This window comes from Microcystis viridis FACHB-1342 (assembly GCF_014698335.1).
GTDB lineage: Bacteria > Cyanobacteriota > Cyanobacteriia > Cyanobacteriales > Microcystaceae > Microcystis > Microcystis ichthyoblabe_A.
This window is the reverse complement of record NZ_JACJSV010000027.1, coordinates 1-54,881: the sequence shown is the minus strand read 5'-3', so window position 1 is coordinate 54,881 and position 54,881 is coordinate 1. Positions and strand designations below refer to the sequence as shown.

The following is a 54,881-nucleotide window of genomic DNA, read 5'->3' as shown; positions in this document are numbered from 1 at the left end:
ATTTTGGGTCTGATTTGTTTTTGTTAATGATCAGACAGTACCTGATGAGCCTTTCTTTGTCAACTCTTGAGGTTGATGCGTTTCATTTTTGAATTGGCGAAAATTAAATTATCATGAACTGGATTACTGTTTCGTTGCCCTTAGTTCTAGAAAATCTATAAATGAGTTAATAAAAACCAATAAATTTAAGTTACAAAAAGAGATGATCAAAAATTTACTTGATAACCTAGAAAATAAAGCTTATATACCCTACGAAAATATTATTAACACCAAATCTAATCTCAATTTTGAAGTTTTCACTGATATCTGTACTATTCTAGGAATTGATGATAGTGATTATCAACTGCGGCAGAAAGCTATTGATGAACAACTTCTCACCCCAAGAAATAAAATTGCTCATGGCAAGTATTTAACTATCGATTATGAAGAATACATCAATACTTATAATTTAGTAATTAAATTAATCAGAGATTTTAAAGATGATCTATTAAATGCCGCCGTGACAGAACAGTATAAAAAAGTCAAAAGTATATAGGGTTAATACTAAATCCGTTGAGTATGCGCTACATATCAGAACAGGCACTCATGCAAGAGACAAAAGGGGAAATAAATAATCAGTTTTTAATAACCGGATTTAGTATGACTCCATCACTATCAAGAACTGTTCCAATAGTGGCAAGAGACGAAGTGACTAATCGGAGTAACTTGTCTTTTGTCTCTGCCAAATTCTTATCTTCTGTATTGCGCTGTAAACTTTGAGTATTATAAATTTTTTTAATTAATTCTTCACCAGCATAAAAAACATTACTATCTGAATATTTGGTTGTACTGGCTTCTTCAAAAAATATATTAATTCCCTCTGACCATTCAGCTTTTAACTCTGAGTCATCTACTTGCTCTAATAGATTATTACTAAGAGATTGAAGTTCTTGAAGCTGCGTTTTGACATGAGGTGCTTTCGCATAAATTCTTCCCCAAGTGGCCAAAAAATCAAAAGTTTGTTCGGCAATTAAAGGGGTTCCGTCCGCAAGACTAACTTTAAAAAAAGCGTCGAGGGCAGGGGCAAGAAGCGCAAAAATTGGTAATTCCCAACTATTGACAGAAGCGGTAAGAACAAGTAGGCTGATTCTAGATGGACTATCAGGGGGAATACTATTGCGAGATAAAATTGACGCAATAAATAACCAAACAACCTCATTGTTAATCTCGCTGTCATTCTGTAGAAGCTTACGTCCCAATACCCCTAAGCCGATTTCTGAAGCTTTGATCGATCCCAGTGCCAACAGATCTGCAAACTCTCTAACATGACTATCCACCCTTCTCAGATTGCCGAAAGCTCTATCAATTTCTTCTCTAGCGTTATCACTATCGCCAGAGTCTAAAAATTGTTGTACTCTTCTAAGCATCGTTGTCATTCTGTTTGGGGCGAAGGGATAAAGGTAAGACCACTGCGAATTTCAATATCTACACGGGCGTTTTTAGTTTTACGTTTAGAATCCTGAAATGAGTGCGGTTGTGCCTCTGGAGTGACACCACCTTGCTCACTAGCATTTGTAACAAAGCGTTCAGCTTTTCTAAAAGCTTGTTTCCGTTCCTCTCGTTGAAATTGATTGCATTGCCCTTTAATGTTAGCAAGAAATAATAATCCTTCTTTAGCAGTAACAGGATTTTTTCTTGCCCAAGGGCAACTGTATCCACCCTCTTGCTGGATATCGTCTCCTTGAGCTTGTACCCTCCCACGATAAGGTTCTGACGAACTCGACATATTAAATATTCAAATTTATTCATTTAAGACAATTATATGGTAATTATCAGTAAAAATGTCAAACAAAGCCCAAATACTTGATTAGAATCAATTATCAAAAGTTTAGCTATAAAATTATGTAGAATGCTTTCGACGATGTACTGGGAAATTACCTGACAAAAAAAAGTTGATAGAACCAAAACGGTCTATCAACTCTTAAAGTTATCCATTCAAGAACTAAAAATTAACGTTCTTGAAAGACGATTTTTTTGTCCAGGGAAGGACGGTTATTCGACTTAGAGGGGTACTTACTACCACCACTGCGGGGAGTTTTATTAATCACCGGTTTACTGCTCGTCGCTGCGGGAACTTCCCAATCGGTTTTCATCCACTGGGGACAATTTTGATCGTAGATCATTTGCAGGGCAGCCGCCGCGATCGCTTGTGGATCGTATTCTTCACTTAAATCCCGCACTAAAGGCAAGAAAGAAGCCATACGTTCCCCCGATAAAGCCTCTTTTAGCTGATTTTGCAGCTTGGCCAGACGTTTTGCTTCTACTTCCGCACGACTAGGAATGGGACTAGATTCCAGACGTTGACGCAGACGCTGTTCAATCTGACGTAATAAACGCCGATCGATCGGTTCTACTAAAGATATAGCAGTTCCCGTTTTACCGGCGCGGCCGGTGCGGCCAATGCGGTGAATATAGGTTTCGGCATTATCTGGCAGATCATAGTTAATAACGTGGCTGAGATTTTCCACATCTAGACCGCGGGCCGCGATATCTGTGGCTACCACTAATTTAATTTTGCCCTCGCGGAAACGTTGCACCAGTCGTTCCCGTTGCACTTGGCTTAAGTTACCGTGGTATTCATCCACCGTTTGCCCCGCTTCTTGCAGTTTGCTGGTTAATTCGGCCGCGGTTTGCTTGGTGCGGACGAAAATAATCGCCGATTCTAGGGGTTCGATCTCTAACAGGGGTTGCAGGACTTTTAATTTCGTCCAACCGCGAGGGATCAGATAAATTTTCTGCTCAATCTTAGCAGGAGCGGCCTGGGGTTGAGAAACCGTCACAGAAACGGGAGATTTCAAGAAATTAGCGATTAAATCGCGGATTTCCCGGGGCATAGTTGCCGAGAAACAGGCGGTTTGACGGGTGGAGGGGGATGCTTGCAGAATTTTCTTAACATCATCGATAAAACCCATACTGAGCATTTCGTCCGCTTCATCGAGGACTACCCAGTTTAGGGATTCTAGATGGAGTTTTTTGCGATCGAGCAGATCGATTACCCGGCCGGGAGTCCCGACCACAATCTGGACACCTTTTTCCAGACTGCGGATCTGACGTTCCATGGATTGACCACCACAGACTGTCAGGATAAAGAGACGACGATCATCAGAGAAATCTTTGATGGCGCTGGCCACCTGTTGGGCTAATTCCCGGGTGGGGGTGAGGATTAAAGCTTGAACGTTAGGATTTTTGGTGTCCATGCGTTCCAGTAAAGGCAGGGAATAGGCGGCGGTTTTGCCGGTTCCCGTTTGTGACATTCCTACCATGTCATGCCCTTCTAGAAGGAGAGGGATGGCTTTGGTTTGAATTTCCGTGGGGGTGGTGAATCCAAGCGTTTCTAGGTGTTGAATACGGCTATCGGATAAACCTAAATTGTTGAAACCAGTGGTCATAAGGGTTGTTTTGTGGGAATTAAATTAGAAAAATCGAAAAATTAGACTATTTCGCCGTAGAGATCGTAGGTATCGGCCGCGGTGATTCGGACTGGTACGATCGCACCTAGAATCGCCTCCCCTGTCACATAAACCAAGCCATCTACTTCTGGGGAAAAACGAGCGGAACGCCCGATTAATTCGCCTGTTTCTGGGTTTTCCTGTTCGATGAGAACATCGACAGTTTGACCGATATAAGCTTGATTTTTGCGCTCCGAGATTGGTTGCTGAGTTAACATCAACCTTTCGCGGCGTTCGTCCATAATTGCCTGTGGCACTGGATTGGGCAGGCCAAAAGCGGCTGTACCTTCTTCGGCGGAGAAGGTAAACACCCCGACGTGATCGAACTCATGACGCTTGACAAATTCCAGCAGATGGCTGAAATGTTCCTCGGTTTCTCCGGGGAAACCGACGATAAAAGTCGTTCGTAAAACCGCGTTCGGGATAGCTTGCTTGATCCGCTCGATAATGCCATCGTTGACTCGTCCTTGCCAGGGACGGTTCATCCCCCGCAGGATGTCGGGATGGGAATGCTGTAGCGGCAAGTCTAGATAGGGTAAAACATTCGGGCTCTCTCGGATCGCTTCGATAACCTTTGGCGTTAACCCGGTCGGGTAAGCGTAGTGAACGCGAATCCAAGGTATATCGACTTCTGCCAGCGCTCGCAAGAGTTCCGCTAATTTGGGTTCGCCATATAAGTCTAACCCATAATTGGTTGTTATTTGCGAAATGAGAATTAATTCTTGCACCCCTTGGCTGGCCAATTGTCGCGCTTCGGCCACAATGGACTCGATCGATCTCGATCGCTGATCGCCGCGCAGGTGGGGAATAATGCAGAAAGCACAGCGATAATCGCAGCCTTCGGCCACCCGCAGATAGGCGACTCCCTCGCTGGTGGTGCGATAACGGGGCAGATTTTCATCGGCGATAAAAGTGGGATCGGTGCTGACTTCTTTGACTCGTTCTCCCGTCTCTACCCGTTCGACGATCTCGACAATTTTCTGATAATCCCCCGTGCCGACAATGGCCACGGCTTCCGGCAATTCCGTCAGGAGTTCATCTTGGAAATGTTGGGCCATACAGCCGGAGATAATAATTTTTTTATTAGCTTCCGCCAGTTCCACGAGGGTGCGAACGGATTCTTCTCTAGCTGCTTGAATGAAACTACAGGTATTAACGATAACGTAATCGGCCAACTCCTCGTCATTATCTACGGGATAGCCGGCCTTGGCCAGCAGTCCTAACATATGCTCGGAGTCGATCCGGTTTTTCTCACAGCCTAGGTGTGAGATAGCGATGGTTGGCTTATTGCCCATGCGATCGAGTATCAACCAAATCTTAAACTTCTCTAATGTTAAGACATTTTAACGGATTCCGGAATTGATAAAATCATTAGCAGTTAAAATAATTTCCCCCCCGTGGAACCGTGGGTAGGCCTTCACCCTGTTAAAATGGGTGAGCGGCGCATGGTTGGGGACGCTAAGAGTAGTAGACGCTGTGAACTTAATTGCAACTTTCAAGACAAAAAACCCGATTATTGGCGTGGTTCATCTCGCCCCCCTGCCCACTTCCCCCCGTTGGGGTGGCAGTCTCAAGACGGTGATCGAGCGGGCTGAACAGGAGGCGACGGCTTTGGCTGCCGGTGGTGTTGATGGTTTGATTATCGAGAATTTTTTTGATGCCCCCTTTACTAAGCAACAGGTGGATCCCGCCGTGGTTAGTGCCATGACTTTAATTGTTGATCGCATTAAAAATCTGGTGGTCTTACCGATTGGTCTTAATGTTCTCCGCAATGATGCCCATAGTGCTTTAGCGATCGCTACCTGTGTCAATGCCCAATTTATTCGGGTTAATGTGCTAACGGGGGTTATGGCTACCGATCAGGGCATTATTGAGGGTCAGGCCCACGAACTCCTGCGTTATCGCCGCGAATTGGGGTCTGAGGTCAAAATTTTAGCGGATGTTTTGGTTAAACACGCCCGCCCCTTGGGAACCCCTAATCTGACCACGGCGGTGCAAGATACGATCGAACGGGGACTGGCAGACGGGGTGATCCTCTCTGGTTGGGCTACCGGTAGCCCCCCCAGTTTTGAGGATTTGGAACTGGCAGTGGCGGCGGCCAAGGGAACACCGGTTTTTATCGGCAGCGGGGCTGATTTGGACAATATCGGGCAGTTGCTGCTGGCTGCTGATGGGGTGATCGTGGCTAGTTCCCTCAAGCGTCATGGCAAAATTACTGAACCGGTGGATCCGATCCGGGTGTCGCAATTTGTGGAAACGGCCCGGCAGATCAACGATCAAAAGGCAAAAATTAATAATTCTCTCCCTTCTTTGCCTCTGTCCACATAACCCCTTGCTAGAATGGCGGATAGTTTCAGGGGATAGCTATCCTAAGTTTTTAGGAATTGAAAACGTCCTAATTAACACAATATGGTTAGGGAATTTTTCCTTTCAACAAAGTACATTTAGATTTCTCTCCTGACTCCTGACTCCTGAATTCTGCTGTAATTTAATCTAAATAATATTATGCGTCGTCGTTCTGTACCTTGGATTCATCGCTACTCCCGGCCTCTAATTGCGAGCATTTCGATCGTGGGAGCGATTCTGACCGGCTATTTAACCATTACCAAACTGATGGGAGGGGCTGCAGCCTGTACCGCCGGGGCTAGTGATGGGGCTGGTTGTACTGGTGTGCTTAATAGTCCCTACGCTACGGTTTTCGGGCTGCCCTTGAGTTTGTTCGGTTTTTTGGCCTATATTGCCATGGCGGTTTTTGCCCTCAGTCCTCTATTTATTAATGGGGAAACTCAGAAAAATCTCCGCAAAAGTTTAGAAAATAATACTTGGTTATTGCTGTTAGCGGGGGCGACGGCGATGGCGGTATTTAGTGGTTATTTAATGTATATTCTAGCCACGGAATTAAGGGAATTGTGTCCCTACTGCATCACTTCGGCTTTGTTCGCTTTAACTTTATTAATTCTCACAATTGTCGGTCGTGAATGGGAAGGTTTAGGACAAATTATACTGCCGATGGTTGTGGTGGCCATGGTTACTTTGGTGGGAACTTTAGCGGTTTATGCGGGAGTAAATTCCCCGACGGTGACAGGAGGAAAAGAAGAAATTACCCGGCCAATGACAGCTGCTACACCTCCCTACGGTTGGGAAGTAACCACGGTTTCGGGAGAGGCAGAAATTGCCCTGGCTCAACATTTAAAAGCAATTGGTGCGAAAGAATACGGGGCTTTTTGGTGTCCCCACTGTTACGATCAAAAACAGTTATTTGGTAAGGAAGCGGGAGAAATCCTCAAAAAAGAAGGGGTTTATATCGAATGCGATCCCCAAGGGGTTAATGGTAATCCCCAAGCTTGTCGCGATGCCGGAATTAAAGGTTTCCCCACTTGGATTATTAAGGGTCAAGAATATTCGGGAACCCAAAGATTAGAGAAATTAGCGGAGATTTCCGGTTATACCGGCCCGATGAATTTTAAATATACAGTTCTGGGACGCAAGTAGGAAAATATTGAGGGGGTTGAACCCTGTTCAGCCCCGACATTTTATAGTGTTTGTTCTCTAGATAAAGTAGAACTTGAATTTTGATTTTAGCAATAGAGGGAGATTGAAAGTTGCCAGATTTTGATCAACCTATACCCCAAGAAAAACTTGACATTATTGAGAAAACTAGAGCCAATTTATTTGTTTGGCGAGGTCAGTTTTCGCCCCAACTGATAGAGACTATTTTAAGTTTCTATTGCCCATCTAATTCGGTCATTCTCGATCCTTTTGTGGGTAGCGGAACTGTTTTACTAGAGGCAAGTTATTTATCCCTAGAAGCTTATGGATTTGAGATTAATCCCGCTGCTTATATCATGAGTCATACCTATGAATTTATCAATGATTCTCAAAAAAAAGAAGTTCTTAAAAACCTGAGAAATATCGTCGATCAAGAATTTCCTTTGAGAATTTTTGAAGTCAGTGATCAAGTAGAAAATTTAGTAGATAAATTGCAAAATACTAGGAATATGCTACCGGATCGGTCAAAGGTTTTATTTGATGCTTTGGTAATCCTTCTTGATGTGTGTAACAATAAAATTACTCAGGAATTTATTCAGAAAAAATTTTTACATCTTAGTAATATAATTACTAAGCTACCTTACTCTCAAAAGCCGATCAGGGTTGGATTATCTGATGCTCGTTCTCTACCACTAAAAAATAATCAGATAGATTTTGTTGTGACTTCTCCACCCTATATAAATGTTTTTAATTACCATCAAAATTATCGTCAATCTGCTGAAATCTTAGGATGGGATTTACTCAAGATAGCCAAGTCAGAAATTGGCTCTAATAGAGCAAATAGGAGTAATCGTTTCTACACTGTAGTACAATACTGTTTAGATATGGGTGACATTTTAAAGGAACTGGCAAGAGTCAGCAAGCAGCAAGCAAGAATTGTTTTAATTGTAGGACAAGAATCTAACGTTCTTGGCGTACCTTTTTATAATGCTGATATTATTGAAAAAATAGGTGTCAAAACCAAGCTATTCCAGAAAGTATTAAGACAAAAAAGAAAATTTAAGAATAAATTTGGTAAAGTTATTATAGAGGATATAATTAATTTTATTAACTTAAATAATCAAGTTAGCCAAGAGGTAATAGAACAAATTTCTAGAGAGGTAGCATTTGAGGTATTGGAAAGCAATAGGCTGTTTGTATCTTCAGAAAACCAGCTATGTTTAGAATCAGCAATTGCCAAAGTCAATAATATTCAAAAAACACCAATTTTAGATAAGAGATTATATATTTGACCCTGTTAATATTTAATTTTAACGAATTGAAAAGATTTGATGCTTTTTCACAATTTATTGACTATTGCTATAGTTGTAATTAAACAGTAAACAATCCCAACCCAGCAACTAACTATAATGAGCTATTTATACTCTTATCGCCATAACTTGACCCAATTATTAGAAGAAATTAATTTACAGAAACCTTCGCTCAAAATTCCTACCTTTGTTACTCATGACTTGGTAGATACTTATCAAATTTGTCGTCTAATTGATGATTTTATCTATGAAACTATCCTGAATAAGTTAAAGATGACAGTCAGGAAAATCGAAAAAGAACTTTATCAAGTTTAGCTACTTTGATGTATAGTAGAGATGTAGATAAGTTGCTAATTATTGGTTATGACTCAGGTAAATCTACAAAAAGCCGCTAATATTCTCGGTGTAACTACCGCAGAAATACTAACATGGCAAAAGAAAAAATTAATCAAAGGTCAGAAAATCAATCAAGTTGATTGGTTATTTGATCTCGAGCAATTAACCAATCTTAAAAATAACCAATCCCCCAGAGAATTGAGAATTTTACAAACTGTTGAGCCAACTAATTACACGGTTATTGAATTATTTGCTGGCTGTGGTGGTATGGCTTTAGGTTTAGAAAATGCGGGACTAAAAACCCAATTACTGGTGGAAATTAATCAAGATTGTGTTAATACTTTAAGACTCAATCGACCGCAATGGAATGTTATAAATCAAGACATAAAAAAGCTTAAATTTTCCGATTTTAGAGACAAAATAGATGTTATAGCTGGAGGTTTTCCCTGCCAACCTTTTAGTTATGCTGGGTTAGGAAAAGGATTAGAAGATTTGAGAGGAAGCCTATTTTTTGAATTTGCTCGTTGTTTACAGGAAGTGCAACCTAAAATCGCTATAGCCGAAAATGTTCGAGGATTATTAAGCAATAAAAAAGGAGAAACTCTGCAATTAATGCTGCAAGCTTTACAGGAAATCGGTTATTATGCTGCTTATCAAGTTTTATCGGCTCAATTTCTTGATGTTCCCCAAAAAAGAGAAAGATTAATTATTATTGCCACCCGTCAAGACCTAAATATTAAACCCATTTTTCCCCAATATAAAAATTATACTATTTCTCTGAAAAAAGCCTTAGAGAATTGTCCAACTTCTCTAGGAGTAGAATATAAAGAAAGAAAAAAAGAGATTATGTCCTTAGTTCCCCCAGGAGGAAATTGGCGTAATTTGCCGATGGATATTCAAAAAGAATATATGAAAAATAGTCTCAAAAATCACGGCGGACGGACAGGATATGCTAAAAGATTATCTTGGGATGAACCAGCTTTAACTATTACCTGTAGTCCGGCACAAACCCAAACAGAAAGATGTCATCCCCAAGAAACTCGTCCTCTGACTGTGAGAGAATATGCACGAGTGCAGTCCTTCCCCGATGATTGGCAATTTACCGGTAATTTAACCTCTCAATATCGACAGATTGGTAACGCTGTTCCCGTGAATATGGCCTATCATCTTGGTGGCTGTTTAATTAATATGTTGCAAGGGGATTATCTGGGGGAAACACAGCCAAAAACTGAACAGTTAAGCATTCCGGGGTTAGAAGTTAATTAATTTTGACTAAAAGTAAATAGTTTTTACCTAATCAGCAACAGCTGCAGAAAAATTAAGTAGCTAGATACAATTAATTACACATATCTAACTACTTCTTCCATGAGTGCATGAGTTCCTATCCTCAGCCAGAAATTGATTTTGTCCGATTTTACTGTGCGGGGGGAATAACTTCTAATGGAATACTTTCAGTTTCTCCATCTTTAGATGGATTGACATCCAGACTTTTTTCTGCATCTGGAGTTTTTTCCACCGCTTTGGTTTCTGGGGTGGGGGGATTTTCGGGGGGTACTTCTGGACTGGGGTTATTTTCCGGGATGGGAGTGAATTCCACTGGAGTTTCGCTTTCAGGAGAGGGGGAAACTTCGGGGGAAGCTTCGCTATTGCGGGTAGTTTCTGCGGGAGTTTTTTCTATCCGGGGAGATTCTGGGGTAGTTGCGGGGGTAGTTGCGGGGGGAGATTCCCGGGTAGTTGTGGGGGTGTCTTCGCTGGTTTTTTCTTCTTCCTGGGGACAAGCTGCCGATTCTAAACCGAGATGACATCGGACTTCCTCCCGTCCCAAAGATACGGCAATTCCCGACACCGACATTAATAAAGCTAGGATGGGTAAGATATTATTCATAAAATTAGACTTGATTCTACTCCTCGACATCACATTATCTATTTTAGATAGGATCGAACTGATATTGAGAACCCTTTGGCCCCTCATTGCCGCGATTAGCGCGTACTAGGGGAACTTGGTTAAAAATATTAAAATCCGTGGTGTTTCCCTGCAAGGTGATTCCTCGATTTAAAGTTTCGACTACAGTAGCACGGTCAGAACTTTTAGCGATCGCTTCTCCTAATACTTTCATGGTATCGTAGGCGGTAGCAGTACGCCAACTGACGCGACCGCGCCAACTTTTCAGCGCATCTTTGGCAAAAGGATCCGTTGCTTGGAAACTCCAAGGTACTGCTAGAACTAATCCGTCGATGCTATCCGCTCCTTGAATGAGTATATCGGGTGTATAAAGTTCATTTCCGCCTAATAAGAGCATTCCAGACGATTCTTGGGCAATAGCCACGGCTTGATCGATGCGATCGCCATCTTTACTGAGGGCCAAAAATACCACCTTAGCGCCGGCTTGTTTTGCCTGATCTATGGCGGTTTTAGCGTTAAAATTGGCTTTGGTGGTGTCTATTTCCTTAACTATCTTGCCTCCCGGTTGCTTTATTGCTTTAGCAAAGGAATCCCTTAATTTTTGACTATAGGGACTATCGGAATTATAAAAAAGAACCACTGACGGAGAATTCTCTTGCTGACTAGCATAATTAGCCAAAGTTTTGGCCACTGCTTCCAGATAACTACCGAAAACTTCCTGAGATTTATCGTCAAGGGGAATAGTTTTCAGGGTTGATTTTCCCGTTTGACTAACACGGGTAGTCAGGGGAGAAAGAATCGCTAATCCTTCTTTTTCGTAACTTTCAATCGCTTTTTGACTAAAAGGATCGATTCCGTGGCCCATAACTGCCAAAACTTGACCGGATTCAATCAGATCATCGGCTATCGCTTTTGATTGTAACCCACCGCCATCATTAGCGATGACTATTTCCAAAGGATTACCCGGATTAGAATTATTAAACTCCTCTTGATACCTGGCCACACCTCGGAGAATTTCCTTGGCGCTGTTGGGGTCGTTAGCGATGGGGACAACAACGGCTATAGTCTTTTGATTACCTTTTTGTCTAGCTTTGGCGTTATTGTAATAGATTTTGCCTTCTGGATCGTTTGCTTGGGGAGTGGCTGCTAGTTGATAAGCTGCGATCGCATTTGCCCAATCTTCCTTTTTAAAGGCCGCTGCGCCTTTTTCTTTGTTAGGAGTGGAATTAAGCAGTATTTTCTCACCTTGGCTAAATAAATCGGGATTTTTAGCCGTATTACTCACAAAAGTTGCCTCGGTTTGCTTGTCTGGGGTTTCTTCTGGTGTAACTTGGGAAGTATCGGGTTTGGGAATCACCATTTGCAATAGACTCCAACCCCCTAAACCTGCGGTTAAAGCGGTAATTATCAAAGCGAAGGGAAGTAACCAGTTAGATTTTTGGCCGACTCTAGTTGTACCCCCCGGGGAGACGACAACCGTGGTTTTAACCGTCGTTGTGACGGGATCCATCGCTTCCCTAGGTAGGCCACAGATAGGACAATCAGGAGTAGTATTTTCGCAGGGTTCATGACCCCCCGCAGTCGCTTGCGGATAAGTTTTACCATCTTTAGGGATACCGTCACATTGCCAAGTAGTCATAATCAGTTATCAGTTATCAGTGGGTAAGTTATCAGTTATCAGTGGGTAAGTTATCAGATTTGAGTTTTAAGTGAGCAGTATGTGTTAAGTGAGCAGTATTAAATAGCAGTTTCTTGCCATCTTTTCACTGTTTACTGATTACTGATTACTGTTTACTGGTCACTGTTTACTGTTTACTGATCACTGTTTACTGGTCACTGTTTGAGGACGTTGTCGTAAGCTTTGGAAATAGAGGCCACCGATAAGCAGTAAAAAGAGGATATAAGCAACAATTTGACTGATATAGAGGTTTTGACGATAACCAAACAGGGATTTGAGGAGGAGTCCGGGGAAAGTGCGATCGCTCAAAATTTGGGAACCGTCCCAAACTTGAAAACCGAGAAGACAGGAGGAGGGGAGAGAAGGACAGAAATGGCGATAAAAGGGGTCAATTTCACTTAAAAGACTGATTCCTGCGTCGATATGTTTCAAAACACCGATGAGTAATCCCGCAACGATTAAGAGGAGGAAAGTCCCCATAATTTGGAAAAAGAGACGGATATTAATTTTTACTCCCCCCGCAAATAGGAGAGTTCCCAACAAGGTTGCGACGCTTAACCCCGCTATCGCACCGAAGGTTTGTATCTGCCAATCTTTTTGGAATTGGGCCAGGATAAAGAGGACAGTTTCAAATCCCTCCCGCAAGACAGCGATAAAAACGAGCAGAAAAATCGCTTTTCCTGCCCCATTTTCCGCTTTTAAACCCGCTTTTACCGCACTTTCTACCTCAGATTTCAAAGATTTGGCCTGTTGAGTCATCCAAATTAACATCCAACTCAACATCAAAACGGCAATCAGTCCAAAAGTGGCGGCCAATAATTCCTTGATCATTGGTACGAATGGACTAGGAGAGGCATCCACTTGCAAAAGGATTCCCCCTAGCAAAACACCGACCAAAACACTAGCCACTACTCCCGCACCAATACCACGATACACCCATGAGTTAAGTTGCGATCGACCGGATTTTTGTAAACAAGCGAGGACAATTCCCACCACTAAAGCGGCCTCGAAACCTTCCCGGAGAGTGATAATAAAAGTGGGTAAAGCGGAACTAAGATTCATAAGCTAGTCGATAAACTCTAGCTTTGATCCTAGCTTAAGCAAAATCCCGCAGCATCTTGCGAATTTCCATATTGTGTAATTCTTCTTGTCCGATCATACCGCGAGCGAATTCTTCTAGGTAAATACTGGCATCTTCGACGGTTTCTAGGAGTGCTTTGTACAAATCAAGGGATTTTTTCTCATGATTGAGGCTCTCACTCAAGATTGCTTTGATATTATGTTCATAGCTTTCCTCGATGGGGGCAATTTTTAAGCTAGGATGACCTTCTAAACCGGTGAGAATTTCCCCAACTTGTTGCGCGTGGGTGAGGGACTCCGTGGCCTGAGTCTGGAAAAATTGGACGATGGGGATGCGATGGGGACCTGTCACCATCAGGGAATAGTGGGTGTAACGGACAACTCCCGCTAGTTCAAATTCCATGATTTCGTTCAGTTGTTCGATGGTTTTGTCTCTGTCTAGTTCTCGCATAAGATTCTCAATAATTTGTCTCTAATTGCAATTGTAGCTAATCCAAACCGGCTAAATGAATCTAAAAACCTTGTTGGCTAATATTTTTAGGCTTTTTTGCCATCAAAAAAGTGCTAGATATTGGAGCAATCCGGGGGAAGTTTTAGGCACTTTTTCCCTGAAAATGCCTAAAATCCCACACACCCCACGACAAACCCTTTCAGCAAACCCTAGGTGCTGAATCGAGGCAACCGAGTCAAAAAGAATTTAGCTGGGGGAATAGCAACTCAAGAGGTCATTAAAGGTTTCATTTTGCCTTAAACCATCGAAAACAAAGTTATTACGCACTAATTCGCCACATATATCCGGTTCTATGTCTAGAGCTTCGCGTAAACAGTTGATCGCTTTTTCTTGTTGACCGAGGGCGGCATAACAGCAGGCGGCATTATACCACGCATAGCGATCATCTCGATCGATTTTTAACGATTCTTCATAACAGGCGATCGCTTCTGGTAAACGCTGTAATGCTTGTAAGATCACACCCTGTTGATACCAGGACCAGTAATCTTGCGGTCGGATATCGAGGGCGGTACGATAATTAAATAAAGCCTCTTGGGGATTGCCCCAATCCCGGAAAGCGTCGCCACGTCGATACCAGGCCCAATAATCCCGGGGTCGCGCCCCCAAGGCCAGATCATAGAAAGTGATAGCGCGTTCGTAGTTTTTGAGCAATCGATAGGCCTCCCCTTGCCGGTAGGCTGCCCAATAGTCCCCCGGACTATGACTTAGGGCCCGTTGAAAACAAGCGATCGCTTTTTCGTAGTCTTTTAATTCCTGTAGATAAACACAACCTTGATCGTACCAAGCCCAATAGTTATCATCCTTTACCTGTGCAGCGTTAGAGTAACTTGCAGCCGCTTCTTCATACATTCCCAAGTCTTCTAGTATCATACCCCTTTTGTACCATGCCCAATAATCATCTGGATAATATTCTAAGGCTTTTTCGTAGCTGATTAAGGCTCCCAAATAGTCCATTCTTTCTCTTAAAATATTGCCTTGGTCATACCAGTCCCGATAGGTATCTGGACGGCATTCGAGCGCTCGATAGACAGTAAGTAGATAGGTCATAGTCATTAATCTATAGTAATTAGGTTCGTCAGTCTTATCAGTTATCAGTTATCAGTTATCAGTGGGAGTGTTGGGTGAGCAGTGGGTGCTTTTTCCCTGAAAATTAGGTAGTTGACCACCTGAAAATCGATAAAACCCCACACCCTACACCCCACACCCCACACCCTGCCACCACCGAAAAGCTTTTTGCCGCAAACCCTAGTTATACTTTTAGAACAGATTCAGATCTGTTAAAGCGCCGAGACTGCTAGAGGAGACTAACTTGGCGAATTTGCCGAGAATTCCCGTTTTATAGCGTGGGGGACGCGGTTGCCAATGGTGACGACGACGGGTTAATTCTTCCTCCGATACATTTAACTGCAAGAGACGCTGACGAGCATCAATAGTGATTTGATCCCCCTCCTCGACTAGGGCAATTGTACCACCCACCGCCGCTTCCGGAGCGACGTGACCGACCACCATGCCATAGGTTCCCCCGGAAAAACGACCATCGGTAATTAATCCCACGGAATCCCCTAAACCGGCGCCGATAATTGCCGAAGTGGGGGCTAACATTTCCCGCATACCCGGTCCGCCTACTGGTCCCTCGTAACGGACAACCACCACATCCCCGGCTTGAATTTTTCCGGCTAAAATTGCCTCTAAACAGGTTTCTTCCGACTCAAACACCCGCGCGGGCCCAGTGATGACCGGAGTTTTCACGCCGCTAATTTTGGCCACAGCCCCCTCTGTGGCCAGATTTCCTTTTAAAATGGCTAAATGACCCTCTTTATAGACAGGATTGCTAAAAGGACGGATAACATCTTGGCCTGAGGGCGGTTGGTCGGGAATATCGGCTAAAATCTCGGCGATAGTCTGACCGCTAATGGTGAGAGCATCCCCGTGTAGTAAACCATTAACCAGGAGAATTTTCATCACTTGGGGAATACCGCCAGCTTTATGCAGATCTACGGTAACGTAACGCCCGGAGGGTTTAAGATCGCAGATAACTGGTACACGCTGGCGGATGGTTTCAAAATCATCGATCGATAATTCTACCCCGATGGTGCGGGAAATGGCTAAAAGGTGCAGGACAGCGTTAGTGGAACCTCCCACCGCCATAATTACCGAAATGGCGTTTTCAAAGGCTTTACGGGTCAAAATTTGGCTAGGGAGAATCTGTTTTCTAACCGCCTCGACCAAAACCTTGGCCGATTCTTCGGTACTATCGGCTTTTTCCTCATCTTCGGCGGCCATGGTCGAGGAGTAGGGTAAACTCATCCCCATGGCTTCAAAAATGGAAGACATGGTATTAGCAGTAAACATTCCACCACAGGAACCGGCGCCGGGGCAAGCGTTGCGTTCGATCCCGATGAGGTCTTCTTCACTGATTTTACCGGCGCTGTACTGTCCCACGGCTTCAAAGGAACTGACTACGGTTAAATCGCAATCTTTGTAGCGCCCCGGTTTAATCGTGCCACCATAGACGAAAATAGCGGGAATATTCATCCGGGCCATGGCAATCATTGCCCCCGGCATATTTTTGTCACAACCCCCAATAGCGAGGACTCCATCGAGACTTTGACCATTACAGACGGTTTCAATGGAATCGGCGATTACCTCCCTAGAAACGAGAGAATATTTCATCCCTTCTGTTCCCATGGAAATCCCGTCACTAATGGTGATAGTCCCGAAAAGTTGCGGCATTCCCCCCGCTAATCTGGTGGCTGCTTCGGCACGCATTGCTAAATCATTAATTCCCATGTTGCAGGGGGTAATGGTGCTAAATCCGTTAGCGATGCCGATGATTGGTTTGCTAAAGTCCTCATCCCCAAAACCTACCGCTCTTAACATGGCCCGATTGGGACTGCGTTGGGTACCTTGGGTAACAATGCGACTTCTGTAGTTATCTGCCATAACTTTATCTTTCTCCAATGGCGGCTGACGGGTGCGATCGCTACTCAAGTTCTCTAATCGCACCTTTATTTCTATTTTCTGACTTTTGGCCGCTCTGAGCAGGTTTTAGGACAGCCCATCTCTAAAGAAAATATAAAACTGCGGGATGATTCAGGGGACAGGAGGTAGCAGCGGGAGTGTATCATCGATTTGAAAAAAGCTGGAAATCCTGTTTAAAAGGTATAGAAAATGGCGTTGCTGAATCAAGATATGAATACTAATTGTACATCCTATCCACAAGTTAGCTTAGTCCTAGGTTTGGAACACTACCTAAAGGACAATTGATACCAAATCCGACTTATAAAACCCAGTTATGAATTAGGTATCTTGAAGCCAACTATGATAGGATAGGATGGCTTTTTAATTTTTCTCCTTATTTGTTGGTATTCAAATAGAAGTGATCAAAAGATTTACAACTTAGTAAATTTACGAAGAGGAAATACACACTATAACATCTCTTCTTATCATAATTTAATCCTGTTAATCGGATGTAGTTTTAATCCCTTAAATCTTTACAAACTCTTGAAATTTCAAACATTTAACACCGTACAAACAGGGAAAATTGGCCAAAAAAAACTCTCCCCAAAAAAGGGAGAGGGGGGGTAAATATTTAAAAGCTTACCATTTGAGCAGGTTAAATTGTTCCATATCGATGGTGTCGCGGTTACGATAGATAGTCAGGATAATCGCTAAACCCACGGCTGCTTCGGCTGCCGCTACGGTAATCACGAAAATAGTAAAAATTTGGCCTCTGATATTAGCGGGGTCAAGATAGTTGGAAAAACCCATTAAGTTAATGTTAACAGAATTGAGCATCAATTCGATCGACATTAAAACCCGGACGGCATTGCGACTGGTGACTAAACCATAAATTCCGATACAAAATAAAGCCGCCGCTAATAACAAATAATACTCTAACTGAATCTGCATGATACCTCTTTTTTTGGTCTTATTTAGGGGCGGTTAATTCTCTAGGTCGTTCGGGTAATGTTAAAGCTGTGGCCGTAGGTTCTTCAGCTTTTAGGGTGGGGATAAGGTCACGACGAGCTAAAATAATTGCTCCGACCATGGCCATTAATAATAGCACGGAAGCTAATTCAAAGGGTAGTAAGAAATCACTAAAGAAATGCTTACCGATTTCTACTAAAGTATTAGTCACTACTGCGGGAGAAGTGCTAGAAATTGACCAAGGCGTGATTAAAACCATGGTCGATAACAGCACAAATAAACCCACACAAACTAAAGCTGTAGATGCCTGACGAATCCAACGTTTAGGAATAGCAGAAAAGTCCTCTTGCTTATTAACAAGCATAATAGCAAAGAGAATTAAAACGTTAATTGCACCCACATAAATTAGAATTTGTGCCGCCGCTACAAAATCAGCATTTAGTAAGAGATATAAACCCGAAATGCTGATAAAAACACCGCCCAATAAAAAGGCGGAATAAACGATATTAGATAATAGTACCACGCCTAAAGCTGTCCCGATTACTAGGGCTGCTAAAATGCCAAAAGATACTATTTGAACGCCCTCGGCTAAATTCACAGTAGTTTCATCTCCTTTTATGTTTGAGAGTTATTAATTATTAGTTATCAGCTTCTGAAGGCTGACGGCTGACGGCTGATAGCTAACTGCTAATTAATCAGTAATTTCTTCCGGACGTTTACCGGCGCGTTGACTACCGGCGGGTAAATCGTGGGGTTCGATAACACCTTTAGGCAGATAACCTAATTCCCTCAGAGGTGTTACCATCGGGTCTTGGGTGACTTTGTAGGGTAAACGGCCTAGGGCGACGTTATCATAGTTTAATTCATGACGATCATAGGTCGCTAGTTCGTATTCTTCGGTCATCGATAGGCAATTAGTCGGACAGTATTCCACACAATTACCGCAGAAAATACAGACCCCAAAATCGATACTGTAGTGTTTGAGTTCTTTCTTTTTAATTTCCTTGTTAAAAGTCCAATCCACTACTGGTAAATTAATCGGACAAACTCGCACACAAACTTCACAAGCGATACATTTATCGAACTCAAAGTGAATTCTACCCCGATAACGTTCCGAGGGAATTAACTTTTCGTAGGGATACTGGACGGTAATCGGACGACGACGCATATGGTCGAAGGTAACGGATAAACCTTCGCCGATGTATTTCGCCGCTTGAATGCTACCTTTGGCGTAATCGCTGACTTGTTTGAGAATGTTAAACATGATGGTCAGAGGTATAGTAGGTTAACAGGGCAAAAACGGGAATTAACCGCCAAAAGCAAAGGGAAAAGCTAGTTTTAGGGCGGCGGTAAGTAGTAGGTTAACTAAAGATACCGGTAAGAGGAATTTCCAGCCTAAATCGAGTAATTGGTCAATGCGAACCCGGGGTACAGTCCAACGCAAGAGAATAGCGATGAAGATGAGAAAATAGGCTTTTAATACCGTCATCGTAATCCCTAGGGAAGCGGTGATAATTTGTAGCCAAGGATTGGTTTCACTAACTCCCAACCAGCCGGCTAAAGCATTGACGGGGATAGGAAATTCCCAACCACCAAGATAGAGGACGGCGAAAACTAGGGCCGACAGCACGAGGTTAACGTAGGAACCCACATAAAAGAGAGCGAATTTCATCCCCGCGTATTCGGTTTGATAACCGGCGACTAATTCCTCCTCCGCTTCCGGTAAATCGAAAGGCAGACGTTCACACTCAGCTAAAGCGGCAATCCAGAAAATCAGAAAACCCACCGGTTGGCGCCAGATATTCCAGCCTAAAATGCCATAACCGGATTGTTGTTCGACAATATCAATGGTACTGAGACTATTAGACATCATCACAATCGCTAATACCGATAAAGCCAAGGGAATTTCATAACTAATCGATTGCGCCGCGGCCCGCAGGCCTCCCAGCAAGGAATACTTATTATTCGAGGCATAACCCGCCATTAATAAGCCAATGGGGGCAATACTGGACAAGGAAATCCATAAAAAGATCCCCACGTTTAGGTCAGTAATCAGCAGATTTTGACCGAAGGGGACGATGAGGTAGGAGACAAACACCGGCATCACCACCAAAATCGGCCCGAAGAGGAATAACCAAGGGTCAGCCTTAGCGGGGACGACATCTTCTTTAAAGACTAATTTGAGACCGTCGGCGACCGGTTGTAAAACGCCCAAGGGTCCTGCGTATTCCGGTCCAATACGCTGTTGGACGGCGGCGGAAATTTTCCTTTCTAACCAGACGCAGACTAAAACCCCCACTGTGGCGGCTATAATCATCAGGAACATGGGTAAAGGCATCCAAATCGCTTTAGCCAGTCCTCCACTTAATCCCAAGTCTGTTAGGGATTTAATGAAACTTTCTTGTAAATCTATGCCTTGATTCATATTTGGCGATCGCTGTACTGTCAATAGTTCGGCATGGTCTGAAGATTTTTAAGCAAATCTTATGGCCTAGTATACAGTTAGTCGGTCTGAGGGTTATCAGTAAAGTGACAAAGGCTTCAACTCATTAGCAGCCAAGAGAGTCAAGCAATCTTGATTCCCCGTCCGAGAATAGGTATTAGTCAATAGTTAGACTCTGAATCTATCAATGTTCTCATCTGTTTCTTAGCGCCGACAACCTCAGCTAGTTACCAATTATTCACAGGAAAAAAATCTAGATAACTTACCGTTTAGGCAGTTAAAGCCGCTCTCTGGTCTTTTGTCCGATAAGTTTTACCGACTTTTAAAACCCGGTTATCGAGCGTTTCTGGCCACTCCCCGCTATTTAGGGTAGGCTGAAAAAATCTAAAAACCTTGTTGGGTAAGACTTTTAGACTTTTTGTCAATCAAAAAGTACCAGGCATGGGAGTGATCAGGGGGAAAATCCCTGGACTTTTTCCCTGAAAATTAGGTAATTGGCCACCTCAAAACTGGTAAAACCCCACACCCCACACTCCACACCCCACACCCTGCCACCAGGAAAAACTTTTTGCCGCAAACCCTATTTTTTCTGATAAGCCGCCTGTAGATCCCGAATCGAAAACAAAGCTTGAAACTGTATTCCCTGAGATTGGTAAAATTCCGCCCCTCCTTGTTCTCTATCCACCAAAGCAATGATTAAATCTACCTGATAACCCGCATTGCGTAATCTTTCTACCGCTACCATGGCACTTTTCCCCGTTGTCACCACATCTTCGAGGACAACCACCGCGGCACCGGGGTTTAAAGTCGGCCCCTCGATATAAGCCATAGTACCGTGACCTTTTGCCTCTTTACGGACGATTAAAGCTGGAATCGGGCGATTTTCGTAGGCAGATACCACACTAACGGCACTGACAATCGGATCCGCTCCTAGGGTTAATCCTGCCACCGCTTGGGTATCTGGAGGCAGTAGGGACAGCAATAAACGCCCCACGGCTAAAGCTCCCTCCGCAGTGAGGGTAACTTGTTTACCATTGATATAGTAGCTGCTTTTTTGTCCTGAAGACAGGGTGAAATCTCCCTCTCGATAGGCAAGACGGACAAGAGCATCGAGGAGAAATTGACGCAGGGAAGCAGTATCGAGATTCGCCACCGAGGAATTAGCCATATTTTCAGGATTGGGAGCCTGACTGACTCCAAAATTTCGGTTACAATTAAGCCAAAAGTCATTATATATTGACTCGATCGCTAGTATTGATTTCTTTCTCATCCCATTGAAGCAATTTTTTAATTAACCCTATCCCTGTGAGGAGATTTTTACCCATGCGCGCTAAGTTTTTACTTCCTTCCCTGTTTTGTTTAACCGGTTTAGTTTGGTTGAGTCCGCCTAGTGCGATCGCCCAACGTTCCCCCGCCACCACTCCGGCACCGGTAAAAACCCAACAATTGCAACTTGTCCCCTCTCCCGATACGGCGGTAGGATTTAATAATATCCCTGGTTTGTTTAACCGCGCTGTTAATAACAATACGGGTCGTTTCTACGACTACACCAGCATTTTAGGACAGTTAAACTCTCTTTTTGGTTGGCGTACTTTTATGCAAGGTTCCTATTTCGATAATCTGATTACTCGGGATGCGAAATTGGTCGAAACTTTATACTATGATGTCATGCAACAGCAACAGTCTGGACCTTTAATTCGCACCCAAGATTTACCCAATCCCTTCGATACTTCCCTACAGGAAAATCCCAGTTATTTAAGTCCAGGCGGATTTTAATCCACCTGAGAAGCTAAACTCTCACCCATTTGGCAATATCAAGGGTTTTGTCATAACGATAGCTCATGCCATCATTGGCAACAATTATTTGACCTCGACTGGCTTTATTTTTGATCGTACTTAAGCTATAGTTGGTCAGTTTTTGCATTTCTTGATGGGTAAAATTGTCTTGATTGTTCATTTCAGAGACAATTTCTATCGTTTCATCAACGGTTTGGTCATTGTTAGAATGAGTTGCAATCGCTGCTGATGGATGATAGTCTGCCATTCTCATTAAACGCCAAGTAGAATCCTCGGAAAGTTCCAAAACCCTTTGATGATAGTTAAACAAACTTTCTCGATGTCCGACACTAATAAAGGTCTTGCCAGTTTGTTGTAACTGTTTATATAAATGATCTTCATTTTTTAAATCTAAAGCACTGGTGGCTTCATCTAAAATCACAAAATCTGGCTGATTAACGAATAGTCGCGCAAAGGCTAGACGCTGTTGTTCTCCTAAAGATAAAATATTTTCCCAATCCACTTCCTCATCAAAATTTTTGATGCGATTAAGAACATCTTGCAGGTTAACTTCTTGTAAGATTTCTTTTAATTGGGATTCACTCATCTCCGTTGTCGTTTGAGGATAAATTAGCTGTTCGCGCAGGTTTCCCAAAATGATGTAAGGACGTTGGGGTAAAAATAATAAATCGTCGAGGGGAGGTCGCACCAAATGACCTGTACCTGTATTCCATAACCCAGAAATAGCGCGTAAAAGAGAACTTTTTCCTCGACCACTTGGCCCAACAATTAATAAACCTTCCCCTGGTTCAACGGACAGGGATAAATGTTCGACAATCACTTTAGCGGCATCGGGAGTTTGTAAGGTGACATCATCAAAAGCTAGATTGTTATCTTCAATGACTTTAATGGTATTAACTGGGTTGGTTTGTTCGCTTACACCCTCTAAAGCTTGGTAAAACTCTTCTAAACGTTCAATATAATTAATAAACTCACCGGAGCGTCCAAATTCATCCACTAACACGGATAAGGCTGTGGAAAAGAAATAGCAACAATAGCTGACTTGGTTAACTTGTCCAAACTCAATTTCACCACTAATATATAATGGGGAAACAATTAAGAAGGGGAAGATTTGAACAATGGATTGATAGCCGCGGTTAAAAAATTCTTGGGTTCTTTCCCAATTAATTCTTTCAATCATGATTTTAATCACCTGATTGAACTTTCTTTGAATAATATTTAACTCTTTTTCTTCCCCTCTAAAAAATGCAATTGATTCGGCGTGTGTCCGAACATGAGTCATGGCGTATTTATAGGTTCCTTCGATTTCTAATTGTTGTTTATTGACTTTATTTAATTGTTGAGTAATATAGGTGGCAACAATATTTCCAATAATCGTATAAACCAGAAGCACAATAGAAATGGTTTTAGAAATTGACCAAAGAATGGCAATAAAAACCAGCATCTCCATAACTTTTTCAACACAGGTTGTTAAAAAGTCCATCGTTGTTCTGGCAATGGGTTGAATTTCTTGGGATAAACGTTGATCTGGATTTTCAATATCTCCTTTAAAATTGATTTGATAATAAGCACGATTTTTAAAATATTTTTGCAAGATACTACTATTGATCCATTGATACCAATCTAGCGCAATTAGTTTTTTAAGAAACTTGGACAATCCTCCGAAAAACGTCATACTGCCTAGGGTAATCGCATAAATAATGACAAGATGAGTTAATTTTTCTGCATCCCTAGCTTCTGTGAAGGTAATTAAGTCTCTAAAAACAAAACTATTAAACGCATTAAGACCTACTAATCCCACTAATAATAAAAACAATAAAACGAGCATTCCCCAGGAACGAATAATCTGTGAAAAGGCTCTATCCTGGTGTTCTTTAGGATACCAATAAACTTGAATAAATCTTAAAAATTCTTGAAGAGATTGATTGAAAGTTCGGACATCTTCTTTGAGATTTATACTATCTGAGGTTTTTTCTGCAACATTCATAGGATTCTCCTTGATCTAAAATGGGGGACATTAGAACTTTTAATGTCTATCTCTTGAGTTAGACATCAATTCAGCATACCATAAAAATCTGCATTATTATCACAAATTATATTACTACTATTTTCTGGCTTTTCTACAGATCAGGAATGAATATTAACCGAATTGGATCAGATTCATAATCGTTTGATAATTTTGGCAGGATTACCCGCAACGATGGTAAAAGGTTCTACATCTTTTGTTACAACAGAACCTGCTCCAATAATTGCCCCTTTCCCAATCGTAACCCCTTTAAGAATCGCAACATTAAATCCAATCCAAACATGATCTTCTATCACCACGGGTGCAGATTGTATATCAACATCCTTAGCATCCTTAATCAGATTATTCAAAATGAGTACTTCCATAAATTCTTTCTGTCTTAAAACATAATTTAATGAATGAGCATCGGTATCATAAATACTGACATCATCGGAAATTATAACTTCGTTTCCAATTTTGATAGAAGTAGCTGATCTAATTCGAGTTCCTTCACCAATATAACAATTTCTCCCTATTTCTATTTTTCCACCAAAAGGAAATATAGCTAATTCTCCGATAATTACTGTATTCTCTCCAATTTGAATTAGAGTTTTATCCTCCCTATAGTTTATACACTTTCCGATAAATTTGACGGAACTGTGAAATGTAGCATTGTCGGAAAGTTTTTTATGTTTTTCGATCCGTTTTTGTTTTTCTAAAAATTTTGAAATTAATAAATATAATTGATGTTTTAAATTAAACATAAGATTTTACTCGTGAAATTAATGAATGGATGAGATAAGCTGGTGCAATTCAGCTTATCGGGTATGATTAAATCGACATTTATTGTGTTAAAAACCCACTTTTAGTAAAATATGCAAAATAACTGTTGTCTTTGCCAAACGGGAAAATCACCGTATTGAATAGGGAAATTTGATCAAGGATTAGATTATTTTTGTCAAAAGCTTCATATAAATGAGAAAGTTCTTGTAGTAAATCCAATAAAGGCAAATTTAACTGAATTTTTAGTTTAATAATTTGTCGAGGAGTTTTGTCAACTTCTTGAAAACAAGTTCGCAACAATTCATGACGTTGCATAATAGTTTCCAAAGCTTTTCTAAAGATATTAACGTCCAAATTGCCGTCAATTTGAAAGCGAAACGGCATATTATAGGTATAGCCGTTAGCTTCTAATTGGTACAAAAACCAAAGTCGTTCTTGAGAAAAAGAAAGCGGTACAAGTTGAGACGGATTCCTAGTAGGTATCGTATTTGTTTTTACACCGATTCCTTTTTTTTGTAGTAACAGCTTGAGTAATTTCTGTTTGTCTTGAGAGTTATGGTTCATTTTTGACATGGTTTAAATAGGATTAATTCAGTGATTTTAGGTTGGTTTGATGGATACAAATCAACCTAAAAATTGTTTAATTATTGATGCTAAATAGCGGTATAACCTCCATCTACCATTAAAATTGCTCCAGTTACATAAGAGGAAGCTTCGGACGCTAAAAACACGACAGGGCCAATTAACTCTTCTAAATCTCCGGTTCGTTTCATGGGAATTCTAGTATATAATTCGTCCATTTCATCGGAAGTTGAACGTAAACCTTCTGTTCCTTCCATCATATTATTCATATACCCCGGTGCAAAAGCATTGACTCGAATTTTGTGACTAGCTAATTCGACCGCTAGGGATTTTACTAATTGATTGACACCACCTTTTGCGGCGCTATATGCTCCTGAAGATTTGGGAACAGCAACGAAAGCACAGATAGAAGAATTCATAATAATTGATCCCTTTGTTCCTTGTTTGATCATTTGTTTGGTTGCGAGTTGAGCGCAATTAAAATAACCTTTTAAGTCAACATTAATAACCTGATCCCATTCAAATTCCTCTAATTCATCAGTGTTTTTGAGAATTTCAACCCCTGCATTACAGACCATAATATCGAGTTGACCATAATTAGCAACCGTCTGGTTAATTAAATTCTGACAAGCTTGACGTTGACGAACATCGGTCTGGATTGCGATGGCCTCGCCTCCTGCTTCTTGAATCAGTTGAACCGTTTGTTCAGCACCAACTTGATTAATATCACCAATTACTACCTTAGCTCCAGCTTGTGCTAATCCTTGCGCTAGTACCCGACCAATTCCTCGGGCAGCACCCGTGATAATTGCAACTTTACCTGTTAAATCAAAGAGATGATTTGTCATTTTTTTCTGTATTTTTTTTGTAATTATACCATTTTTAAAGCTAGGGAAATACGCTTAAATTCATTTATTTTTAAAGGTTGTGATTAGACGTGCTACAGTGGGATTTTCAAAAAAATCACGCAAAGTACAATTAATTTTAAGAATTTTACCAATTTTATCAATTACCTGAATAACTTTTTGAGAATCCCCCCCAAGGTCAAAAAAGTTATCATTAACACTAATTTCTTCTAATTCTAAAACTTCTTGCCAGATATTGACCATGGTTTCTCTAGTTAGATTATGGGGTAAGTCATTAGATTTAATTTCATTGATTGATAAAGACAAGGGGGAAGTATTGTCTGAGAAAGAGACGGATTCAGAGAAAGGACATAGATCAGAAATGGTTTTATTAGGATCAGTGACAATATTCTTCAATAACTGCTGAAAATATTGTTCCATTTGAGTAATAGTTTCAGCCGTAAATAAATCAGCTTTATACACGAAAGCACCTTTCATACCTTGCTCAGTTTCTTCAAGGGATATAGTTAAATCATTTTCGGCACTATGGGGTTCTATATCCATTTTTAATAACTCGTCTGTGACTGTCAGATTGATGAATTTTAAATCTTGTTTAGGAGCATTCTGGAAAAGGAAAATGACTTGATGAAACAAAGCATATTGAGTATCCCTAATGGGTTTTAATTTTTCCACTAACGTGATAAAAGGAATTTCTTGATAAGCATCAAACTCTAAACTCATCTCTTTTACTTGATGCAGCAAGTCTCGAAAATTGGCTTGACCTTCTACATGAGTATATAAGGGGAGAAACTGAACCATAAGTCCGATTAAATCTTGTGTTTCGGGTTGGTTACGATTAGCCGCAACTCCACCAATAATAATTTCTGTCTGTTCTGTATAGTAAAAGAGTAATATTTTTAAGGCGGCTAATAAAGTCATATACAAAGTCGCTTTTTCTTGATGACTTAATGACTTTAATGCGTCTGTTAAGTTTTGGGAAATGAGGAAATGATGAATAGCTGCTTCAACAGGTTGAGCCGTTGTGCGTGGGTAATCAGTAGGAAGTTTTAAAATGGGTGGGTTAATCCCTATATGTTTCTTCCAAAAATTCAGCTGAGATTGCCATGAATTATCTTTTATTGATTGCCATTGCCACAGAGAAAAGTCACCATATTGAATCGGTAATTCAGGCAAAGGTGAAGGTTTATTCAGACAAAAAGCTTCATAAAGAATGCCTAACTCTTTAGTCAAAATATTCAAAGACCAACCATCAGCAATAATATGATGGATTGTCATAATTAACAGATAGTTATTTTCAGCAAATTTTATAATTTTACTGCAAAATAATGAATCTTTTTCTAAATCAAAAGATCGGTTAATTTCTGCTGATAACAATCTTTGGGTTTCTTTTTTTTGCTCCACTTCACTAAGTCTTTGTAGGTCAAGAATTGAAAAATCAAAAACTGGATCATCTGTAATTTTTTGGAACACTTTTCCATCTATACAAGTAAAAGTTGTCCGCAAACTTTCATGACGTTTGACAATTTCTCTTAAGCTTTCCTCTAGTGCAGGAACATTAAGCAAGCCTTCAATGCGATAAATACAAGGCAAGTTATAAATACAATTTTCTGGATAAAATTGAGCAAAAAACCAAAGTTCTAACTGAGTTAAAGAGATAGGAATTAATTCAGAGTTGGATGATTGGCGTTTAGGTATAGTATTTACTTTTTTAAAACTAATACCTTTTTTTTGAAGCAGGAGCTTGAGTAATTTTTGTTGATCTTGAGAGTTGTTTTTCATTTGTAATTAATAATTCAGAAGTGGTTGACTTATTTTTTTTAGTTTTGAGATAATAAAGCTTGAACTTCTTCTGGTGAAAGTTGGGAAATTTCTTGAACCGTTACGGCAATTTCATTTAGTAACCCTTCATTCCCCACTAATTCAACCATGACTTGAGTTAATTGGCTGATGGTTGAGTGATTAAAAAGTTGACGCACAGAAACTTCAATTTCTAAGGTTTGACGGATTTTACTAATCAGTTGAATCACTTTTAAAGAATGCCCACCTAACAGAAAGAAATCGTCTTCAATCCCAACTCGTTCGACTTCTAAAATTTCTGCCCAAATTACCGCTAAAACTTCTTCAATTGCAGTGCGAGGAGCGACATAATTTTGAGTTAACGATAAGGGGTTTTTATCGGGTATTGGTAAGACTTTTCGATCAACTTTACCGTTAGGACTGAGTTGAAAAGATTCCATCACCACAAAAGCAGAGGGAATCATATAATCGGGTAGCCAGTTTTCAAGGAAATGACGTAATTCAACTTGGTTTACGGTTTCACCTGGACGGGGAATAAAATAAGCGGCTAAATATTTTTCTCTGGCGGTTTCTCCCTGAACTGTAGCAATGGCTTGGGCAATTTGAGGATGTTGATTTAAAATAGTTTCTACTTCCCCTAATTCAATTCTATAACCTCTAACTTTCACCACATCATCAATTCTTCCTAAATATTCAATGTCTCCATTGGGTAAATAACGAGCTAAATCTCCAGTTTTATACAGCAATGAATTATCGCTAAAGGGATTAGCAATAAATTTTTCTTTGGTTAATTGGGGATTGTTGAAATAACCCCGCGCTAAACCGCCACCCGCAACATATAACTCGCCAGTGACTCCGATGGGTACAGGTTGAAGATGGGAATTTAAAATATAAACTTGCACATTAATCGCGGGTTTACCAATGGGAATATACTTCGGCCAAAGCTCAGGATTAGGGTCAAAGGTATAACTGGTAACGATATCCGCTTCTGTGGGTCCATAATAATTGTAAAGGGTACAATGTTCGAGTTTTTTGAATACAGAAATCATCGTTGGAGTAATTTGTAATTGCTCTCCAGCTGAAATAATTTCACGCAAGTTAGCAAATAAGTAGGTTTCCTCACTATAGGTTTCAATTAATTGTTGTAACAAAGTAACGGGCAAAATCGCTTTATGAATGGGGTTATTTGCCAATAATTGACTTATTTTAGCAAGGTCTAAGCGGGCATCTTCTGGAACAATAAATAAGGTTCCTCCTAAACACCAGGCTGCAAACATTTCGTGATAGCTAACATCGAAATTGAAGGGAGCAAATTGTAAGAAATTTCTCTCCGGTGACATTTTCGCCTGATGATGCTCAATAATATTGGTTAAGGATTGATGCAGGATCATAATCCCTTTTGGCACACCCGTAGAGCCTGAACTATAAATAATATAGGCCAAATCCTTTAAACTCACGGGGTTGTCAAGATTAGTCTTGGGTTCTAAGGCAATTTCTGACCCTTGTTCATCCAATAAAATCCGTTGAGAAATGGTTTCACTGTTTAAGAGGGATTGACAATCTTTTTGGGTTAATAAGGTTTTGATTTGGGTGTCTTGCAGGATGTAAGAAAGTCTTTCTTGAGGATAGGTTGGATCTAGGGGAACACAAACACAGCCTACTTTTAACACCGCTAAAACGGCAATTACCATATTAACAGACCGTTCTAAACAAATCCCGACTAAAGATTGAAAACTCACCCCAATTTTTTGTAAATAATGAGCCAATTGATTAGCAGATTCATTCAGTTCTTCGTAGGTTAATTGTTGCTCTTGAAAAACAACGGCGATGGCTGAAGGGGTTTTGAGGGTTTGTTGTTCAAATAATTCATGAACGCAGTGTTTAAGAGGCTTTTGGGGTGCAGTTTGATTCCATTCAATTAATAATAATTGACGTTCAGCTTCCGTTAATAAAGGTAAGTCTTGAATCCGACGATGGGGATTAATAGCGATTCCTTCTAATAAGGTTTTAAAATGACCTAATATCCGTTCAATGGTGTCATTTTCAAATCGTTCTTGAGGATAAATAATTTTGATACTTAAGGCTTCTCCAGGGGTGACAATAACCGTTAAGGGATAATCAGCATTGCCATAATCTTGCATTTCACCGACTTGTAAACCGCCTAAATTATCACTATCATTGTCGCTAAAGGGTAAATTTTCAAAGACAACAAAACTTTCAAAAACTGAATGAGGGGACGGAATTTCACTCCATTTTTGAATATCAATTAGAGAACTATAACTATATTGCTCTCGTTCTAAATGCTCTTGTTGTAGTTGTTGAAACCAAGTTAATAATTCAAGTTGAGACTCAATTTGGATGCGAACGGGTAAGGTATTTAAAAACATCCCCACCATCGATTCAATCCCAGTAAAATTGGGCGGTCGTCCCGAAACGGTTGCCCCAAATACAATATCAGATTCACTACTATAATGATGCAATAATAAAGCCCAAGCTCCTTGAATTAGGGTAGAAAGAGTAAGGCGATATTCTTGGGCGAGTAATTTCAGACGACTGGTAATTTCTGGAGAAAGTTTTGATTTTTGATGAAGATAATTTTTACTTTGAGTAACAAGAGGATTTAACGGTTTATCAACGACTAATGGAGTTGGAGAGGTAAAACCTTGAAGATTTTGTCGCCAAAATCGTTCGGCTTCAGTTTGATCTTGCTGTTGTAGCCAATTAATATAGTCTTGATAAGGGCGGGGTGTGGGTAAATTGACGGGTTGATAGTTGATGAGTCCAGCGTAAAAATCGAAAACTTCTTTCAACAGAATTGCTGTTGCCCAACCATCTAATAAAATATGATGTCCAGTATGGATAAATTCATATTTTTGATCTTCGACTTGAATTAAATGACATCGAAGTAAGGGGACTTTATCTAATTCAAAATATTGCTCTTTATCAGAGGTTAATAATTCCTGAAATTTAGTTTCTTGTTCGGCGGGAGAATGTGATCGCCAATCTTGATTAAACCAAGGCAAGGTGACATTTTTTCTAACCACTTGTAAAGGCTGTTTGGTTTTTTTCCAAGCAAAACAAGTCCGTAAAATACTATGTCTATCTACTACTTTTTGCCAAGCTTGTTGGAACGCATTAATATCTAAATTGCCTTGCAAGGTGATTTGAATTTGTGATAAATACGTCTTTGATTCTGGATTATATAAAGAATGAAACAGCATCCCCTGCTGCATGGGAGAAAGGGGATAAATGGATTCAATATCTTTTTTACTAACCCTAGATTGTTGAGGTGTTACCATTATTTTTCCCAATAGATTAAATAAAAATGTGCGTGAGTTTATTGAATCAAATTTTATTCAATAAATACGATAAACTTAGAACGAATTACCTTTAACGTTGACTAGACCACTTGAGTTTAAATTTGTTAATTTCTTCATCGGTGTAAAAATGACTCACTAATGGTTGATCATAAATTTTTTCTAAATATTCATCACTAAAGGTGAGACTATTTTTAAAATTTTCATAGATACGATGATACTCCAAATCTACGTCAATCAATTTCAATTTTTGGTAATCTAATTTCTCAATTCCAAAGAAAGCTTGTGTCATTTCTTGTAAACAAGAGTCAAGTTTTTCTAATTTGAATAATAATAACTCAATTTTTTTGTCAGGAAATTCAACAATTGTATAACCTTTTTCTTTGGGAAAATCAATCTCACTGATATCAATTCCAAAAACAGATTTTAACTCTAATTCAAACCAATCAAACTGTTTGCTAAAAACAAATTTTTGTGACCAAAAACAATTTACCATATCGTCAATTGTAATTAATCCTTCCTTAAATTTTCGGAAAAATTGGGGAAAAGCAGACTCACAATCGATAATTTGGAAAAACCAAGAAATATTACGAGCGATGGGATCTCTTACTCCCGCAATAATTCTGATCTTATCCTTATCCTTAATTGTTTCGAGATGATCACTTAAATATTTGGTGGTCAAAGAATGTTCTATCGTACTCAAATAATAAGGTTGAGTAAGATGAATTTTATCCCAAATTTTGGCAACAATTTCTGGGTTTAAATTATGAACATGATACACCGCTTTTTCTGGAAAGGTTCTTTTAATAGCCAGATAAAGATTAGCAGAACCAACTTTACCCATTTGATAAACCAGGATCACCGAAGGTTGTTCAAGCTCTTGTTTAAATTTGTGTTTCAGCCTCCAAATATTAACATTATTGATAAGATAGGAAAAAATGGGAAAGTTACGAGTATCTTTAGTCGGATAATAGGGAACAAATTTGTCTAACATTTGAGATTTAGATTCGCTATTCATAACACTTGTGGTTGTTGATTTTGGCTTGACAGATCAATTTAAAATGCTGACGAGGATAAACCCCCATCTATCGGAATCGTAATTCCCGTTATATAACTCGCACATTCTGAAGCTAAAAATACAACGAGATTAGCAAATTCTTCAGTCGTACCAATTCGATTCATGGGAATTGTTTTTAGAATTCTTTCTCGGATTAAATCTGGGGTCGTTCCCTCCTTTTTGGCATAAATTTCTAAATATTCTCGATGTCTAGGGGTGTCAATAACGCCGGGGTTAACACTATTAATTAAAACATTATAGGGGGCGGTTTGTCTAGCTACTGATTTGGTAAAATTCATTAAAGCTGCATTGACAACACCCGATTTAACTAAACGAGGAGATGGCTCTTTTCCCGATGTCCCAATGATATTAACAATTCTTCCCCAATGTTGTTTTTTCATAATCGGTAACACTAAATTGGTTAAGCGAATATAACCCATTAATTTTCCTTGAAAAACGTTTAACCAATCTTCATCGGAAAGGTTTTCAATTAAATTATCAGCAAAGTTAGCTCCTTCAGAATTATTGACTAAAATGTCAATTTTGCCATATTGATTTAAAGAGTCCTGTATTAATTGTTCAGAATCTTGAGCTTGATGGACATCAGCCACTAAACTCAGAATTTCTTGGACAGGATAAGCTTGAGCCAGAGATTGATAAGCTTGTTCTAAGCGTTGGGAATTGCGACCACAAATAATTAAGTGACAGCCTTCTTCTGCTAATTTTTCAGCAATAGTAAACCCAATTCCCGCACTACTTCCCGTAATCAAAGCCACTTTATCTTTTAATCCTAAATCCATAAACTTTGTCCTAGCATTTTGAGGTTAAACTTAAAATCATAAAACGAACTAAATTAAAATTTTAATCAAATTAATATCTTGTTTCGATGAATTATATCCCTTTTTTAAAACTTTTGAAGGAGCATAATAAATTTGACCATATTCTAAAAACTGTCCTTCATTTTCTATGGAGATTTCTAATTTTCCATTCAAAATAAATCCGATTTCTTCTTGCTCACCTTGATGTGGGGGAATGGAATAACCAGAAGGGATTTTCATCATGACAATTTCAAACCAAGAACCCTTAACAGATTGACAAGGTAAATGAGTGATTTTATCTTGGTTGTTGGATAGTGTTAATAAAACATCTTCTGACGGTAAAGCAGAGGTAATCCGTTTAAGATCAAATCCAATCATCGGTTCTGATAAAGGATTAAAAGCACCATGAGGAATATTGCCATCAGCTATATAAACATCTTGCAAAGGTCTTAAGGGTTTAATCAAATCTTTAATATACAGTTCTAGTTCTGCTGAGAATACCATGCCAATTTGACTTTCAGGATGTTGGTGGGATTCAAGTTTAGCATTAGGAGCTATAACGTATAATTGAAAAATGGTATCTTGGCATTGAAAAACCTCTAATTCTACATGAGGATTGAGTTTAATAGGCTTGGGAATTGGGAAAAATTCAGACATGATTTTAGGGTACAGGTTCAAAATGAAATTGAGATTTAAACTCTCAATTATTTTTATGTGATGAAGGCAACTATTTTGAGCGGATAGGTAGCTTTTTTAGGTATGCACTGGTAAATAAATACTTTGAATCATGGTGTTTTCCTTTTTGTGAAATAAAGACCAACTCATCTCAATTTTACCATATTGTGAAATAAATTCTAAATCATATTCTCGGAGGGCATTTTCATTGGTAATGGCTAAATCTGCCAACCCTTGTTTAACTTGAATAGCGGCCACACTGGTAGAATTGACAAATTTGATTTTAATCTTATTTTGATTCAGGTCGCCAGGTAATAAATAAGGAAGTAAAGGAAGAGGAGCGGGATGAGTGACCAGGGTACAATTTTCTAAAACGATTTCTTCATTTTTTCGCTTGGCTAATCCGTAAACGGGTGTGGGATAGGTGAAGATAAAACCTAGTTTAAACCTCGGTTCCATATAGAAATCATTAATTTTTTCATAGGCATGGGGGACTAACGCCAAATCTATCTGATTTTGGAGTAAAGATTCCTTTAAATCTGTAAAGCTATCAAATAAATGACTATTAACCGAAATCTGTTGTAATTTCCATTGAGAAATTAGATAATTTAAGGTTTGTTCGCTGCTGGTTTCTTTAGGACCCAAAGTGCCAACGCTTAAAGTTTTGATATCAAGCTGAGGATAACACAATTCCATTGAAAACTTTAACATGGTTTTAAGGCTCCTGAAGTTTTAAGGGTGGATAAATTAGGATTTCCGGTACAAAATAAAACAATTTCAAGTTCAGCAATTAAAAATTTTACCAACTCATCAACGGCGGCTTCTGATTCAATCGCTGCTACGAGAAACGGACGAGCCAACCCTCCTAAATCGGCTCCTAGAGCGATAGATTTGGCAAGATCTAAGCCATTTTTTAAGCCCCCAGAAGCAATTAAAGGAATGGTTGAATTCATCGACCGAATGGCGGTAATACATTCAGCCGTAGGTAAACCCCAATCGGCAAAAACTTGTCCGAGATGCCTTTGTCTGTTGTCTTTGGCTCTTTGGCTTTCGACTTTGGCCCAGGACGTGCCTCCGGCTCCCGCCACATCAATCGCGGCGACTCCGGCTTCAATTAATTGTTTGGCCATCACCGCAGAGATGCCATTTCCGACTTCTTTGGCGATGACAGGAACGGGTAATTGAGCGCAAATTTGCTGAATTTTAGCGAGTAACCCTTTAAAATTAGAATCGCCTCCCGATTGCACCCATTCTTGTAAAGGATTGAGATGCAGAATTAAGGCATCAGCTTCTAATAATTCCACCAATTTTAAACAGTCTTCTAAACCGCAGCCGTAATTTAACTGTACAGCCCCTAAATTCGCTAACAGGAGAATATCCGGCGCCAGAGAACGGACTGCAAAGGTCGGCGCTAATTCCGGTTGTTCGAGTGCAATGCGTTGAGAACCCACCCCCATCGCTAAACCATAGCGTTGAGCGACCGTTGCCAATCGAGTATTGACTAAATGGGCTAATTCTGTTCCTCCGGTCATGGAAGAGATGAGAATTGGAGCTTTTAAAGATTTCCCTAAAAAGGTTGTCCCCAGTTCAATATCGCTACGGTCAAGTTCAGGAAGACAACAATGGGTAAAACGATATTTTTCTAAACCGCTTGTAAGTTGTTGAAATTCTACATCTTTTTCGATACAAACTCGCAGATGTTCACTTTTACGATTTTCAATTTCACTGGGAAGATTAGGTGATGGCATAGTTGTTATCAAGCAGGAGGGTTAAACATTAAGTTGAGGTTAAAAATCAAGTTCTGAAAGCAGTTCATCTAATTCTGCCTGATTAAGATCCGCATCGGGAAAATCCGATGGAGTATAGCCTCCTTCTACCGATAAACAATGGTTAATCAGGCTTTCTAAAGAATCTCGATAAGCAGCGGCTAAATTTTTGATCGTTGTTTGATGATGAAAATTTTCACTATATTGCCATTCCATATCAAGTTGCCCATCAACCACAATTCCATGAATCGCAATTAAATGGGAACGTTGTCCCAAAGGACTATGAATGGAACCAGTGGATTCTTGAGATAATTTCCAGCCTATCTCGCCGATTTGATGGCTGGTAAATTGACCTAAATAATTAAAGCTGACTTGAGCTTTTGGATAGTTTTTTAACGGGGATTGAATCGTTAAATCTGAACTCAGATAATATCCAATTCCATAATCAAATCCTCGATTCGGAATTTGTCTTAACTGCTCTTTAATGGACTTGAGACACTCACCCGGATGGTGAAGATTTTCTAAGGTCAAAAAGACGGGGAAAATACTGGTAAACCAACCCACAGTTCGAGATAAATTCACGGATTCAATTACATTCTCTCTTCCATGACCTTCCATGTCAAGCAAAAGCTTATAATTTCCTGTCCAACGGCCAAAAGCTTGGACTAAAGCGGTCAATAGAATATCATTAATTTGGGTGTTATAAGCTTGCGGAACCTCCTGTAAGAGTAAGCGGGTTTGTTCTTCGGTTAAGGTGAAAGAGACCGTTTTGGCATGGGCAACAATGTTAGATTGGGCATCCCCCTGAACATCTACAGGAAGAGGAGAAACGGATGAAAAATCACGGTTTAGCCAATACTTGAATTGAGCGTAAAACTCTGGGGTTTTCGCATAGTTTTGCAGTTCCTCAGCCCAAGTTTTAAAAGAACTGGTTTTAGGAGGAAGTTGCAGAGGCTTTTGGGTTTCTAATTGCTGGTAAATCGTAACGAAATCTTCGAGGATAATCCGCCAAGAAATTCCATCTACTGCTAAATGATGAATTACAATTAACATTTTTCCACTCTCACCCAAGGCGAAGAAAACCACCGCCATTAAGGGGCCTTCCTCTAAATTCAGTACCCGTTGTTGAACCTCAGAAATTTCTGCCATCTTGGTCAATTGTTCATGGTAAGATAGATGGGATAAATCCACCTTTTCAAAAGCGAAATTATTGCAATCATCGCTGTGATTTTGTTGCCATTGTTCCCCTTTTTGCACAAACCGTAACCGCAAGGCATCATGGTGATAGAGTAATTTAGAAATAGTTTGTTTTAATAAATCTGGTTGTAGATTATTGGGAACCTCTAACAAGATAGATTGATTAAAGTGATGACGTTCGGGCCAGTTTTGTTCAAAAAACCATTTTTGAATCGGCGTTAACGGGACTTCACCTGTAACTAATCCCTGGTCAATTTCAGTGATAGCAGTTGTCTCCGCTACGGTGGCTAATTGAGCGATAGTTTGATGACTAAATAATTGTTTAGGAGTAATTTGTAATCCCACTTGATTAGCTTTAGCGACAATTTGAATGGCGATAATTGAATCGCCTCCTAATTCAAAGAAATTCTCATTAATACTAATTTGATTTTGCCCTAAAACTTCCTGCCAAATTTGGGCTAGAATTGTTTCTTTCTCGGTACTAGGAAGAAGATAATTTTCTAATTCATTAACATCAATTTCTGGTCTAGGTAAAACACTGCGATCAATTTTTCCATTCTGATTAAGAGTAAAAGCATCTAAGAAAATCAAGAAAGCAGGAATCATATAATTGGGCAGCTTTTCTTGGAGAAAAATTCGTAATTCTGGCTGAGTGAGTTGTTTATCTTTCGGAACAACATAAGCATACAAACGCTTGATTCCAAGTAGATCTTCTCTGGCGATAACAATTCCATCTTTGACTTGAGGATGCTGAAATAAAACGGCTTCTATTTCGCCTAATTCAATTCTAAAACCTCTGATTTTTACCTGATGATCAATCCGTCCAATAAATTCAATATTCCCATCGGCTAAATAGCGTACTATATCACCTGTTTTATACAGACGTGCTGACGAATCTTGACTAAAAGGATTGGGAATAAATTTTTGTTCAGTTAAGTCAGGACGATTGAGATAACAACGGGCTAAACCATCACCACCAATATGCAATTCGCCTTTAACACCAATAGGAACAGGTTGCAAATAGGGATCAAGAATATAAATTTCTGTATTAGCTAAAGGACGACCAATTGGAATAGTTGTAGCTTCTGAAGGAATATTTTTAATTAAATACCAAGAGGTAAAAGTTGTGCTTTCTGTTGGCCCATAAACATGAAGTAAATTTTGAGCGGTTCCTTTATTAAGGGATTCTTTGACCCATTGAGGATCAACTGCTTCGCCACCAAAAAGTAAATATCTTAAGCTTTGAAAAGCATGGGGAATAGTCTGAACTAACTGATTAAATAACGCTGTCGTTAAGAATAAAATAGTAATTTGATATTTTTGGAGAAAATGAACAAATTTTTCAGGAGAAAGAACTCTATCTTTATCTACTCCTATTAACTGTGCGCCATGTATCAGCGCCCCCCAAATTTCAAAAGTAGCGGCATCAAAAGAAGGATTAGAAACCTGAGCCATTCTATCAGTTGGTTTTAAATATATATAGTTAGTATTACAGACTAAACGAGTCACTCCTCGATGGGGAATAGCAACTCCTTTAGGTTTACCTGTAGAACCTGAAGTATAGATGACGTAGGCTAAATTCTCAGCGTTAACATGACTGAGAGGATTCTGTTTACTTTGTTGTTTAATTGGGTCTTCATCTTGTTCTAAACAAATCAATTGATTGACTGTTGTTGGTAGTTTTTTGATGAGGTGCTGTTGCGTTAATAAAATTTTGATTTCAGCATCATTTATGATAGATTCAAGTCGTTCTTCGGGATAGCTTGTGTCCAGTGGTACATAAGCTCCTCCAGCTTTTAAGATTCCTAAAAATCCAATAATCATTAAGGGTAATCGCTCGACACAAATCCCAATTAATTGATCTGGTTTAACCCCTAATTTTTGTAAATAACGGGCAATCTGATTGGCTTTTTGATTTAACTGTTCATAGGTGAGGGATTGTTCTCCATCGATGACCGCTATAGCATCAGGTGTTTTAACAACCTGTTCTTCAAATAACTGATGAATACAGTAATGATCAGGATAAGACGTTTGAGTTTGATTCCATTCTACTAATAATTGCTGTTTTTCCGATTCAGTCAGTAACGGTAATTCCCCGATGGTTTGCTGAGGATTGGCTACAATCCCCTTTAATAAAGTTTGGAAATGACCCACCATGCGGTTAATTCTTTCAGGAGTAAATAGGTCGCTATCATATTCCCAAAAACCTTCTAAATAAGCTCCTTTTTCGGTTTCGATTTCCTCTAAAACTAAGCTGAGATCAAATTTAATTCTCTGGTTTTCAACGGCTAAATATTGAGCCTTTAAATCAGGTAATTCTAAAGCATTGAGGGGGGCATTTTGCATCGCAAACATGACCTGAAATAAGGGATTATAACTTAAACTTCGTTCGATTTCTAACCCATCAACCACTTGCTCAAAGGGGACATCTTGATTGGCATACGCTTCTAAAACAACATTGCGAGCTTGCTGTAATAATCCCGAAAAAGTCGGATTTCCTTCTAGGGAATTCCGCAGCACTAAAGTATTGACAAAAAACCCAATCAAAGGTTCAATTTCTTGTCGGTTTCGGTTGGCGGTGGGTGTCCCGATTAAAATATCATCTTGACCACTATAACGAAAGAGTAAAGTGTTTAAAGCAGCCAGTAAGGTCATAAATAAAGTCACCCCCGACTTTTGGCTCAAAAGTTTCAGGTTTTCTGTGAGTTCTGAGTCAATTTGAAACGAGATACTATGACCTCGAAAATTGGGAGTAGCTGGACGGGGTTTATCGGTTGGAAGTTCTAATAAAGGAGGAGCGCCCGTTAATTGTTTTTTCCAATAATTTAACTGATTTTCTAAGATTTCACCTTGTAACCATTGTCTTTGCCATACCGCAAAATCCGCATACTGTATAGGTAATTCGGGTAAATTTACGGTTGAATTGGATAAAAATGCTTGATAAAATTTAGATAATTCTTTAAATAAAATGCCTTTTGACCAACCATCGATAATAATATGATGGAAGACGTTGACTAAAATATAATTTTCATATCCCAGATCAAACAGAGTACATCGTAATAGGGGAGATTGGGTTAAATCAAAGGGTTTTTGTAGTTCTTCAATAATCTGTTTGTCAATTTGCTCTTGGGGGATATCTTTTAAATTAACAACTAATAATTTAATCTTCAGAGATGGAGCAATTTTTTGAATAGGTTTTCCTTCAACCACTGGAAAGGTTGTCCGTAAGCTCTCATGGCGTTGAATAATAGCATTAATCGTTTGCTCTAAAATATCAATGTTTAAGCGTCCCGTTAAACGGATGGTTAGAGCTTCATTATAAGCCGAATTTTGCTGATCCATCTGATAGAGAAACCACATTCTCTGTTGAGCAAAAGATAGGGGTAAATCTTCAGTTCGGGCAACGCTATTAATTACGGATTCAAGGGGTTTAGATGGTGTTGTTGCACTTCTTAAAAAAGTGAGAATTTCTGGTTTTCTTGTCCCGATTTCTTGCTTAATTTCTGGTGTCATTGCTCCTTGGGGAGCTTGATATTTTAACTTTTCTTCCTCAAGCCAAAGCTTGATGTCTAAACTATTTAAGTAAGATAAAAATTCTGCGACTTTCATCAATAGTATCCTTTTCCTTAATTAATGTTCTGGTATTTTTGGAATGGGGGTGATATTTGGCTGAGTACAGTAGCTCAAGCTAGAGCTACTGTTAGAGATATAATCAACTTGATTCGTCTATTTTTATCGGTTTATTGCCTCTAAATATTGTTTTTTAATGCTGTGTAAATTACGAGGTTCGCTCTTAGGCGAAAACAGCCCATCAGTCTCCCATTTACTGGCATCCAAACTAATTGCCCAAGCATTTAACCAGGGGTGTTCGTTAATTTTAGGTAACAGTTCGGGTCTGGTATCCTCTAAGGCAATTTGAAAAATGACTTGAGCAAATTCTTCTAATAATTTTAAGCTGGCTCGATAAGCTTCTATGATTTCAGCTTCGGTTTTATTAGATTGTAAATTCCTGGTTCGCAGTTCATTTACAAAGGGGATTGCTAAGTAATCAATAAATTCAAAGCTAACCCGACCCAGGGATTGATTTGCCCAATCTCGGAATAGTTGTTGTATTCGATAGGAAAGAGGGAAAAATTCTGCATTAATCTGTTGAACTTTCATCTTAAGTTCCGGGTCAAGGAAGATGGAATTAAACATCATTAAGCAACCGAATGTCCATCCAGCTAAGGTATCCCAGATGACTTTTGTAGCCATCGCTGTCCCATTTTTAAGACAGTTATAGGAATTTTGAATATTAAAGGCTAACCCATCGTGATAGGTTAAATAAAAGTGATTCGCATCGTCAACTCTTTCGGGAGTTAGTTGACCTTTAAGGTCAAGTTCAATCATTTGAGTGGTTAAAGAATTGCCAAAACCAATACTATCTGAACCGGGGGAATAAAACGGATCAGGAAATAGGCCTGCTTCACCGACACAAGCCCAACGATTAAAGGAAAAGACTTGTTTCGAGGAGTAGCTATATTTCGGCATCTTTCTAAAGTCTTCTGGGGATTTACCTTCTAAATGAGCCGCTAAAACGGGTTCATTTTCCCTTAACCACTGAAAGGCTAACTCATAGTTATGATAATTTTTTAACGGGTGAATATCTTGACGAGCCACAATGCCAATACTGGTATAACCCGTAGATAAAGGAATTAACCAAACCCAGTATCCTTCACCGCATAAATGATTTGTAGAATAATAACGGTTGTTATTAGGAACACGCCGATGCCATTTTTCTTCACTGGCTGGCACAAAATTGCTGACATCAAAACGACCCTCAACTCGGAACCAAACCGCACTGTAATTATTATGATTAGGTTTCGCTAAACCGAGTTTCTTCTGTATAAATCGACGACGACCCATCGCATCGACAACCCATCGGGATTTAATACAATGAGTTTTTTGATTCGCTCCACTGCCTTGAGTATAAATAATTTTATGCTGTTGCTGTAGCCCTTCAGCAAACTCGATGTCTTTAACCGAACAATTTTCTTTAAGGTCAATTCCTGCTTCAATATTAAATTGGCGTAAATCATTTTCTAATTTACCCCGATCAATTTGATAAGATTTAGGAGCATGAAACTCTGATAATCCCAGTTCAGGTCTTTTATGAAATTCAGTTTCTTGAGGTTTGAAAAAATAACGTAATCCCAGTTTAGATAAATGTTGATTGTTAAAATAATCGGTTAACTGCAGCGTATTTGCTAAATAAAAAGCACCAACTTCAACGGTTGATTCCCCCACTTTAAAACCAGCTTCGGGTAAAGGACGAGCCATTTTATCAAGAACAACAACGGAAAGATTAGGTTGTTTAAGTTTTAACTGTCTCGCTAAGGTTAAACCCGCTAATCCACCGCCACAAATTGCCACATCATAGTCTGTTTCCGAACTAAAATTGTCAGCTTGTTCACGCAATAAAACGATGAGTTCTTCTTTATGCTCTTTCAATTGTTCGAGTAAATCGGGAGTCATAACACCTTGAGGAGAACGATAGCGCAGCTTATCCCCTTCCATCCAAATTGTCACACCTAAATGATTCAGATCCGATAAAAATTCAACTGTTTTCATAAATTTAAGTCCCTCAAAGACTAAATACTATAGACCAAACAAAAATTATCAATGGCGGGGAGTCGGTGGTTATTGTTAAAGTCAGTTGCTATGGGAGCAACCGCTTACATACTCCACAAAAAGACTGTTTTAAACCGAAACTATTTATAGCATATTCTGGATGATAAATTTTAGTGATGGATACAATTTTTTACATTTTTTTCCAAAATGGATCTGAAAAGCTTAAATTTTAGTTAAGCTATTTTCATAATTCTCCTTCTTCATAATTTTCTGAGGCTGTTGTCATAACTTTACCACTTTTGGATACACTTTGACTATTGTTGGCTACATTAAGCACCTCAATCGTTTGAGTTAAACTGGCAACGGTGGGGTATTCTAATAAACTGTGCAAAGACAATTCTACCGAGAAAACATCGCGTAAACGAGAGATGACTTGACTAGCCAGCAAGGAATGTCCTCCTAGTTCAAAGAAATTGTCATGAATTCCAATTTGAGATAGATTTAACACCTTTTGCCAAATCTTAGCAACTTGACGTTCAGCTTCCGTTCTGGGTGCTATCAATTCGTTATTTTCTTTGCCTTGGAGTTCCTTGAGTAATTGCCGCTTATCAATGTCTCCATTATCCTTAATAGGCAGAGATTGTCGCAGAACTAGGGGACATTGATAGGACGTTCCCAATCGATCTTTTAGACTAACATGATTAGGTAGATTGACCGATTGAACTGTAGATTTACGGGTGTAATAAGCCGTTAACTTTTGGCATCCTTCAGACCTAGATGTGAAACGATTAATCTTGCTATTACTCCCATCTAAACCGATTATTAATTGTCTTTGGTTGTGATATAAACTCGTTAGAAATGAGTCTAAACCTTGCCGCACTGTCATATCATAATACCCTTGAGATCGGGTTATGTATTGCATCTGATAACCCTGGCTAATCCCAGTTTCTTGCCAAGTTGTCCAACTATAACAATAACTGGGGAACAAATTCTTAGATTTTTGATAGCTGTTCAAAGACTCAAGGAAACTATTAGCCGCCGCATAGGAACCCAAAGCCGCTCCTCCAAAAAAACTAGCCAAGGAAGAAAAACTAATAAAAATTCCCTGAGATTCTTTGAGAAGTTGATGTAAAACCCAAGTTCCTATTACTTTAGAGTGAAGAATTGTCGATAAACCCTCTTGAGTTTCGTCCAGAAGTAAACAATCTTTGTAAATTCCAGCCAGATGAATCACCCCATTAAGTTCTCCTTGCCATTGTTTTTTCACCTGTTCTACAGCCTGTTTAACTTGAGGGAAATTAGCCACATCTACCGCTTGATAAATTACTTCTCCCCCAAGGTTTTCTAAAGCTTGGAGACTTTTTATTTTTAAGGATAATTGATCTTCGGTTTTGAGGTACTCACTCCAAAGGTGTTTTTCTGGTAAAGGTGTTTTTCCAATTAACAGTAAACGAGCTTGATAATTTTTGAGCAAATACTGAGCAATTTGTCTGCCAATCCCCCCTAGTCCTCCAGTAATCAGATAAATTCCCCCTGATTTAAAGGGTAATTCCTGTTGGGTGTGTTGAAGTAAATTGACTTTTTCCAAACCTGCGATTAAACGTTTCCCGTTGCGATAGGCAATTTCTCTTTCCTTGGATAAAACCGATAGTTCTTGCAGCAGATAACTGACATTAATTTCGGTTTGATCCAGAGGTAAATCAACATGACGAGTATTTAACCAAGGAAGTTCTTGAGCTAGGGTTTTGATCAGTCCTAAAACTGGAGATTTTTCATAGGCAATTTCATCGGTTTCTATGACAAATTGACTATAACTGGAAACAAATAGCAATTGAATTTTTGAGTTAAAATTATGAATTTTAGCTAAAGCTTGAACTAGGAATAATAAATCATAGGTTCCTTTTTCTTGTGCTTTTTCTAACTGTTCAATTGTTGAAATTTCTCCCTGATAGTCTTGATAAGTCCCCAGATGAATAATATTGCCAAGAATAATTTTTCGCTCGGATAAAGATGCCATTAACTGTTGATAATGATTGGCTGTCCCGGGTCTTAGAGTATAGCAATTTTGACTGATTTGAGAAAATTCTTCCGCTGCTAAAACCGTGATACAGGGTAAGTTTTGCCCTTCGATTTTTTCTGCTAAAGATGCTCCTAAACCCAAGCAATCCAGAAAAATTAAACTACAATACTTGGAAAGTTCGGGTTTTAAGTTAACTGGAGATCGAGGTTTCCAAACTTTCTGGTAAAACCAATCAGGAATGGTTTGATCGTTTTCTAATAAAATATCTATTTCTTTTAAAATAGAATTAAATTCTCCATTTCCAAACCGTTTTGTTAATTGCGATCGCTGAATTTTACCAATGGAAGTTTTAGGAATTTCAGTTTTATTTAAGGGGATTAAATATTCAGGATTAACGCCAAAACTGTTAATTACTTTTCGTCTAATCTTTTTCAGAAGTTCCGCTAGATGCTGGTGATCAAAGGTTTCTGCACTAAAAAATAAAGCTAATTGATCGGTACTATTCCTAGGATCATAAACAGCACAAGCGGCTGTGTAGGACGCTTGTACTTCTTCAATAGTTTCCACTACAGTTTCAATTTCATGGCTATAATAATTCACTCCATTAATAATAATGGTTTCTTTACTTCTTCCAGTGATAACTAAATGACCGTTACTAATAAATGCTAAATCTCCTGTCTTAAACCAGCCATCTTTTAAGAAAGCGTCTTGATTTGCTTCTGGGTTTTTATAATACCCGGGTGAAACTGCATGACCTTTAACTTGTAAATGACCAATGGTTTCTTCTGGTAATAGGGAATTATCAGCATTAACAATTCTAATCGATATTCCTGGGATGGGTAATCCTAAATCCGTAAAGGTTGCACCATTGGGATGTTCAGGATGGACTCGTTTTAAGGAAGAATTCAAGGAGGATTTATCAACCGTATGAAAGAGTAATGGCTGTTGTTCTGTCGGCTGATAATAGGTAATTCCTGACCCCATTTCTGCCATCCCAAAAGCAGGACGCATCGCCGTTTTTTTCAGATTATATTGAAGATGAAGGGTGTTAATAAATTCTCCAACTGCTTGACCAGAAACGGCTTCACCCGCTGCCAAAAAGAATTTGACACAATCTAAATTCCAATTTTGATCCGGTTCTTTTTTTAAAGCTTCATTGATCAAATTATAAGCAAAATTAGGAGCCCAACTATGGGTAATTCGATATTGAGCAATTAAATCTAACCAATTCAAAGGACGACCTAATATATATTCAGTTTGAACATAAACCATTTGGCATCCTAACTCGACACAGCGAATATTCCAGTCTGAAATACTTCCAATATGATCAAAAGGAAGCCAATTAAGAATAATATCGTCGTTTTGATGTTCACAAATGATGTTTGTTCCTCGCGCACGAGAGATGACATTTTTATGGGTTAATGAGATACATTTCGGTATTCCTGTACTGCCTGATGTTAGATTAAAGAACGCAATATCATCCGGTTGACTAATATGAGTCTGATGGGGAGAATAAGTTTTTAATTCTTCAATAAAACTCAATCTTAAGGTTTGATTAGGCAACCATTGTTTTAAATGTTTTATCTCTTGCTGACGGGATTGATTTGTGATAATAGTAGGTTCATCTAACAACTGCCAAACTTGAGAAATTTTATGAATTTCATTATTAAAATCTTTATAGCTGGGTGGCACTGAAATAATAACAGGAATAAATCCTCCTAAAAGACACCCCCAAAATGCGGAAATGATATCATAGTTTTCCGATAGCTGAAGAATTACTTTATCTTGAGCTTGTAAACCCTGCTTTTGTAATCCGGCTTGTATTTGTTGAGCTTCTTCCCATAATTGTTGATAGGATTGAAAAACTTCTGATCCATTAGATTGAATATAAATAATCCCTTTATTTGAATAATTTTCAGCAGCTTTTTGGAGGATTTCTGCCAAGGTTTTAGTTTGAAGTTCAGATTCTTCTAAAAGCTGTCCGTGACTGATTCCAGCTTGAGTGTTAGAAGTGTGAATCACCAGATGAATCGGGGTTTCAGATTTTTGATGATCATTTTTTTTCTCTATTTTTAAGGGCAATAATTCTGATAGATGTAGGGGTAAAATTTTGTTCTTTTTAGAAGTCATGACGACAGCGACTTGATCAATATCTGACAAAGAGCCTAGTTTTTCTTCTGTTTCCTGAACTTGATGATCATCGATAATTTCAATATTCTTTAATGCAGTTTCATCGACATCACCGCTATCGGTTAAGGGTAAACTGGAAATCTGCACATAGATATTAGGTAGAAGATTGTCCGGTAACTGAGACTGTAAATCGGAGGACAATTGTTCAGAATTCCAAGCTCCAGAGGAAACAATATAGGCGACTAATTCACCCTCTCGTATCATAAAATAGCAATCTTCAATTAAGGGATTTGATAAAAAGACTTCTGCTAATTTCTGACAATTTAATTTTGGATTTTTGTGTTCCGTCCTCATGCCTAAAATCCTCGGTTCTGTGTACAGGCCGATTCAAGCCTGAATTGCATCACTGTCTGAGCTATCAGAGCATATCTCATTCGGGCTAGGATAGTCAAGAGATTTTCGAGGACGATTGTTAAGCTTTTCGTAATTTAAATTGCCTGTTGAGATGAGGTACTTATGCAAGAGGCAAGACTCCCCCCAACTTTCCCACTTCCGGGGGGTGGGGGAGATTCGGCTAATCCAAGAATAAGGGATTTAGAGCCGTCTGAGCTTAGTCCATTAGTCGGCTCGTTTAATCCCCTCTCCCAAGAATGATCAGGAGTAGCAAAATAAAAATCTACTCCTAGTTTCTCACTTAACTCTTGATGTCCAATAAATTCTTTGACCTTGTCACAAGGGTCGATTTTTCTTTTGTCAGAGGGAATCTCTGGGAAAAGTTTTGCGGTCACTCGATTGATTTTACTTTAACTTAGTTTTGATAGATCATTTGATAAGTAATAGGACAAAATTAACTTCTTGGAACACAATATCTAAGGCTCTGCCTTAAAATAGCATTAGTATTCAGGTAGAACCTAAAGAGAGCGTTCCCCGGTTCTACTTGGGAACTAGATATTACTCGGACTCTATTGGAGGACTTGAGGACGATTTACTTGAATATAGTAAAATGTAGAATTAGAGAGGGAAGTTATGGTTTTTCTAAGATAACTCGACCGACTTCTCTGCAACAGAAAGCGTTATATTTATTAGGGGTTTCCTTAATTTATAGCCAGTAACGAGCGGCACAAATTCTCTTAATCCCTGTCACAGCACAGGTTATGGCCTTTTGTCAAAGGGGAAGTCTAGATATTTAACAAATCTAATTTCACCGAAAGATTAATTTAACCTTGATCGGTCGGGACTGATTTCTTAACCTTTTAATAAATTGATTTTTTCCCCAGTCAGGCTAAAATCAGTAGGACTAGCATCCAAGATAATCGGGGTAACTTTGGTTAATCTGGGGCAATGTAACCTAAAAAAACGCCAAAAATAGTCAAATTTAGGCTGAAGTGGCTTCTTACTAACTGTTTAATCTATTATTTAGGTATTAGACTCTATGGCTAAAGCTTCTACCGTAACTTCTGAAATCGATCTTAAAGATTCGCAATATTACTTTAACCGAGAATTAAGCTGGTTAGAATTTAATCGTCGCGTGCTTTATGAAGCACTTGATCCTCGGACTCCCCTACTAGAAAGATTAAAATTTACCGCCATTTTTTGTGCCAATCTCGACGAATTTTTTATGGTACGGGTGGCAGTGCTTAAACAACAGGTAGAGGCAAATGTAGCCGTTTTAAGTGCCGATGGCCGGACTGCCTCGGAACAGCTAACCGAGATCAGTAAACGTCTGCGTCCCCTTGTACAACAGCAGGATCGTCTTTTTGAACACACCCTAAAAAATCTCTTAGTGGAACAGGGAATTCATCTGATTAACTATGTTGATTTACATCAAGAACAGCGCAATTATCTCCATGATTACTTTGAACAAAATATTTTCCCCGTTTTAACTCCTCTAGCGGTGGATCCTAGTCATCCTTTTCCCTATATTTCTAATCTTAGTCTCAATTTAGCCGTAGTCGTTCGCGATCCCGACACCGATAAAGAATTATTTGCCAGAGTGAAAGTGCCGCAGGTTTTCCCCCGTTTTCTGGCATTATCCAAGGAATTACGCCACCAAGACGGAAAAGCTTCGATTTGGACGGGAGTACCTCTGGAACAGGTGGTAATGCACAATTTAGAGGCACTTTTCCCCGGCATGATCATTCAAGAATGTTATCCTTTTCGGGTGACACGCAACGCCGATATCTCCGTCGAAGAAGATGAGGCCGATGATTTATTATTAGCGATCGAGGAAGAAGTACGCAAGCGCCGCATCGGTAAATCGGCAGTACGTCTGGAAATCCACAGTTCTACCCCTAGCAATATTAAAGACCGGATCATGCGCGATCTGGGACTTGAGGAGATCGATGTTTATGATGTGGATGGACTGCTGGGACACAAAGATTTATTTTATTTTCTGTCTTTACCCTGTCCCGAACTGAAAGATCCCCCTTGGAATCCTGTCACCCCACCAGTTTTACAGGGATTGCGAGAAATAGTTGACGGTAACGAAGACGGCATTTTAGAACAGGATGGCGAAGATATTTTTACTTTAATTCGCAATAACGATATTCTCGTTCATCACCCCTACCATTCCTTTAGTGCCTCAGTACAACAGTTTATCGCCCAGGCGGCCTATGATGCCCATGTTTTAGCGATTAAAATGACTTTGTATCGTACTTCCGGAGATTCCCCGATTGTCAATTCCCTGATTGCAGCCGCGGAAAATGGGAAACAGGTAGCGGCGTTAGTGGAACTAAAAGCACGCTTTGATGAGGAAAATAACATTAGTTGGGCGAAAAAGCTCGAACAAGCCGGAGTTCACGTTGTTTATGGCTTAGTTGGTCTAAAAACCCACACGAAAGTGGTTCTCGTGGTCAGAAAAGAAGGGGATAAAATCCGTCGTTATTTCCATATTGGCACGGGTAACTATAACCCAAAAACGGCTAAATTATACACTGATTTGGGCTTACTTAGCTGTCGCGAGGATTTGGGGGCAGATATCACCGATTTATTTAACTTTCTGACTGGATACTCCCGTCAGCAATCCTACCGCAAACTTTTAATTGCTCCAGTGAGTTTGCGAAAACGGATGTTAGCAATGATCGATCGCGAGGCCAAAAACTGTAAAAATGGCGGTACGGGGCGCATTGTGGCAAAAATGAACTCTATTGTCGATAAACCGATTATAGAAGCTTTATACGCCGCTTCTCGTGCCGGTGTGCAGATTGACTTAATTATTCGCGGCATCTGTTGTTTACGGCCCGGATTGCCAGAAATAAGCGAAAATATCCGAGTAATTAGCATTATCGGCCGCTTTTTGGAACATTCCCGCATTTTTTACTTTTACAATGATGGTCAGGAGGAGGTTTATATTGGTAGCGCCGATTGGATGACGCGGAACCTGACTCGTCGCGTGGAAGCAGTGACACCCATTGATGAACCAGCGATCGCCAAGGAACTAGAAGAAATTCTCGGGATTATGTTGTCAGATAACCGACAAGCATGGGAATTACAATCCGATGGCAGTTATATTCAGCGTCGTGCTGACAATGAGGGACAGGAAAGCAGTACCCATGTAATTTTAATGGACAAAGCCCTTAAATCTGCGGGTATTAGTCCATAGGAACAGTGATCAGTTATTAGTTATTAGTTATCGGTTATCAACATTTTTCGCGGGTTAGACAAAATGGCTGAAAATCTAGAGTTTTCGTTGAGGTGCGTCGATGCCTTGTCCAGTAAGGCTTTGAGCCTCATGACCGAGGTGACTATTGACAATTATTATTAATAATGTCTATGCTTTTCAGTATCCCACGAAAAATCGTTGTACAATCCTTGTACAGCCTAGTTTTGCAAAGCTAGTCTTGCTTCCAATTCGTGAAGCGTATGAATGGAAACGTAAGCGTATAATAAGCCAGCGTAAACGTATAATAAGCTTGCTTCCAATTCGTGAAGCGTATGAATGGAAACTCAAGGGACGTCCCCAAGAGGCGATCGTGTAACTTTTCGCTTGCTTCCAATTCGTGAAGCGTATGAATGGAAACTGAATGGAACGTCTTCTCCAAGATGCCAGGCAGCACTTGCTTCCAATTCGTGAAGCGTATGAATGGAAACTTTTGGAGCCGCCCATGCAGGCAATTCTCCTTCCAGCTTGCTTCCAATTCGTGAAGCGTATGAATGGAAACCACAGTGTTGGCTGTCTTCTTAAGATTAAGATAACTTACTTGCTTCCAATTCGTGAAGCGTATGAATGGAAACCAAAAGAAGCATCACCTAACGCAGTAATTTGACTGACCTTGCTTCCAATTCGTGAAGCGTATGAATGGAAACGTAAACTAACGATGTTGTTACGCACCTTGTAGTCAGCCTTGCTTCCAATTCGTGAAGCGTATGAATGGAAACAGAATGCCAGGGATCAATCCCATCTCATCGGTTAAGAAAAATCCGAGATTTCAGCAGGATTATGCGTCAGTGGGGACAACAATTTCAGAGGAACTTTAACCAGACTGAACTCGGCAGAATAATTTATGCGGGAGGAGATGATTTTTTAGGCATCGTTTATAATAGCCAATTTCCTGATCCACAACTCGACTCGATCGATCTCGATCGAGTTCTCCACTGGCTACAAACCCCTCATAAGTAGGGTTTGCTGAATAAATGTGAAATGTAGGCAAGGTCAGGGTTTTGTGGCTTTTCTCGTGAAACAGGTGCAAGATTTTGAGAGAATCGTGCTTCAAAACCTTGCGTCTTCATCGGCCCGCGTCCTGTAGGGGCGAAGCATTCGGGCAGTAACCTATCGGTGAAACCGTAGATTTTCTATCCGAATGCTTCGCCCGTACTTTTTCAGCAAACCCTAAGTAGCGATCGCACTTTCAAAAGACCAAATAATCACATTTAAAGGATTTTGCTTTAAATCTTTTCATAAGTAGGTAGGCGTTAAAAGCTGTCAGATGCCCCCCTTATTAAGGGGGGATTAAGGGGGGATCGGCACCCCCCTTATCAAGGGGGGATTAAGGGGGGATCGGCACCCCCCTTATCAAGGGGGGCAGGGGGGATCGAACCTAAAATCCATTTTTAATTTAATTATAACCAGCTACTTAGGAAGCAATAAAATCATCTCGTGAGATACCCGCTTGAGTGCAAATATTCCTTAGTGTAGAGCTTTTAATTTGCTTGTGATTGGGTAGCGTTAAAAGTGTTGTTGTTCCATCTGGATTTTTTCTAATCATAGAAATATGCTCTTTTTATCTAACAATTGAAAAACCAAATTTTTCAAGAACTTTAATCACTTTGGCTTTAGGGGCATCAGCGGGAAATTTTGCCATTAGACTATTGCTTCTACAACAAAGGCTTCTAATAAAGATGAGTCAGCTTCGAGAACTTATTCCCCAAAGGTTTCAACATGAAAAGCGATCGCCGATTGCACATCATTAAGAGCATCTTCATGGGTATCACCCTCACCGACTACTACGCCTTGAATTCCCAATGGATAGGCGATATAGCCATCAGAATGTTTTTCCACAATGATTTTAATGGATTTCATAAATTCTTGACACTTTACAGGAATTTCCTGATCCTATCTCATTTCTATAGGACTTTGATAAGAAAACGATCGCCTCTCCTCCTCATCAAAATCTCCAAAAAAGTTGCTTCTCCCAAAAGTGATCGCTATTCCTCATCATCAAAAAGCGATCGCATCCTCCAATTGTATCCCCACAAAACGTGATCGCTATTCTTAAACGATGCTATAGTCAGAATAGTGAGTTCTAATTACAAGAATGCAAGTTAAAGACCTAAGTGTTGAAGATTTTAAGTTTTTGATTCAAGAAACTGTTACAGAAACAGTTCAATCTCTACTAAATGATCCTGATGTTGATAAACAACTTAAAACCGAAGTCTCTCAATCTCTAGCTGACTCTTTACAGCGAACTCGAAATGGAGAACGGGGAATTTCTGCGGAAGAAGTAGCTCAAAGATTAGGATTAGATTGGTAATGCGTCGCCATATAGAATTTACCGATAAAGCTTTTGAAGGTTTAGAGTCGCTTACGGCAGTTGTTCGGGAGCGTGTCTTTAAAAAAGTTCGTTGGATAAATGAAAATTTTGATGATATTAGACATCAAAGTTTAAGTTCTAATTTAAGCGGTTTGTTTAAACTTAGAATTGGCGATTACAGGGTGATATATTCTTTTGATGATGACTTTATTACGATTCATCAAGTTGGTCATCGTCGAGATATTTATTCTGATTAGTTTTAGTTTAATTACTTCCATTCCCAAAAATTGCTCCTTCCAAAAGCGATCACACTCCTCCTCATCAAAATCGCCAAAAAAGTTGCTTCTCCCAAAAGTGATCGCTATTCCTCATCATCAAAAAGCGATGTCGTCCTGACAATGAGGGACAGGAAAGCAGTACCCATGTAATCTTAATGGACAAGGCCCTTAAATCTGCGGGTATTAGTCCATAGGATCAGTTATCAGTTATCAGTTAAGTAGGTAGGCGTTAAAAGTTGTCAGATGCCCCCCTTATTAAGGGGGGATTAAGGGGGGATCCCCCCGCCTATCGGCACCCCCCTTATCAAGGGGGGCAGGGGGGATCGAACCTAAAATCCATTTTTAATTTAATTATAACCAGCTACTTATCAGTTATCAGTTATCAACATTTTTCGCGGGTTAGACACAATGGCTGAAAATCTAGAGTTTTCGTTGAGGTGCGTCGATGCCTTGTCCAGCAAGGCTTTGAGCCTGATGACCGAGGTGACTATTGACAATTATTATTAATAATGTCTATGCTTTTCAGTATCCCACGAAAAATCGTTGTACAATCCTTGTACAGCCTAGCTTTGCAAAGCTAGTCTTGCTTCCAATTCGTGAAGCGTATGAATGGAAACGTTTGCAGCAAGGCGCCAGCAAACATAAAAAAGGCTTGCTTCCAATTCGTGAAGCGTATGAATGGAAACTCGATTTCAGCAGTGGATAACCCCGTTTTTTGCCCGATGGCTTCTTGCTTCCAATTCGTGAAGCGTATGAATGGAAACCCTACCACCGGCACCCACCGCCCGATGGCATGTCGGGGCTTGCTTCCAATTCGTGAAGCGTATGAATGGAAACAATTACCACCCTCGAACAGTTTGATGGCTTGCGTCTTGCTTCCAATTCGTGAAGCGTATGAATGGAAACCATTCTGTGCTGGGTGCGTATAAGTATCAAAGCACCTTGCTTCCAATTCGTGAAGCGTATGAATGGAAACATCAGCAGCTTCTTTCTCAGACTCAGAAGAATCTGCTTGCTTCCAATTCGTGAAGCGTATGAATGGAAACGACTCGTCCAAAAAACGATTGGCTTGTTCTAGCCAACTTGCTTCCAATTCGTGAAGCGTATGAATGGAAACGTGGCCGTAACCCCAGACTGAAAAATTGCTTAGTAGCCACTCTCTTGCTTCCAATTCGTGAAGCGTATGAATGGAAACTCTTGGATTTTCACCAGTAGTTGCTTCCTGCATCTTGCTTCCAATTCGTGAAGCGTATGAATGGAAACCTTTGAGTGCCGAAAGAACCAACGGAAAACAGAACAACGCAAGACTTGCTTCCAATTCGTGAAGCGTATGAATGGAAACGGCAGAGGTTTTGGCTATCGGAAAAATTGATAAATTTTCTTGCTTCCAATTCGTGAAGCGTATGAATGGAAACCGTAGCATTGCCATAGGGTTGCCAAGTGGGGACGCTTGCTTCCAATTCGTGAAGCGTATGAATGGAAACTGAAACTGGTTATCGTGGGCGTATTGATACAGTTTTCCTTGCTTCCAATTCGTGAAGCGTATGAATGGAAACTCCTCTAAAGCCGCCTTATACTTCGGAAAAGCCTCTACTTGCTTCCAATTCGTGAAGCGTATGAATGGAAAAGATGTGTAGGGTTAACTCATGAATTAACCCTACAATTTTTTTAATTCCAATTAGTTAAGTGCCTGAATAGAAACGATACTTAATTAAGAAAAATCAATGAAAATAAAGATTGTTTAAGAAAAATTATTTAAAATTAACACAATAATTAGAAATTTAGTGATAGAGGCCAATTCAAGTCTGAATTGCATCACTGTCTGATCTACCTTTATAGAATACCTCATTCGGGGTACGATAGTCAAGACATTTTCGAGGACGATTGTTAATCAAGTTTACGGCTCTTTCCACCTCCTCTGGCTTAACGATTTTAAAATTCGTTCCCTTGGGGAAAAATTGTCTTAACAGTCCATTGGTATGCTCGTTTAATCCCCTCTCCCACGAATGATAAGGAGTAGCAAAATAAAAATCTGCTCCTAGTTTC

Annotated in this window: 43 protein-coding genes, 1 pseudogene and 2 CRISPR repeat arrays; of the genes and pseudogenes, 11 read left to right on the top strand and 33 right to left on the bottom strand. The window is 39.7% G+C overall.

From position 1 onward, the window contains the following. The first annotated feature begins 88 nt into the window (after window positions 1–88). Window positions 89–535, top strand: coding sequence for an MAE_28990/MAE_18760 family HEPN-like nuclease (locus tag H6G40_RS10865; protein ID WP_242028744.1), 447 nt, complete (start codon window positions 89–91; stop codon window positions 533–535). A 79-nt stretch (window positions 536–614) separates the two neighbouring features. On the opposite strand, the gene H6G40_RS10860 is transcribed toward H6G40_RS10865, so the two are convergent. The 4 genes from H6G40_RS10860 to rimO all read right to left on the bottom strand — a co-directional run bounded on the left by H6G40_RS10860 (window position 615) and on the right by rimO (window position 4,783). Next, on the bottom strand, window positions 615–1,406 hold the full coding sequence (locus tag H6G40_RS10860) for a hypothetical protein (RefSeq protein ID WP_242028743.1): 792 nt from the start codon (window positions 1,404–1,406) through the stop codon (window positions 615–617). A gap of 5 nt (window positions 1,407–1,411) precedes the next feature. Continuing rightward, entirely contained in the window at window positions 1,412–1,765 is a 354-nt protein-coding gene (locus tag H6G40_RS10855; RefSeq protein WP_069474108.1) for a hypothetical protein, read from the bottom strand. 223 nt (window positions 1,766–1,988) lie between these two features. After that, window positions 1,989–3,428 (bottom strand): DEAD/DEAH box helicase, encoded by a 1,440-nt coding sequence (locus tag H6G40_RS10850; protein WP_069474107.1) that lies wholly within the window; start codon window positions 3,426–3,428, stop codon window positions 1,989–1,991. 41 nt (window positions 3,429–3,469) lie between these two features. After that, window positions 3,470–4,783 carry a 30S ribosomal protein S12 methylthiotransferase RimO gene (gene rimO, locus H6G40_RS10845; protein ID WP_069474106.1) on the bottom strand — a complete coding sequence of 438 codons (1,314 nt, stop codon included), beginning with the start codon at window positions 4,781–4,783 and terminating at the stop codon, window positions 3,470–3,472. Window positions 4,784–4,964: 181 nt separating this feature from the next. Between rimO and btpA the strand changes: the two genes are divergently transcribed. The 5 genes from btpA to H6G40_RS10820 all read left to right on the top strand — a co-directional run bounded on the left by btpA (window position 4,965) and on the right by H6G40_RS10820 (window position 9,889). Further along, the gene (btpA, locus tag H6G40_RS10840; protein WP_002733035.1) at window positions 4,965–5,816 is read left to right on the top strand and encodes a photosystem I biogenesis protein BtpA; all 852 of its coding nucleotides are present in this window, start codon (window positions 4,965–4,967) and stop codon (window positions 5,814–5,816) included. Between the two features lie 177 nt (window positions 5,817–5,993). Then, window positions 5,994–6,980, top strand: a complete 987-nt coding sequence (locus tag H6G40_RS10835; RefSeq protein WP_069474105.1) for a vitamin K epoxide reductase family protein — start codon at window positions 5,994–5,996, stop codon at window positions 6,978–6,980. A 110-nt stretch (window positions 6,981–7,090) separates the two neighbouring features. Then, window positions 7,091–8,269 (top strand): DNA methyltransferase, encoded by a 1,179-nt coding sequence (locus H6G40_RS10830; protein ID WP_190537657.1) that lies wholly within the window; start codon window positions 7,091–7,093, stop codon window positions 8,267–8,269. Window positions 8,270–8,386: 117 nt separating this feature from the next. Next, window positions 8,387–8,602: a hypothetical protein gene (locus H6G40_RS10825; protein WP_002732823.1), complete on the top strand. Its 216-nt coding sequence runs from the start codon at window positions 8,387–8,389 to the stop codon at window positions 8,600–8,602. Between the two features lie 48 nt (window positions 8,603–8,650). Beyond that, window positions 8,651–9,889: a DNA cytosine methyltransferase gene (locus H6G40_RS10820; RefSeq protein ID WP_069474103.1), complete on the top strand. Its 1,239-nt coding sequence runs from the start codon at window positions 8,651–8,653 to the stop codon at window positions 9,887–9,889. Between the two features lie 148 nt (window positions 9,890–10,037). Here the strand turns inward: H6G40_RS10820 and H6G40_RS10815 are convergent, their stop codons facing one another. The 11 genes from H6G40_RS10815 to pyrE all read right to left on the bottom strand — a co-directional run bounded on the left by H6G40_RS10815 (window position 10,038) and on the right by pyrE (window position 21,438). Beyond that, window positions 10,038–10,508: a hypothetical protein gene (locus tag H6G40_RS10815; RefSeq protein ID WP_069474102.1), complete on the bottom strand. Its 471-nt coding sequence runs from the start codon at window positions 10,506–10,508 to the stop codon at window positions 10,038–10,040. Window positions 10,509–10,551: 43 nt separating this feature from the next. Then, on the bottom strand, window positions 10,552–12,165 hold the full coding sequence (locus H6G40_RS10810) for an ABC transporter substrate-binding protein (RefSeq protein WP_190537655.1): 1,614 nt from the start codon (window positions 12,163–12,165) through the stop codon (window positions 10,552–10,554). A gap of 180 nt (window positions 12,166–12,345) precedes the next feature. After that, window positions 12,346–13,266 (bottom strand): FTR1 family iron permease, encoded by a 921-nt coding sequence (locus H6G40_RS10805; RefSeq protein ID WP_190537654.1) that lies wholly within the window; start codon window positions 13,264–13,266, stop codon window positions 12,346–12,348. Window positions 13,267–13,300: 34 nt separating this feature from the next. Continuing rightward, window positions 13,301–13,735 (bottom strand): ferritin-like domain-containing protein, encoded by a 435-nt coding sequence (locus H6G40_RS10800; RefSeq protein ID WP_002775054.1) that lies wholly within the window; start codon window positions 13,733–13,735, stop codon window positions 13,301–13,303. A 246-nt stretch (window positions 13,736–13,981) separates the two neighbouring features. After that, a complete protein-coding gene (locus tag H6G40_RS10795; RefSeq protein WP_052578106.1) occupies window positions 13,982–14,842 on the bottom strand; it encodes a tetratricopeptide repeat protein in 861 nt (286 codons plus the stop codon). A gap of 210 nt (window positions 14,843–15,052) precedes the next feature. Then, window positions 15,053–16,738 carry a dihydroxy-acid dehydratase gene (gene ilvD, locus H6G40_RS10790; protein ID WP_002734426.1) on the bottom strand — a complete coding sequence of 562 codons (1,686 nt, stop codon included), beginning with the start codon at window positions 16,736–16,738 and terminating at the stop codon, window positions 15,053–15,055. 657 nt (window positions 16,739–17,395) lie between these two features. Beyond that, entirely contained in the window at window positions 17,396–17,701 is a 306-nt protein-coding gene (nuoK, locus tag H6G40_RS10785; protein WP_197533180.1) for an NADH-quinone oxidoreductase subunit NuoK, read from the bottom strand. Between the two features lie 25 nt (window positions 17,702–17,726). Continuing rightward, window positions 17,727–18,323: an NADH-quinone oxidoreductase subunit J gene (locus H6G40_RS10780; protein WP_185239303.1), complete on the bottom strand. Its 597-nt coding sequence runs from the start codon at window positions 18,321–18,323 to the stop codon at window positions 17,727–17,729. Between the two features lie 93 nt (window positions 18,324–18,416). After that, complete coding sequence (gene ndhI / locus H6G40_RS10775; RefSeq protein WP_002733194.1) at window positions 18,417–18,989, bottom strand: NAD(P)H-quinone oxidoreductase subunit I; 573 nt, start codon at window positions 18,987–18,989, stop codon at window positions 18,417–18,419. A gap of 42 nt (window positions 18,990–19,031) precedes the next feature. Further along, window positions 19,032–20,150: an NADH-quinone oxidoreductase subunit NuoH gene (gene nuoH / locus H6G40_RS10770; RefSeq protein WP_002775034.1), complete on the bottom strand. Its 1,119-nt coding sequence runs from the start codon at window positions 20,148–20,150 to the stop codon at window positions 19,032–19,034. 598 nt (window positions 20,151–20,748) lie between these two features. Then, complete coding sequence (gene pyrE, locus H6G40_RS10765; protein ID WP_002794035.1) at window positions 20,749–21,438, bottom strand: orotate phosphoribosyltransferase; 690 nt, start codon at window positions 21,436–21,438, stop codon at window positions 20,749–20,751. Window positions 21,439–21,491: 53 nt separating this feature from the next. On the opposite strand from pyrE, the gene H6G40_RS10760 reads away from it, so the two are divergent. Beyond that, on the top strand, window positions 21,492–21,944 hold the full coding sequence (locus H6G40_RS10760) for a hypothetical protein (RefSeq protein ID WP_002731648.1): 453 nt from the start codon (window positions 21,492–21,494) through the stop codon (window positions 21,942–21,944). Window positions 21,945–21,957: 13 nt separating this feature from the next. On the opposite strand, the gene H6G40_RS10755 is transcribed toward H6G40_RS10760, so the two are convergent. From H6G40_RS10755 to H6G40_RS10685, 15 genes and pseudogenes are all read right to left on the bottom strand, one after another. Then, window positions 21,958–23,952 carry an ABC transporter ATP-binding protein/permease gene (locus H6G40_RS10755; RefSeq protein ID WP_190537651.1) on the bottom strand — a complete coding sequence of 665 codons (1,995 nt, stop codon included), beginning with the start codon at window positions 23,950–23,952 and terminating at the stop codon, window positions 21,958–21,960. Between the two features lie 173 nt (window positions 23,953–24,125). Next, on the bottom strand, window positions 24,126–24,734 hold the full coding sequence (locus H6G40_RS10750) for an acyltransferase (protein ID WP_002732414.1): 609 nt from the start codon (window positions 24,732–24,734) through the stop codon (window positions 24,126–24,128). Between the two features lie 79 nt (window positions 24,735–24,813). Next, the gene (locus H6G40_RS10745) at window positions 24,814–25,317 is read right to left on the bottom strand and encodes a condensation domain-containing protein (RefSeq protein ID WP_238560379.1); all 504 of its coding nucleotides are present in this window, start codon (window positions 25,315–25,317) and stop codon (window positions 24,814–24,816) included. Window positions 25,318–25,406: 89 nt separating this feature from the next. Further along, the gene (locus H6G40_RS10740) at window positions 25,407–26,183 is read right to left on the bottom strand and encodes an SDR family NAD(P)-dependent oxidoreductase (RefSeq protein WP_002733257.1); all 777 of its coding nucleotides are present in this window, start codon (window positions 26,181–26,183) and stop codon (window positions 25,407–25,409) included. A gap of 60 nt (window positions 26,184–26,243) precedes the next feature. After that, complete coding sequence (locus H6G40_RS10735) at window positions 26,244–27,980, bottom strand: condensation domain-containing protein (protein ID WP_069474088.1); 1,737 nt, start codon at window positions 27,978–27,980, stop codon at window positions 26,244–26,246. 38 nt (window positions 27,981–28,018) lie between these two features. Next, entirely contained in the window at window positions 28,019–31,297 is a 3,279-nt protein-coding gene (locus H6G40_RS10730; RefSeq protein WP_069474087.1) for a non-ribosomal peptide synthetase, read from the bottom strand. A 91-nt stretch (window positions 31,298–31,388) separates the two neighbouring features. Further along, window positions 31,389–32,333, bottom strand: a complete 945-nt coding sequence (locus tag H6G40_RS10725; RefSeq protein ID WP_069474086.1) for a putative capsular polysaccharide synthesis family protein — start codon at window positions 32,331–32,333, stop codon at window positions 31,389–31,391. 38 nt (window positions 32,334–32,371) lie between these two features. Further along, window positions 32,372–33,172 carry an SDR family oxidoreductase gene (locus H6G40_RS10720; protein WP_002732949.1) on the bottom strand — a complete coding sequence of 267 codons (801 nt, stop codon included), beginning with the start codon at window positions 33,170–33,172 and terminating at the stop codon, window positions 32,372–32,374. A gap of 48 nt (window positions 33,173–33,220) precedes the next feature. Beyond that, on the bottom strand, window positions 33,221–33,847 hold the full coding sequence (locus tag H6G40_RS10715; RefSeq protein WP_002733836.1) for a cupin domain-containing protein: 627 nt from the start codon (window positions 33,845–33,847) through the stop codon (window positions 33,221–33,223). Window positions 33,848–33,943: 96 nt separating this feature from the next. Next, window positions 33,944–34,576 (bottom strand): LysR family transcriptional regulator, encoded by a 633-nt coding sequence (locus tag H6G40_RS10710; protein ID WP_002734096.1) that lies wholly within the window; start codon window positions 34,574–34,576, stop codon window positions 33,944–33,946. After that, window positions 34,570–35,613, bottom strand: a complete 1,044-nt coding sequence (fni, locus tag H6G40_RS10705; protein WP_002733320.1) for a type 2 isopentenyl-diphosphate Delta-isomerase — start codon at window positions 35,611–35,613, stop codon at window positions 34,570–34,572. The genes H6G40_RS10710 and fni overlap by 7 nt, the downstream gene beginning before the upstream one ends. A 39-nt stretch (window positions 35,614–35,652) precedes the next feature. Continuing rightward, on the bottom strand, window positions 35,653–40,437 hold the full coding sequence (locus H6G40_RS10700) for a non-ribosomal peptide synthetase (RefSeq protein WP_069474085.1): 4,785 nt from the start codon (window positions 40,435–40,437) through the stop codon (window positions 35,653–35,655). 123 nt (window positions 40,438–40,560) lie between these two features. After that, entirely contained in the window at window positions 40,561–42,438 is a 1,878-nt protein-coding gene (locus tag H6G40_RS10695) for a TubC N-terminal docking domain-related protein (protein ID WP_002734343.1), read from the bottom strand. A 244-nt stretch (window positions 42,439–42,682) separates the two neighbouring features. After that, window positions 42,683–46,942: an SDR family NAD(P)-dependent oxidoreductase gene (locus H6G40_RS10690; RefSeq protein WP_069474084.1), complete on the bottom strand. Its 4,260-nt coding sequence runs from the start codon at window positions 46,940–46,942 to the stop codon at window positions 42,683–42,685. A 257-nt stretch (window positions 46,943–47,199) separates the two neighbouring features. After that, window positions 47,200–47,391, bottom strand: a pseudogene (locus H6G40_RS10685) (IS30 family transposase); the annotation flags it as partial. Between the two features lie 629 nt (window positions 47,392–48,020). On the opposite strand from H6G40_RS10685, the gene ppk1 reads away from it, so the two are divergent. Then, complete coding sequence (gene ppk1, locus H6G40_RS10680) at window positions 48,021–50,189, top strand: polyphosphate kinase 1 (RefSeq protein ID WP_190537649.1); 2,169 nt, start codon at window positions 48,021–48,023, stop codon at window positions 50,187–50,189. A gap of 237 nt (window positions 50,190–50,426) precedes the next feature. Continuing rightward, window positions 50,427–50,965: a CRISPR direct-repeat array (repeat unit 35 nt; unit sequence CTTGCTTCCAATTCGTGAAGCGTATGAATGGAAAC). Between the two features lie 61 nt (window positions 50,966–51,026). After that, on the top strand, window positions 51,027–51,206 hold the full coding sequence (locus tag H6G40_RS10675; protein ID WP_002741157.1) for a hypothetical protein: 180 nt from the start codon (window positions 51,027–51,029) through the stop codon (window positions 51,204–51,206). Window positions 51,207–51,660: 454 nt separating this feature from the next. Here the strand turns inward: H6G40_RS10675 and H6G40_RS23260 are convergent, their stop codons facing one another. Beyond that, window positions 51,661–51,792, bottom strand: a complete 132-nt coding sequence (locus H6G40_RS23260) for a type II toxin-antitoxin system HicA family toxin (RefSeq protein WP_242028742.1) — start codon at window positions 51,790–51,792, stop codon at window positions 51,661–51,663. Window positions 51,793–51,944: 152 nt separating this feature from the next. Beyond that, complete coding sequence (locus H6G40_RS10665; RefSeq protein ID WP_141705412.1) at window positions 51,945–52,106, bottom strand: type II toxin-antitoxin system HicB family antitoxin; 162 nt, start codon at window positions 52,104–52,106, stop codon at window positions 51,945–51,947. Between the two features lie 235 nt (window positions 52,107–52,341). On the opposite strand from H6G40_RS10665, the gene H6G40_RS10660 reads away from it, so the two are divergent. Further along, window positions 52,342–52,557, top strand: a complete 216-nt coding sequence (locus H6G40_RS10660) for a hypothetical protein (protein ID WP_002741152.1) — start codon at window positions 52,342–52,344, stop codon at window positions 52,555–52,557. Further along, window positions 52,557–52,814, top strand: a complete 258-nt coding sequence (locus H6G40_RS10655; RefSeq protein ID WP_002741151.1) for a type II toxin-antitoxin system RelE family toxin — start codon at window positions 52,557–52,559, stop codon at window positions 52,812–52,814. The genes H6G40_RS10660 and H6G40_RS10655 overlap by 1 nt, the downstream gene beginning before the upstream one ends. A 603-nt stretch (window positions 52,815–53,417) precedes the next feature. Then, window positions 53,418–54,463: a CRISPR direct-repeat array (repeat unit 35 nt; unit sequence CTTGCTTCCAATTCGTGAAGCGTATGAATGGAAAC). 171 nt (window positions 54,464–54,634) lie between these two features. Here H6G40_RS10655 and H6G40_RS10650 read toward each other — a convergent pair. Next, window positions 54,635–54,881, bottom strand: a 247-nt coding sequence (locus tag H6G40_RS10650; protein WP_190537171.1) for an IS30 family transposase, incomplete at its 5' end; no start/stop codon positions are given.

Excerpts from the sequence above, each read along its gene's own strand:
- H6G40_RS10860 (WP_242028743.1), bottom strand. The coding sequence starts at position 1,406 with ATGCTTAGAAGAGTACAACAATTTTTAGACTCTGGCGATAGTGATAAC.
- H6G40_RS10855 (WP_069474108.1), bottom strand. The coding sequence starts at position 1,765 with ATGTCGAGTTCGTCAGAACCTTATCGTGGGAGGGTACAAGCTCAAGGA.
- H6G40_RS10850 (WP_069474107.1), bottom strand. The coding sequence starts at position 3,428 with ATGACCACTGGTTTCAACAATTTAGGTTTATCCGATAGCCGTATTCAA.
- rimO (WP_069474106.1), bottom strand. The coding sequence starts at position 4,783 with ATGGGCAATAAGCCAACCATCGCTATCTCACACCTAGGCTGTGAGAAA.
- H6G40_RS10835 (WP_069474105.1), top strand. The coding sequence starts at position 5,994 with ATGCGTCGTCGTTCTGTACCTTGGATTCATCGCTACTCCCGGCCTCTA.
- H6G40_RS10825 (WP_002732823.1), top strand. The coding sequence starts at position 8,387 with ATGAGCTATTTATACTCTTATCGCCATAACTTGACCCAATTATTAGAA.
- H6G40_RS10820 (WP_069474103.1), top strand. The coding sequence starts at position 8,651 with ATGACTCAGGTAAATCTACAAAAAGCCGCTAATATTCTCGGTGTAACT.
- H6G40_RS10815 (WP_069474102.1), bottom strand. The coding sequence starts at position 10,508 with ATGAATAATATCTTACCCATCCTAGCTTTATTAATGTCGGTGTCGGGA.
- H6G40_RS10810 (WP_190537655.1), bottom strand. The coding sequence starts at position 12,165 with ATGACTACTTGGCAATGTGACGGTATCCCTAAAGATGGTAAAACTTAT.
- H6G40_RS10805 (WP_190537654.1), bottom strand. The coding sequence starts at position 13,266 with ATGAATCTTAGTTCCGCTTTACCCACTTTTATTATCACTCTCCGGGAA.
- H6G40_RS10800 (WP_002775054.1), bottom strand. The coding sequence starts at position 13,735 with ATGCGAGAACTAGACAGAGACAAAACCATCGAACAACTGAACGAAATC.
- H6G40_RS10795 (WP_052578106.1), bottom strand. The coding sequence starts at position 14,842 with ATGACCTATCTACTTACTGTCTATCGAGCGCTCGAATGCCGTCCAGAT.
- ilvD (WP_002734426.1), bottom strand. The coding sequence starts at position 16,738 with ATGGCAGATAACTACAGAAGTCGCATTGTTACCCAAGGTACCCAACGC.
- ndhI (WP_002733194.1), bottom strand. The coding sequence starts at position 18,989 with ATGTTTAACATTCTCAAACAAGTCAGCGATTACGCCAAAGGTAGCATT.
- nuoH (WP_002775034.1), bottom strand. The coding sequence starts at position 20,150 with ATGAATCAAGGCATAGATTTACAAGAAAGTTTCATTAAATCCCTAACA.
- pyrE (WP_002794035.1), bottom strand. The coding sequence starts at position 21,438 with ATGAGAAAGAAATCAATACTAGCGATCGAGTCAATATATAATGACTTT.
- H6G40_RS10760 (WP_002731648.1), top strand. The coding sequence starts at position 21,492 with ATGCGCGCTAAGTTTTTACTTCCTTCCCTGTTTTGTTTAACCGGTTTA.
- H6G40_RS10755 (WP_190537651.1), bottom strand. The coding sequence starts at position 23,952 with ATGAATGTTGCAGAAAAAACCTCAGATAGTATAAATCTCAAAGAAGAT.
- H6G40_RS10750 (WP_002732414.1), bottom strand. The coding sequence starts at position 24,734 with ATGTTTAATTTAAAACATCAATTATATTTATTAATTTCAAAATTTTTA.
- H6G40_RS10745 (WP_238560379.1), bottom strand. The coding sequence starts at position 25,317 with ATGAACCATAACTCTCAAGACAAACAGAAATTACTCAAGCTGTTACTA.
- H6G40_RS10740 (WP_002733257.1), bottom strand. The coding sequence starts at position 26,183 with ATGACAAATCATCTCTTTGATTTAACAGGTAAAGTTGCAATTATCACG.
- H6G40_RS10735 (WP_069474088.1), bottom strand. The coding sequence starts at position 27,980 with ATGAAAAACAACTCTCAAGATCAACAAAAATTACTCAAGCTCCTGCTT.
- H6G40_RS10730 (WP_069474087.1), bottom strand. The coding sequence starts at position 31,297 with ATGGTAACACCTCAACAATCTAGGGTTAGTAAAAAAGATATTGAATCC.
- H6G40_RS10725 (WP_069474086.1), bottom strand. The coding sequence starts at position 32,333 with ATGAATAGCGAATCTAAATCTCAAATGTTAGACAAATTTGTTCCCTAT.
- H6G40_RS10720 (WP_002732949.1), bottom strand. The coding sequence starts at position 33,172 with ATGGATTTAGGATTAAAAGATAAAGTGGCTTTGATTACGGGAAGTAGT.
- H6G40_RS10715 (WP_002733836.1), bottom strand. The coding sequence starts at position 33,847 with ATGTCTGAATTTTTCCCAATTCCCAAGCCTATTAAACTCAATCCTCAT.
- H6G40_RS10710 (WP_002734096.1), bottom strand. The coding sequence starts at position 34,576 with ATGTTAAAGTTTTCAATGGAATTGTGTTATCCTCAGCTTGATATCAAA.
- fni (WP_002733320.1), bottom strand. The coding sequence starts at position 35,613 with ATGCCATCACCTAATCTTCCCAGTGAAATTGAAAATCGTAAAAGTGAA.
- H6G40_RS10700 (WP_069474085.1), bottom strand. The coding sequence starts at position 40,437 with ATGAAAGTCGCAGAATTTTTATCTTACTTAAATAGTTTAGACATCAAG.
- H6G40_RS10695 (WP_002734343.1), bottom strand. The coding sequence starts at position 42,438 with ATGAAAACAGTTGAATTTTTATCGGATCTGAATCATTTAGGTGTGACA.
- H6G40_RS10690 (WP_069474084.1), bottom strand. The coding sequence starts at position 46,942 with ATGAGGACGGAACACAAAAATCCAAAATTAAATTGTCAGAAATTAGCA.
- ppk1 (WP_190537649.1), top strand. The coding sequence starts at position 48,021 with ATGGCTAAAGCTTCTACCGTAACTTCTGAAATCGATCTTAAAGATTCG.
- H6G40_RS10675 (WP_002741157.1), top strand. The coding sequence starts at position 51,027 with ATGCGTCAGTGGGGACAACAATTTCAGAGGAACTTTAACCAGACTGAA.
- H6G40_RS23260 (WP_242028742.1), bottom strand. The coding sequence starts at position 51,792 with ATGATTAGAAAAAATCCAGATGGAACAACAACACTTTTAACGCTACCC.
- H6G40_RS10665 (WP_141705412.1), bottom strand. The coding sequence starts at position 52,106 with ATGAAATCCATTAAAATCATTGTGGAAAAACATTCTGATGGCTATATC.
- H6G40_RS10660 (WP_002741152.1), top strand. The coding sequence starts at position 52,342 with ATGCAAGTTAAAGACCTAAGTGTTGAAGATTTTAAGTTTTTGATTCAA.
- H6G40_RS10655 (WP_002741151.1), top strand. The coding sequence starts at position 52,557 with ATGCGTCGCCATATAGAATTTACCGATAAAGCTTTTGAAGGTTTAGAG.